The following is a 55,555-nucleotide window of genomic DNA, read 5'->3' as shown; positions in this document are numbered from 1 at the left end:
AGCCCGCCAGTTGCTGGCCAACGAAGCCAACGCGTGGGGTTTCCAGCGGGTGCAGCAGGTTGTAGCGGTCAGCGTCCTGGCCGTCGCGGGTCAGCTCGTTGAAGCTTGGGCAGCTCCAGACGTTGGCCGACACGCCCCACTCTTTTTCCAGCAGCTCTTGCGCGGCAATCGATTCGCGCAGGATGGTGCCCGAACCCAGCAATTGCACGGTGCCCTTGCCGTCGGTGGCGGGCTTGCACAGGTACATGCCCTTGATGATCTGCTCTTCGGTGCCGGCGGTGAGGCCGGGCATCGCGTAGTTTTCGTTCAGCAGGGTCAGGTAGTAGTAGACGTTGTCCTGTTTCTCGACCATGCGCTTCAGGCCATGGTGCAGGATGACGGCCACTTCGTGCGCAAACGTGGGGTCGTAGCTGATGCAGTTCGGAATCGTGCCGGCCATGATGTGGCTGTGACCGTCTTCGTGCTGCAGGCCTTCGCCGTTCAGCGTGGTACGGCCCGAGGTGCCGCCCAGCAGGAAGCCGCGGGCTTGCATATCGCCAGCCGCCCAGGCCAGGTCGCCGATGCGCTGGAAGCCGAACATCGAGTAGTACACATAGAACGGCACCATGATGCGGTTGCTGGTGCTGTAGCTGGTGGCCGCAGCGATCCAGCTGGACATGCCGCCGGCTTCGTTGATGCCTTCTTGCAGGATCTGGCCGGCTTTGTCTTCCTTGTAGTACATGACCTGGTCTTTATCGACCGGGGTGTACTGCTGGCCAGCGGGGTTGTAGATACCAATCTGGCGGAACAGGCCTTCCATACCGAAGGTACGGGCTTCGTCGACCAGAATCGGCACCACGCGTGGACCCAGGGCCTGGTCGCGCAGCAGCGTGGTCAAAAAGCGCACGTAGGCTTGGGTGGTGGAGATCTCGCGGCCTTCGGGCGTGGGCTCGATTACCGACTTGAAGGTTTCCAGCGCCGGCACGGTGAAGCTCTCGTCGGCCTTGGTGCGGCGGTGTGGCAGGTAGCCGCCCAGTGCCTTGCGGCGCTCGTGCAGGTACTGCATTTCCGGGGTGTCGTCGGCCGGCTTGTAGAACGGAATCTCGGCCAGTTGGCTGTCCGGGATCGGGATGTTGAAGCGGTCGCGGAAGATTTTGATGTCTTCGTCGGTCAGCTTCTTGGTCTGGTGGACGTTGTTCTTGCCTTCGCCGCTCTTGCCCATGCCGAAGCCCTTGACGGTCTTGATCAGCAGCACGGTCGGTTGGCCGGTGTGGTTGACCGCCTTGTCGTAGGCTGCGTAGACCTTCTTGGCATCGTGGCCGCCGCGCTTCAGGGCGAAGATTTCGTCGTCGCTCATGTGGGCGACCATTTCCAGCGTGCGCGGATCGCGGCCGAAGAAATGCTTGCGCACGTAGGCACCGTCGTTGGCCTTGAAGGCCTGGTAGTCGCCGTCCAGCGTGTCCATCATCAGCTTTTGCAGCGCGCCGTCCTTGTCGCGGGCCAGCAAGGTGTCCCACTCGCTGCCCCACAGCAGCTTGATGACGTTCCAGCCGGCACCGCGGAATTCGCCTTCCAGCTCTTGCACGATCTTGCCGTTGCCGCGCACCGGGCCGTCCAGGCGCTGCAGATTGCAGTTGACTACGAAGATCAGGTTGTCGAGGTTTTCACGCGCGGCCAGGCCGATGGCGCCCAGGGATTCGACTTCGTCCATTTCGCCGTCGCCGCAGAACACCCAGACCTTGCGGTTGGCGGTGTCGGCAATGCCACGGGCATGCAGGTACTTCAGGAAGCGGGCTTGGTAGATGGCCATCAGCGGGCCCAGGCCCATGGACACCGTGGGGAACTGCCAGAACTCGGGCATCAGCTTGGGATGCGGGTAACTGGACAGGCCCTTGCCGTCGACTTCCTGGCGGAAGTGCAGCAACTGGTCTTCGGTCAAACGGCCTTCGAGGTAGGCGCGGGCGTAGACACCGGGCGACACATGGCCCTGGATGTACAGGCAGTCGCCACCGTGGTTTTCGCTCTCGGCATGCCAGAAGTGGTTGAAGCCGGCGCCAAACATATGGGCCAGCGAGGCGAAGGAGCCGATGTGGCCACCCAGGTCACCGCCGTCTACCGGGTGGTGGCGATTCGCCTTGACCACCATGGCCATGGCGTTCCAGCGCATGTAGGCGCGCAGGCGTTCTTCGATTTCGATGTTGCCAGGGCAACGGGCTTCTTGGTCGGCCGCGATGGTGTTGACGTAGGCAGTGTTGCCGGAGAACGGCAGGTCGATGCTTTTCTGGCGTGCGTGGGCCAGCAATTGTTCCAACAAGAAATGCGCCCGCTCCGGGCCTTCGCTTTCGATGACGGCGGACAAAGCGTCCATCCACTCACGGGTTTCCTGGCTGTCTGCGTCGGTTGGGGCAGCTCCAGGCAAGCTTTCGGGTACAGCTGACATGCTTTGTCTCCTTTGTTGGTAACAGTATTTTGAGGGGTTGGGACGGCTTTTTTGAGCAGCATGTCTATTTTTGCACAAAACTTTGCCTGTTTCAATATATGGATAGTTGTTTCACAATACGAAAAATAAAGTCTCGAAATTCAGTAATAACACGCATAGTTTTTTGTCCACCGGGGTTCTATAGCGCGGCTCCCCTACACTTCGGGCATGCCTTCGCGCCCATCCGCAAAACCTCTGCTCTCCGAGCCCCTGACGCCTTCGCGTTGGTGGCGCCACTGGTGGCGCAAACAAACGCCGCACCGCCAGGACCGCTTCGCCATGCTGGCGCCGCTGATCGCGGTGCTGCTGTTTTTTGCCGCCATCGGTTCGTCCTTCATGTATTTGCGGCTGGAAGAAATCGACCGCGAGCAGGAAGCCGTGAAGCGCGATGTGGAATACACCCAGCAGCAGATCCGTCTGCGCCTGCTGGAGCGGCAAGAGCAGCTGATGCGCATTGGCCGCGACATCTCCAACGAGGAGGTGGACGCGCAAGAGTTCGTCAGCCGTGCCGAATCGCTGGTGGCCCAGCACCCCGACCTGCAATCGGTCAGCTGGATCGACGAGCGCCGCCGCATCAAGGCCAGCTATTCGGCGCCCAGCCTGCCCACGCCGCTGGTGCGGGTGGTCGATACCTTGCTGCGCCCCGGCGGCGATACCGAGAGCACCTTCAGCTTGGCGCGCGACCTGCAGCAGCCGGTGTATGCACAGCCAGCGGGCAAATCCGAAGTCGTGCCGCTGTTGCAGCTGCATATTCCGCTGGCCGACCGCGGCCACTTCGCCGGCGTCCTGCTGGCCGAGTACTCGAACGAAAACCTGCTGCGCTACGGCGTGCCCGCCGAGGTGCTGGCCAAGTACGCGGTAGCCCTGCTGAATGGCAATGGCCGGGTGCTGGCCGGCAATGCCGGCCCCATCCACTCGGTGGGCACCCGTTTGCTGCCCTGGTCCAGCCAGTCGGAAGCCTATGAGATCCCGGTGTCGCCGGTCGGCAATGGCCTGGTGCTGCGGGCCCAGGCCTACCGCACCTCGCAGGGCGTGATCGGCAGCGGCCTGTTCTGGCTGGTCGGCGCCCTCAGCGTGCTGACCGCCTGGATGCTGATCGGCAACTGGCGCCACACCCGGCGGCGCCTGCAAGCCCAGCAGGCACTGGTCTCGGAGACCAACTTCCGCCGCGCCATGGAAAGCTCGATGCTGACCGGCATGCGCGCGCTGGACATGCAGGGCCGCATCACCTATGTGAATACCGCGTTCTGCCGCATGACCGGCTGGAGCGAGTCGGCTCTGGTCGGCCACACCGCCCCCTTCGTCCACTGGCCGGAGGAAGACCGCGCCTATCTGGCGGCCCGGCTGGAAGACGAGCTGAACGGCCGGACTCCGCCCGGCGGCTTCCAGGTGCGGGTCAAGCGCCGCGACGGCAGCGTGTTCGACGGCCGCATGTATGTGGCGCCGCTGATCGACGCCGTGGGCAAGCAAACCGGCTGGATGACCTCCATGACCGACATCACCGAGCCCAACCGCATCCGCGAGCAGCTGTCGGCCTCGTACGAACGCTTCACCAAGGTGCTGGAGGCGCTGGACGCCTCGGTGTCGGTAGCCCCCATCAACAGCCACGAGCTGCTGTTTGCCAACAAGCTGTACCGGCTGTGGTTCGGCGTGCAGACCGAAGGCCATGAAAAGCTGGTCGCCCAGGCCGGCGTGCCCACCATCCCGCCCAGCGACGAAACCATGGACGACGTGGACGCCTTTGCCGGCCTGCCGACCGACAGCCTGACCGACACCCAGGCCGAAAGCTCCGAGGTGTTTGTCCCCGAACTCGGCAAATGGCTGGAGGTTCGCACCCGCTACCTGAGCTGGGTCGATGCCCGCCTGGTACAGATGGTGATTGCCACCGACATCACGCCGCGCCGCCGCGCCGAAGAGCAATCGGCCGCCCAGGCCGAGCGCGCGCAGACCTCCAGCCGCCTGATCACCATGGGCGAAATGGCCTCCAGCGTGGCCCACGAGCTGAACCAGCCGCTGGCCGCCATCAGCAACTACTGCAACGGCATGGTGTCGCGCATCAAAGGCAACGGCATTGCCGAGGCCGACCTGCTGGCCGCGCTGGACAAAACTGCCCGCCAGGCCCAGCGCGCCGGCCAGATCATCCAGCGCATCCAGTCTTTCGTGAAGCGCAGCGAGCCCAACCGCAGCCCGTCCGACGTAGAGCACATGGTGTCCGAGGCAGTAGAACTGGCCGGCATCGAGCTGCGCCGGCGCAATGTACGGCTCAGCCATTACGTGGCGGCGCGCCTGCCGCGCCTGCAGGTCGACCCTATCCTGATCGAGCAGGTGCTGGTAAACCTGCTGCGCAACGCGGCCGAAGCCATCGACCTGGCGCAGCGCCCGACCGCCCAGCGCAACATCGAATTGCGCGTTATCCCCAAATTGATGGACGAAAAAGCCGGCATCGAATTCTCGGTATCCGACACCGGCCGGGGCCTGGCACCCGAAGTACAGGAACGCCTGTTCGAAGCCTTCTTCTCAACCAAGGCCGAGGGCATGGGCATTGGCCTGAACCTGTGCCGTACGATTGTCGAGTCGCATCTGGGCCGGATGCAGGCCGAGAACCTCTACAATGGAAACGAAGGCACAGGGTGCCGTTTTTCATTCTGGCTCCCGTTGGCGCAATCCTCTATCGCGCAGATTGGCCCAGCAAATACCCCCCCAACCCCGGAGTGACTGCATGAGTTTGATCCCCAAAAAAGGCACCGTGTACGTAGTCGATGACGACGAAGCTGTCCGAGACTCGCTGCAATGGCTGTTGGAAGGCAAGGACTACCGGGTCCGTTGCTTCGATTCCGCAGAGTCCTTTTTAAGCCGCTTTGATGCGCGCGAAGTGGCCTGTCTGATCGTTGACATCCGCATGGGTGGCATGACCGGGCTGGAGCTGCAAGACCGCCTGATCGAGCGCAAGTCGCCCTTGCCCATCGTCTTCATCACCGGCCACGGCGACGTGCCGATGGCGGTGGACACGATGAAAAAAGGCGCCATGGATTTCATCCAGAAGCCTTTCAAGGAAGACGAGCTGGTTGGCCTGGTCGAGCGCATGCTGGAGCACGCCAAAGACGCCTTCACCGACCACCAGCAAGCCGCCAGCCGCGGCGTGTTGCTGTCCAAGCTGACCTCGCGCGAAAGCCAGGTGCTGGAACGCATCGTCGCCGGCCGCCTGAACAAGCAGATCGCCGACGACCTGGGCATCAGCATCAAGACGGTGGAAGCGCACCGCGCCAACATCATGGAAAAGCTCAACGCCAACACCGTGGCCGACCTGCTGAAAATCGCCTTGGGACAAGCTGCACCCAAGTAACACTACTATTTCGATAGCACCTCACGCCCGTCTGATCTGCGTCAACGGGCGTTTTTACTTATATTTTTGAACGATGACCGCTGAACTGATCGATGGCAACGCCCTGTCCCAAAAACTGCGCCAGGACGTAGCCGCCCGCGCCGCCGCCCTGCGCGCCCGCGGCACCACGCCCGGCCTGGCCGTGGTGCTGGTCGGTGACAACCCCGCCAGCCAGGTGTATGTGCGCAACAAGGTCAAGGCCTGCGAAAACAGCGGCCTGCATTCGGTGCTCGAAAAATACGACGCCGACCTGTCCGAAGCCGCGCTGCTGGCCCGGGTCGATGCGCTGAACCACGACCCGGCCATCCACGGCATCCTGGTGCAGCTGCCGCTGCCCGCGCATATCGACGCGCAAAAAGTGATTGAAGCCATATCCCCCGCCAAGGATGTGGACGGCTTCCACATCGCCAGCGCCGGCGCACTGATGACTGGCGCCCCCGGCTTCTGGCCCTGCACGCCCTATGGCTGCATGAAGATGCTGGAAAGCATTGGCTACGACCTGCGCGGCAAGCACGCCGTGGTGATCGGCCGCAGCAACATCGTCGGCAAGCCCATGGCGCTGATGCTGCTGCAGAAGAACGCCACCGTCACCATCTGCCACAGCGGCACCAAAGACCTGAAAGCCATGACCCTGCAGGCCGACGTGATCGTCGCCGCCGTGGGCAAGCGCAATGTGCTGACCGCCGACATGGTCAAGCCCGGCGCCGTGGTGCTGGACGTGGGCATGAACCGCGACGATGCAGGCAAGCTCTGCGGCGACGTGGACTTCGACGGCGTCAAGGCCGTGGCCAGCCACCTCACCCCGGTGCCTGGCGGTGTCGGCCCGATGACCATCACCATGCTGCTGGTCAACACCATGGAAGCTGCGGAACGTTCTGCCAGCTCTTGAATCGATAGAGTTCAACGCCACATCCACACCATGACCAATCCACTGCTCGATTTTTCCGATCTGCCGCTGTTTGACCAGATCCAGCCCGAACACGTCGGCCCCGCACTCGACCAGCTGCTGGCCCGTGCCAACACCGCGCTGGACACGGTGACCCAGCCGGACTTCCCCGCGCAGTGGACCGAGATCGCCAAGGCGCTGGATGTGAGCACCGAGCAGCTGGGCCGCGCCTGGGGCGCCGTCAGCCACCTGAACAGCGTGGCCGACACCCCGGCCCTGCGCGCCGCCTACAACGAGGCCCTGCCCCGTGTCACCGAGTTCTGGACCCGCCTGGGCGCCGACGAGCGCCTGTACGCCAAGTACAAGGCCGTGGACGCTACCAGCCTGAACCCCGAGCAGCAGCAGGCGCACCGCAACGCCATGCGCAACTTCGTGCTCAGCGGCGCCGACCTGGTGGGCGAGGCCAAGGAGCGCTTTGCCCGCATCCAGGAACGCCAGGCCGAGATCAGCCAGAAATTCAGCGAAAACGCGCTGGACGCGACCGACGCCTTTGCCTACTACGCAGCCGCTGACGAGCTCGACGGCGTACCCATCGACGTACAGCAGACCGCCCGCGCCGCCGCCCAGGCCGAAGGCAAAGACGGCTACAAGCTGACCTTGAAGATGCCCTGCTACCTGCCGGTGATGCAGTTCGCCACCAGCAGCCCGCTGCGCGAACGCCTGTACCGCGCCTACGTGACCCGCGCCTCCGACCAGGCCGAGGGCGATGCGGTCAAGTTCGACAACTCGGCCATCATCCGCGAAATCCTGGCGCTGCGCCGTGAAGAAGCCCAGCTGCTGGGCTACGCCAACTTCGGCGAAGTCTCGGTGGTGCCGAAGATGGCGAAGTCGCCGCTGGAAGTGACCCGCTTCCTGCGTGACCTGGGCGCCCGCGCCCGGCCCTACGCGCTGAAAGACGTGGCCGATCTGCGCACTTTTGCCGCCGAGCACCTGGGCCTGGCCGATCCCCAGCCCTGGGACTGGGCCTATGTGGGCGAAAAACTCAAGGAAGCCCGCTACGCCTTCAGCGAACAAGAGGTCAAACAGTACTTCACCGCGCCCAAGGTGCTGGCCGGCCTGTTCAAGATCATCGAAACCCTGTTCGAAGTGGCCATCCACAAAGACAGCGCGCCGGTCTGGCACCCCTCGGTCGAGTTCTACCGTATCACACGCGCCGGCCAGCTGGTCGGCCAGTTCTACCTGGACCAGCCGGCCCGCACCGGCAAACGCGGCGGCGCCTGGATGGACGATGTGCGCGCCCGCTGGCTGCGCCCCGACACCGGCCAGCTGCAAACCCCGGTGGCCCACCTGGTGTGCAACTTTGCCGATGGCGTGGACGGCCAGCCGCCACTGCTGACCCACGACGACGTGACCACCCTGTTCCACGAGTTCGGCCACGGCCTGCACCACATGCTGACCCAGGTGAACGAGCGCGATGTCTCGGGCATCAGCGGCGTCGAATGGGATGCTGTCGAGCTGCCCAGCCAGTTCATGGAAAACTTCTGCTGGGAATGGGATGTGCTCAAGCACATGACCTCCCATGTGGTGACCGGCGAGCCCTTGCCGCGGGCCTTGTTCGACAAGATGCTTGACGCCAAGAACTTTCAAAGCGGCCTGCAGACCCTGCGCCAGATCGAGTTCTCGCTATTCGACATGCTGCTGCATACCGAGCACGACCCGGCACAGGACTTCATGCCGCTATTGAACCAGGTACGCGCCGAGATCGCCGTGCTGCAGGCCCCGGCCTTCAGCCGCACCGCCCATACCTTCAGCCACATCTTTGCCGGCGGCTATGCAGCCGGCTACTACAGCTACAAATGGGCCGAGGTGCTGAGCGCCGACGCCTATGCGGCATTTGAAGAAACCGCGGGTAGCGACGGTTTGCCCAACATCGAAACCGGGCGAAAATACCGCCAGGCGATACTGGAAGCCGGTGGCAGCCGCCCGGCCATGGAATCGTTCAAAGCCTTCCGTGGCCGCGAGCCCACGCTGGACGCGCTATTGCGCCACCAGGGCATGGCCGAAATTTAAGAGGAACCAGACAATGCGCCCTACCCCGTTCACCACCACCCTGGCCTGCGCCGTACTGGCCTTGGCTGCCTGCAGCGCCCAGGCGCAAACGGTGTACCGCATCGTCGGACCGGACGGCAAGGTGTCGTTCTCGGACCAGCCGCCGCCGCCCAGCAGCAAAGCCAAGGTCACCACCGCCGGTGCGGGCGGCAGCAGCAGCGTCAACGCGGCGGCCCTGCCCTTCGAGCTGAAGGAAGTGGTGCAGCGCTACCCGGTCACGCTCTACACCAGCGCCAGCTGCGGCCCCTGCGCCAGCGCCCGCAACCTGCTGACCTCGCGCGGCGTGCCATTCACCGAGCGCACCGTCAACAGCAACGAAGATGCCGACGCCTTGAAGCGCATCAGCGGCGACACCAGCCTGCCGTTCGGCACCATCGGCGGCCAGCAGCTCAAAGGCTTCTCGGACGTGGAATGGACGCAGTACCTGGATGCCGCAGCCTACCCGAAGAATTCGGTGCTGCCCGCCACCTACCGGCCCGCCGCACCCACGCCGCTGGTCGCCAAAACTGCAGCGCCCGTCGCAGCCCCGGCACCCGCGCCGGTGCAGCAACCGCAGGCGCAGCCGGTGGACACCAGCCGCAACCCGGCCGGCATCCAGTTCTAAGAACGTGTTCAAGATCTTTTCGGGGTCGCGCAGGTATCTTTTCGGGATGCGCTGCTAGGCGCAAAACCCAAGCCAAGGCTGCAGCCTTGGCTGGTTTTGTAACGACGCAGAGCGCCCGAAAAGTTACCGGCCCTTCGGGTTGGGGTGAAATCGGGCGATTTGTCTGCCGTAGCCCTTGCATGGGCAGTGAGCCCATGCTGCGGTCTCCGACAACCAACTCATCCCGATTGCACCCCAACGTGGCCCCGAAAAGACCTTGAACACGTTCTAACCATTTAGAAAACGAGGGTCTTCACGCCCTCGGCCGTGCCCAGCAGGCAGACCTGGGCCTTCTGGTAGGCGAACACGCCTACCGTCACCACACCAGGCCACTGGTTCACTTGCGACTCGAAGGCCAGCGGATCGCTGATCTGCAGGCCGGTCACGTCCAGGATGATCTGGCCGTTGTCAGTGACCAGGGGCTGGCCGTCCTTCAGGCGGATGGTGGCGACACCGCCCAAGGCGGCGAACTGGCGCACCACGCGCTTGGCGGCCATCGGAATCACCTCGACCGGCAGCGGGAACTGGCCCAAGGTCTTGACCAGCTTGCTTTCGTCGGCAATACAGATGAACTGCAGCGACTGGGCGGCGACGATCTTCTCGCGCGTCAGCGCCGCGCCGCCACCCTTGACCATATGGCCTTGGTGGTCGATCTCGTCGGCGCCGTCGATATACACCGCCAACTCAACCACCTCGTTCGAGTCCAGCACCGGGATGCCCAGGGCCTTGAGCCGCGCCGTGCTGGCCTCGGAGCTGGACACCGCGCCCTTGACCTGGTCCTTGATGGTGGCCAGCGCGTCGATGAATTTGTTGACGGTGGAGCCCGTGCCCACGCCGACGATGCTGCCAGGCAGCACGTATTGCAGCGCGGCCTGGCCGACCAGGGTTTTGAGTTCGTCTTGGGTGAGTGCGGGGGAAGCTTGTGTCATCTGTGAAAATCCGGGGTAGTAACAATATGCAGAACTCCTGAATTATCCAATGTCCCTTCTCCCCTACGCCCTGGCCCGTCCGTTTTTGTTTGGCCTGGACCCCGAAGCCGCCCACGACCTGACCCTGAACGCCATCGCCCGCACCCAGGGCACGGCGCTGGAATGCATGTACCGCCAGCCCATGGTGAACGACCATGTGACCCTGGCCGGCCTGTATTTTCCGAACCGGGTCGGCCTGGCCGCAGGGCTGGACAAGAACGCGCGCTGCATCGACGGCCTGGGCGCCATGGGCTTTGGCTTTGTCGAGGTGGGCACCGTCACGCCGCTGGCCCAGCCGGGCAACCCCAAGCCGCGCATGTTCCGCCTGCCCGAGGCCCAGGCCTTGATCAACCGCCTGGGCTTCAACAACGGCGGGCTGGAGGCTTTTGTAGCCAATGTGCAGCGCGCCCGCTTCCGCAGCAAGGCCCAGGGCAAACCCATGCTGCTGGGCCTGAACATCGGCAAGAACGCCGCCACCCCGATAGAGCGCGCCACCGAAGACTACCTGCTGGCGCTGGACGGCGTATACCCGCATGCCGACTACGTGACCGTCAATATCTCCAGCCCGAACACCAAGAACCTGCGCGCGCTGCAAAGCGACGAGGCACTGGACGGACTGCTCAGCGCCATCTCGGCACGCCGCGCGGTACTGGCGCTGGAGCACCTGAAACGCACGCCGATCTTCGTGAAGATTGCCCCGGACCTGGACGAGGCCCAGGTGGCCGTGATCGCCGCCACCCTGCAGCGCCACGGCATGGACGGCGTGATCGCCACCAATACCACCTTGTCGCGCGACGCCGTTAAAGGCATGGCGCACGGCGAAGAAGCCGGCGGCCTCAGCGGTGCGCCGGTGCGCGAACTGAGCAACCGCGTGGTCCAACAGCTGCGCGCGGCCCTGGGCCGGGACTTCCCCATCATCGGCGTGGGCGGCATCCTGAGCGCCGCCGACGCGGTGGCCAAGATCGAAGCCGGTGCCGACGTGGTGCAGATCTATACCGGCCTGATCTACCAGGGACCGGCCCTGGTGCACCAGACGGCCCTGGCCATCAAGAATATGAAGAAATAGGCCTCTGGCGCATATTCCACCAGTGCTGGCAGCTACTATTTCAATAGCAAACCAAGACTCGCCTGGAACAAGGCCGAGTCCGCGTCCGCCAGAGTCAACACGATGTCGAAATGGTTGGTGCCCGGCGTATCCACCCAATCGCCGGGCAGGCAGCGGGCCTTCCAGGCGGCCAGGAAGTCACTGGACTGGCGCTTGAACTCGCTGCTCTCGTACTCGCCGCAGCAGACGAGGATGTGACAGCCCTGCCGCGCATCGCCCGGCGGAATGGCAAAGCGCGGGCTGTTGCGCATGGCGCAGGCCTCGTCCATCTGCATCCAGGTATTCGGCAGCAGCGCCGTCAGCGGCTGCAGATCGAACAGGCCGCTGAGCAGCACCGCGCCCTTCACCACATCCTGCGGCACACCATAGTCGGCATGCCAGTGGCCGGTGACCAGCATGCCCGCCAAATGCCCGCCGGCCGAGCTGCCCGACACATGGATGCGCTGCGGGTCGCCGCCAAACTCGGCGATATGGTGGAACACCCAGGCCGTGGCCTTGCGCACCTGGTCGACGATGTGGTCGATGGATACTGCGGGCATCAGGTCGTAGTCGAGCACCACCACGGTGACACCGGCCGCATGCAGCGCCGGCACCACGCAGGCCGAGTCTTCCTTGCTCAGGGCACGCCAGTAGCCGCCGTGGATGAAGACGAACACCGGGGCCCCACGCGGGTCTGGTACCTCGGCCGGGTAGATGTCGAGCAGCTCGGTACTGCCCTGGCCATAGCGCTGGTTGGCCACGCGCTGCGGCCAGGCCAGCACCGGCGCGCTCTGCTCACGGTACTGGGCCAGCGCCAGGCCCACATCCTGGACGGAGGCGCGGGCGTTGTACTGGCGGTCGTAATAGCTATGGATGGCGTTGGGGATAGATGTAGGTGTCATAAGGTCTCAGCTGGCTTGGGCCACAAAAGCATCGGCAAAAAAGGCGGTTGGCCGCATGCCGCACAGTGCGGCAAAGTCGCGCCGCGCCGCATCGACCATGGGCGGTGCGCCACAGGCGTAAACCTCGTGGGCAGACAGGTCGGGGTGGTCGTGCAGCACGGCCTGGTGCACCCAGCCGGTGCGGCCGGTCCAGCCGTCGGCAGCGGGTGCATCGGACAGCACCGGCACATAGTGGAACTGCCCGGGCAGCGCCTGCTGCCATTGCACGCACAGCTCATGCAGGTACAGATCCTGCCGGCTGCGCCCGCCCCAATACAGGCTGAGTGGACGCTGGCTGCCCTCGGCGATCAGCCGCTCCACCAGGGCCTTGATGGGCGCAAAGCCGGTGCCGCTGGCCAGCAGGATCGCCGGTGCCTCGCTCTCGCTGTGCATGCCGAAAGTGCCGAACGGCCCTTCGATGCGCAGCACATCGCGGGCCTTGAGCTGGCCAAACACCTGGTCGGTGAACAGCCCACCGGGCAAGTGGCGGATGTGCAGCTCCAGCAGGTCGGCGCCGGGGGGCGTAGCCAGCGAATAGCTGCGCCGCCGGTTGCCCGGCAGCAGCATGTCCACATACTGGCCGGCCGCATAGTGCAGGCGCTGCCCCGCAGGCGGCTGCAGCTGCAGGCGGATCACGTCGGAGGCCAGCCGCTCCAGGGCGGCCACGCGCACCGGCAGCTTGCGCACCTCGATGCCGGGAATGTGCGGAATCTCGGCGCACTCCAGCTGCAAGGCGCTGCGGGCACTGGTGCAGCACAGCAGGCGCAGGCCTTGGGCGGCGTCCTCGGCGCTCAGCGCCGACGCACCGGGGTTGAGCAGCTGCGTCTCACCAATCAGCACCCGGGCTTGGCAGGCGCCGCAGCTGCCGGTCTTGCACTGGTGCGGCAGCAGCACGCCGGCGCGGGCGGCTGCGTCCAGCACGCTCTCGCCCTCTTGCGCGCTGAAGCTGGTTCCGCTGGGGAACAAGGTGATGGCGTGGGCGCGCAGCGCGGCTGCGACCGGCCGGTCTTCGGCAATATCTAGCATGGGAGAAACCTTTAAACGGTGAGGTAGCGGGACCAGAGACTGCGGTCGGCGTTCAGGGCGTCGGAATCGCCCTGCCACACGACCCGGCCGCGTTCCAGGATGACATGGCGGTTCGCCAAACCGACCAGGCGGTGCACGTATTTGTCCACCACCAGAATGGTTTGCCCGGCGGCCTTCAAGGTGGCCAGGCAACGCCAGATTTCTTCGCGTATCACCGGGGCCAGGCCTTCGGTGGCCTCGTCCAGAATCAGTAGCCGCGGATTGGTGGACAAAGCACGGCCTATGGCCAGCATCTGCTGCTCGCCGCCCGACAACTGGTTGCCCAGGTTGTTCTCGCGCTCCTTCAGCCGTGGAAACACCGCGTAGATGCGTGCCAGGTCCCAGGTATCGCGCAGGCCGTTGCGGTTGTCGGCAAAAGCCAGCAGATGCTCGCGCACCGTCAGGTTCGGGAACACGTGGCGGCCCTCGGGCACGATGGCCAGGCCGAGACGGGCAATCGCATCCGGGCGCATGCCGCGCAAAGATTGACCTTCAAAATAAACCTCGCCGCCCGTCGGCGCGAGAGCACCCACTATGGTTTTGATAGTAGTGCTCTTGCCCATGCCGTTGCGACCGAGCAGCGACACCACCTCACCCGGCTGGATATTCAGTTCGATGCCAAACAGCACCTGGCTGGCGCCGTAGCCGGCCTCGATGCTGCGGCAACGCAGTAAAGGTTCAGGGGTGCTCATACGGTTTCCGTTCCCAGGTAGACCGCCTGGACTTCGGGGTTGTTGCGGATCTGGTCGGGCGTGCCGACGGTCAAAACCTTGCCATAGACCAGCACCGAGATGCGGTCGGCCAGGCGGAACACCGCTTCCATGTCGTGCTCGATCAGCAGCACCGCCATGTCTTGGCGCAGCGCCTCGATCAAGGTGACCATCTGCGCCGATTCATCCGGGCCCATGCCCGCCATGGGTTCGTCCAGCAACAGCAGCTTCGGCGCGGCCGCCAGGGCCAGTGCCACATCCAGGGTGCGCTGCGCGCCGTGCGGCAAAGCCCCGGCCGTGCGGTCCAGGCTGTGCTGCAGGCCCACGCGTTCGGCCAGTTGCTCGGCAGCCGCATACAGGCTGCGCACCTGGCTGCGCGGCTGCAGAAAGCGGAAGCTGCTGCCCGTATGCGCCTGCACCGCCAGCAGCAGGTTATCGCGCACCGACTGCTGGGGGAAGATGCGCGTCACCTGGAAGCAGCGCGACAAACCGGCCGCCACGCGCCGGTGCATGGACAGCGGCGTCAGGTCCAGGCCGTCCAGCAGCACCCGGCCCGCATCGGGCTGCAGCAGGCCGGATATCTGGTTCACTAGCGTGGTTTTACCGGCGCCGTTCGGGCCGATCAATGCATGGATTTCGCCCGGCGCCACCTCCAGGCTTACATGGTCGGTGGCCAGCAAGCCGCCAAAGCGCTTGACCAGGCCTTCTACGCGAAACAAGCTCATACCGCCCTCCCCGAGCGCCATTCCAGCAAGGCAGCCAAGCCCTTGGGGGCGTACAGCGCCGTGGCGATGAGCAGCACGCCCAGCGGCAGGTGCCAGTAGTCGGTGTTCAGCTTCAGCGCTTCTTCCAGCGCCAGCCAGACCACCGCGCCCACCGGCCCGCCCCAGCGCCGGCCCAGGCCGCCGATGACCACCATCACTATCAAGGTGGCCGACTGGGTCCAGTGCATCATCGACGGGCTGACGAAGCTGTTGCCGGTCGCCAGCAGCGCGCCGGCCAGGCCGGCCATGGCCCCGGCCAGCATGAAGGCCACCAGCTGCAGCAAATACACCGGGTAGCCGAGTGCGCGCATGCGGGTTTCGTTGTCGCGGATGCCGATGAGCGCCGTGCCAAAGCGCGAGCCGGTGGCGCGGTCCAGCCACCACAGCGCCAGCGCCACCAGGGCCAGCACCACCCAGTACAGGGTGGGCTCGTGCATGACGTCCAGGCCCAGCCCCAGGCCGGGGCGCATGGGCAGGCTGTAGCCGTCGTCGCCACCGTAGCTGCGCAGCGAGACAAACACAAAGTACAGCATCTGGGCAAACGCCAAGGTAATCATGATGAAGTACACGCCCTTGGTGCGCAGCGACACCGCGCCCACCAGCGCCGCCGCCAGGGCCGCAAACAGCATGGCCGCGCCCCAGACCAGCCAGGCCGAGGCCACGCCGGCATCGGTCAGCACCACCACCGTGTAGGCGCCCACGCCAACAAAGCCTGCATGGCCCAGCGCGACCATGCCACCAAAGCCCATGATGAAGTTCAGGCTGGCCGCCGCCAGGGCGAACACCAGCATGCGGCGCACAAAGCCGACGTAAAAATCCAGCCCCAGCGGCGCCGCCACCAAGGGGAACAAGGCCAGGGTCAGCAGCACCGCAGCGGGTAGCAGCACGCGCGACCAGGAAGAAGAGTTGTCAGTCATATGTAAATTCAAGCGCGCGCAGAAAACAGCCCGGCAGGCCGAAAGCTCAGCACCGCGGCCATCAGGGCGTACATCGCCACTTCAGAGAACAAAGGACCGAGGTCGGCCGCCAGGGACGGCGGCAAGGTAGCGCGCAGCAGCAGCGGCAAGAAAGCCCGCCCTATGGTGTCCACCAGGCCGACCAGCAGGCTGGCCACGAAGGCGCCGCGTACCGAGCCAATACCGCCAATCACGATCACCACCAACGCCGGGATCAGGATGGATTCACCCATGCCGACCTGCACCGCCATGATCGGCCCCATCAGCGCACCGGCCAGCGCCGCCAGGCCGGCACCCAGGGCAAACACGCCGCTGAACACCTTCTTGACCCGCACGCCCATCAGCTCGGCCATCCAGCGGTCGGAAGCCCCGGCGCGCACCAGCATGCCCATGCGGCTGTGGTTCACCAGCAGGTACAGCAGCAAGGCCACTGCCACTCCGGCGCCCAGCACCACCAGGCGGTACGCGGGATACGGCAGCACCCCGAACAAGTCCACCGGGCCGGACAAGGCTGCCGGCGTGGGCGCCATCACCGGCGATGGGCCCCAGGCCATCTTGACCAGATCGTCGGCCACCAGGATCACCCCGAAGGTGGCCAGCACCTGGGCCAGATGGTCACGGCCATAGAGCCGGCGCATCAAAGTCAGCTCCAGCAGCAGGGCCACCAGCACGGTGGCGGCTATCGCCACAAACACCGCACCAAAGAAAGAGCCGCTGTGCACATGGACCTGGGCCGCCACATAGGCGCCCAGCATGAACAGCGAGCCGTGGGCCAGGTTCATCACGTCCATGATGCCGAACACCAGCGTCAACCCGGCGGCGATCAAAAAGAGCATGAGCCCGTAGCCCGCGCCGTTGAGCAACTGCTCGATAACCAGAATGGGATTCATCGTGGGGAACCTGGGGCAGCAAGATTTACTTCAGCGGGCACTGGGCGGCATAGCTGTCGCCATAGTTCTCCAGCAGGGTCTTGATGGTCTTGTTGGTGACGCGGCCCTCAGCGTTCTTGCCGATGGTGCGCAGGTAGAAGTTCTCTACGGGATAGTGGTTGTTGGCGTAGCGGAAGTTGCCGCGCACCGAGGCAAACTGGGCCTTGGCCAAGGCCTTGGACAGGGCTTCGCGGTCGGCCACATTGCCGCCCACGGCCTTGACGGCCGCGTCCATGGCAGCGATCACGTCAAAGGCCTGGGCCGCGTACAGCGACGGCAGGCGGCCGCCGTATTCCTTGCGGAAGGCTGCCACGAAAGCCTTGTTGGCGGCGTTGTCCAGGTCGTACGCCCAGTGCGAGGTATTGAACAGGCCCAGCATCGGGTCGCCCACGGCGGTGATCACGTCTTCATCGGCCGAGAAGCCGCTGGTCACCAGGGTGATGTCCTTGGACAAGCCGGCGCCAACAAACTGCTTGATGAAGTTGATGCCCATGGCTCCGGGCAGGAAGAAGTACAGCGCCTGCGGTTTGGCGGCGCGCAGCTGGGCCAGTTCGGTGGCGTAGTCGATCTGGCCGAGCTTGGTGTACATCTCCTCGGCCACCACGCCCTTGAACTTGCGCTTGAAGCCGGTCAGCGCGTCCTTGCCCGCCGGGTAGTTAGGCGCAATCAGCACCATGCGGCCAAACTTCTGGTCGTCGGCGAACTTGCCGGCAGCCTCGTGGAACTGGTCGTTTTGGTAGGCGGTACCGAAGAAGAAGGCATTGCACTGGGCGCCGGCAAACTGGCTGGGACCGGCGTTGTTCGACAGATACGGCACCCTGGCCGAGAACAGGGTCGGGGCCACAGCCAGGGCCACATTGGAGGCGATGGGACCGGTGAACAGGTCGATTTTTTCCCGCTGCACAAAGCGGTCTACCAGCTGCTTGGCCTGGTCGGGGCTACCGGCCATGTCGGTCTGGATGAATTCCACCGGCTGGCCGCCCAGCTTGCCACCCAGCTGCTTGATGGCCAGGGCAAAGCCATCGCGGGCTTCGGCGCCCGGGCCGGCAAAGGGCCCGGAAATATCCAGCGCAATGCCGACCTTGACGGGCGCGGCCCAGGCAGGTGCCAGCATACAGGCCGAGGCCAGCAGGCTCAGGCTCGCCTGGCGCAGGTGGGAGGTTTTCAAAGCGATACGCGTCATCATCAATCCTTGGTCAAATGGGGTAAATGCAAACAGCTAGCCAGGGGAGAGGTTACATGTCTTTACACCGACACTTCCACCCGCCCCGCCACGACGCGCACCGGGAAGGTCCGCACCGCTTCGGTGACCGGCGCCTTGCAGGGCGCGCCGGTCTGGATGTCGAAGCTTCCCTGATGCAAGGGGCATTCCACACAGCCGTCTTCGACGTAGCCATCGGAGAGTCTGGCGGCCCCGTGGGTGCACAGGTCGTACAGCGCGAACAGGGCTTCGCCCTGGCGGAACACCGCGACCGGCAGGCCGTCGGCCAGCACCGGCCAAACAGCACCGTCGGGAAAATCATCGGGCTCGCCCACGTCATGCCAGGCTGCCACGGCCGTATCTTGGTTGGCTTGCATATCTCTGCCTCTCAGATCGGGGTGGCCAACAAGGTGGGCACGCGCAAGGTGTCGTAGACCACGCGCTTGCTGCGGTAGCGCCAGGCGCCGTCCTCCTGCACCACCTCGTCCAGGTACTTGCCCGCCTGGTAGACGCTGGATTCGCCGGCCTGGCTGGTGATGACCACGATGTAGCTGGACTCGGTGCTGACCACGCCATCGGCCACCGAGGTGATCACCAGGCCCGAGGTGGCGTGGCGGTACACATGGTCTTCATAGATGTTGGCATTGCGCAGCGACAGCACGCGGTCGCGCAGCATGCCGGCGTTGCGGCAGTAGATGATGGGCACAGGGAAACCGGCGTCGAAGTTCTCCTTGGGGATGATTTCGTAGCGGCAGTCTTCGACGAAGAAACCCGGCCATTCCTCCAGGCGGTTGTTGTCCAGCACGTTGACGTAGCGGTGCTGCAGTTCGAGCAGCTCGGTCCAGAGCTGGATGCGTTCTTGAGGTTTCATCATGGTGGCATGTTCTTTCAATAGCCCATCAGCTTCTGGTAACCGACCCAGAAGCGGCGGATCAGGTTTTCGGTGATCACCGTGTCCATCTGCTCGGGCGCTTCGCGGGCCATGGCGATGTAGGAATGCTTGTCGCCGTCGCGCACCGTGCCGCGCTGCACCAGCTCGGTGGCCTCGGTGTCTTCCATCGAGATATAGCCGGCCGGCCCGACCAGATTGGCCTGCAGCATGCGCAGCTCGCGCATCTCGGGCGTGTCGTCGGCATAGCCGAAGAAATGGAACACCAGCTCGAAGTTACCCGGTCCCTTGGGCAGCAACTGGCGCGCCACCAGCGTGTTGTGGATCTGCTGCACCACCAGCTGCGGAAAGATCGGCTGGATGTGGTTGGTGGTCATCTCGTCGAACTCCTGGATCTGGCCCAGCAGCGCCGGATCTTCCAACGCAAAGCCCTCGTCCATCGAGCGGATGTTCTGCGCGCTGTAGGCGGCCGCGGTATCGGTATCCACCTCGGGCTTGGTCACGGTGATGATGCTGTGCAAGCCGTGGCTGGCATCGGGAATCGAGCGCGCCTTCATGCCCACGCGGAAGATGTTGAAGGTGGTGTGGAACAGGTGCAGCAGGCTGGCGTGGTACGGGTCCTTGACGTTCTCGAAGTACAGCTTCCAGTTGGACTTGGAGTACTGGCGCGTGCAGCCCAGGTAGACGATGGGTTTGTGGAAGATGCGGTCGATCCAGGGCCGCATCTCGGCGCCCAGGTAGTCGGGCAGCGGCGGCGTGTCGTCGCGGAAGGTGGCGAACAGCAAGCCCTTGTAGCTGTCGACGCGCAGCTTGTGCAGGTTGTGCTCCTGCGGCCTGAAGTCTTTCGGCATGCCGACCATGCCCTTCTGGCCGCGGCGGAACGGCACACCCTGCAGGTCGCCATTGGCGGCAAAGCTCCACTGGTGGTAGACGCAGGTATGGCTGGCCGCATTGCCGCGCTTTTCGCGGCAGACCATAGCGCCGCGGTGGGCGCAGCGGTTCACCCAGCAGGCCAGACCTTCGGCCGTGCGGGTCACCACCACCGGCGTGTCGCCGATGAAGGTGGACTTGAAATCGCCCACATTCGGAATCTCGGCCTCCAGGCCCAGAAAGCTCCACACCGGGCCGCGGAAAATACGCTCCTGCTCGCGGTCGTAAACCTCTTGCGAGCTGAACACCTGGTAGGGCACTTCGGCACCGTCCGGCTGGGGGAACAGCACGGGCCGCTGGCTGGCTTTGTCGGGTCGGGGATGGAAGGCGATCGGGGCTTCTAAAGTCGCATCAGACATGGGGCGGGACCTCGGGTGTGGTGGTGTCCCCATGCTAGAAGTGGCCCCTGCCCGGGGCTATCCTCAAATGGCAGAGATGCGGCGGGCCTTATCCGTTTCTGGCAAAACATGGGTTTGCACGGTATGCCGCGGCAGTTCGCCAAAGCGCTGGCTGTAGTACTGGGAGAAGCGGCCCAGGTGGCCAAAACCGTATTCGAACGCGATCTCGGTCACCGACGCGCCGGGCTGGGCCATCAGCCGGGTGTGCGCCGCGTCCAGCCGCATATTGCGCAGCAACAGCATGGGCGACTGCGCATGGTGGCGTTGGCACAGCATGTTCAGCGTGCGCACGCTGACACCCGCGGCCCGGGCCAGATCTTCCAGCGCAATCGGGGCGCACAGGCGGCTGCGCATAAAGGCTTCTAGCTTGTCCAGGCGCTGCAGATCGCTGCCCACAGCGGTGTCCGCGACAGCGTCTTGCGGCGCCGGCCCGGCATCGGGGCGGGACGACAGGAACAAGGCTACGTTGCGCTCCAAATGGTCAACCCACACACCGTGGGCCGGATTGTCGGAGGGCAGGTTCGTCACATGCAGCAGCGACTGCATCAGAAACTGCCATTGCAGGCCCTGCATGTCGGTCAGCTGCTGCACCGACGGGCCCAGCGGAGCCTCGGGCCCCGCGCCGGCCAGCAGCTGGCGCGGCACCTTCAGGATGAACTGGCGGGCGCCCTGCTGCCAGCGCATATGCAGATTGCGCCGCGGCGCCAGAATGGCCGCGGCGCCGGGCCGCAGGTGTACGCGGCGGCCGTCCGAATCAATGTCGGCCGTGCCGGCCAACGACAGATGGACCAGCAAAAAATCGTCAAACGGCCGCGGCCGGATCTCGACTTCCGCACCATATTGCAGCATGAAGACCTGCAGTTGGCGCACCGTGGTCTTGAACAAGGCAGTGTCCACATTGCCGCGGCACCACTGCAAACCATGGTCGGAAAACTCGCCCGCCACCTGGTGGTGGGTGTCGACCCGCGCGTTCGAGCGGAACACGCAGCGCTTCACCAGAGGCGACAAGTCCATGGAAACACCGGCAGCTTGCATCGTGGGGGGTGACCTTTGTTCTGAAACGGCGACGGGCTGTGAAGCTGTCGCCCGGGGTTTCAGAGCAAGTTCTGTACCGATGGCCCGGCGCCCAAAACAAAGCGCCACCGCAGGCAGGCTGCGGTGGCGCTCGAAAATACTATCAAATAAATAGCTGCTAGCGCTGGTGGAATATGCGCCAGAGCCTGTTTTTATCTAAATTTCCAGGGCTATGCGGTATTGCCCATCTTGGCGGTCTTTTGGTCCAGCAGCACCTCGGGTTCGTTGGCCTCGACCCAGGACTCGTTGTTCAGCGCCGCGTTCAGGCGTTCGGTGTCCAAATCGCCGGTCCATTTGGCGACCACCAGGGTCGCCACGCCGTTGCCGATCAAGTTGGTCAGCGCGCGGGCTTCGGACATGAAGCGGTCGATACCCAGGATCAGCGCCAGCCCGGCCACCGGCACATGGCCGACCGCCGACAGAGTGGCGGCCAGCACGATGAAGCCGCTGCCGGTCACGCCGGCCGCGCCCTTGGAGGTCAGCAGCAACACCAGCAGCAGCGTGATCTGGTGCGAGATGTCCAGTGGCGTATTGGTCGCCTGGGCGATGAACACCGCGGCCATGGTCAGGTAGATCGAGGTGCCGTCCAGGTTGAACGAGTAACCCGTGGGGATCACCAGGCCGACCACCGACTTCTTGGCGCCCAGGTTTTCCATCTTCTCCATCATGCGCGGCAGCACCGATTCGCTGGACGAGGTGCCGAGCACGATCAGCAGCTCTTCCTTGATGTACTTGATGAACTTGAGGATGCTGAAGCCATGCAGCCGCGAGACGATGCCCAAAATCACCAGCACGAAGATCAGGCAGGTCAGGTAGAAGGTGCCCATCAGCTTGCCCAGCGAGAACAGCGAGCTGATGCCGTATTTGCCGATGGTGAAGGCCATGGCGCCAAAAGCACCGATGGGTGCCACCTTCATGATCACGCCAACGATGTCGAACATCACGTGCGAGAACTTCTCGATGAAGTCGAACACCAGGGTGCCGCGGCCGCCGAACTTGTGCAGCGCAAAGCCGAACAACACGGCAAACAGCAGCACCTGCAGAATCTCGCCCTTGGCAAATGCGTCCACCACCGAAGAAGGAATCACGTTCAGCAAAAAGTCGGTCGTGCTGGCCATCTTGCCGGGGCCGGTGTAGGCGGCGATGCCCTTGGTGTCGAGGGTGGAGGCGTCGACATTCATGTTCGCGCCCGGCTGGACCAGGTTCACCATCACCAGGCCGACGATCAGTGCCAGCGTGCTCATGATTTCAAAGTACAGCAGCGCCAGGCCGCCGGTCTTGCCGACCTTCTTCATGTCTTCCATGCCGGCGATACCCACCACCACGGTACAGAAGATGATGGGAGCAATCAGCATCTTGATCAGCTTGATGAAGCCGTCGCCCAAGGGCTTCATCTCGGCACCCAGCTCGGGGCGAAAATGCCCCAGCGCAATACCGAGGGCGACCGCCACCAGCACCTGCAGGTAAAGAGATTTGTAAAAGGGTTTTTTGGGAGTGGATGCGTCTGCTCGCATGGCTGGCCTTTCAGAGAGAGAGAAGGACTTACGCAGCCCCCGGAAGGCAGGCCTACAGCACTGCGCCCGAGGGCTGCGTAAGTCGCGGAGACAAAAAAACCGCGTTGCCCAAAGGCTTGCACGCGGTAGACACCACTGTAGTCTTGCGGCGGCGGAGTACAAGTGTGGGAAATACAGTAAGACGACCAAGGGTTTACCCTGAATCCTTCCCCCACGCGACCGCAAATCGTCATGTTTTAGGCAGACAATGGGCCTATGGAAAACACCGACAAACTCAACGACCGTAACGTCGCCCTGGCCTGGGCTGATTTGCAAGCCCACTCCGCCAATGGCCAAACCCTGGATGCCGACGCCTACCGCCTGGCCTTCGCCGACCCCGAGTTTTTGCTGCGCCGCGAAACCCGCGGCATCCGCTTCCAGCTGGAGCTGCTGAAACCCGATCTGGCCCAGCATGCGCAAGGCATAGAGAACACCGTGGTGGTGTTCGGCAGCGCCCGTTTCCCGGCACCGGAGAACGCCCAGCTGGAGCTGGATGCCGCCCGGGCCAGTGGCGATGCCATCGCCCTGAAAGTGGCCGAGCGCCGCATGCGCAATGCCCATTTCTACGACCAGTCACGCCTGTTTGCCCGTCTGGTGGCCAACTACAGCGCCGACCGCCCCGTAGCCGACCGCCTCTACATCTGCACCGGCGGCGGCCCCGGCATCATGGAAGCCGCCAACCGCGGCGCGCATGAAATGGGCGCACTGAACGTAGGCCTGAGCATTGCCCTGCCCCACGAGCAAAGCGGCAACCGCTATGTCTCGCCCAGCCTGAACTTCAAGTTCCACTACTTTGCGCTGCGCAAGATGCATTTCATGATGCGCGCCAAAGCCCTGGTGGCCTTCCCCGGCGGCTTCGGCACGCTGGACGAATTGTTTGAAGTGGTGACCCTGGTACAGACCGGCAAGACCAAGGCCGTGCCCATCATCCTGTACGGCTCGAACTACTGGAAGAACCTGCTCAACCTCGATATGCTGATCGAAGAAGGTGCCATTTCGCCCGAAGACCTCAAGTTGTTCACCTATGTGGACACACCCGAGGAAGCATGGAACGCCATCAAGTCGTTCTACCAGCTTTAACTTCGTCAAACGCGGCGGTCTTGAGCAGCCAGGCGGCGCGCGAACCACCGCCCACCAGCGCCCCCACCACCCAGAACAGGCCAGCCACGCCCACCGCGGCGCTGGCCACGCCGAACAGCAAGGGCATCACCACGCTGGACGCGTTGATGCTCATCAGCCGCAGGCCCAGCGCCTCGCCGTGCCGGTGCTCAGGGGTGATCTGGTGCAAGGTGCTCATGATCATCGGCTGTACCGAACCCAGCGCTAGGCCCAGGAAGATCGAGCACACGCCCATGGCCGCGGCACTCTGCAGCAGCGGGTACAGGCCAAACAGCAGTGCCGTGGCCCACATGGCGCCGGTGATCACCGCCCATTCGCGCAGGCGCTCGGCCACCAACGGCATGGCCATGCGCACCACCGCGGCGGCAATCGCAAAAGCGCCCAGGATGGAGCCTATGGTGGATGCGCTCAGGCCGCGTTCATGGCCCAGGATGGGCACCACAAAGGTATGCACATCCCAGCAGGACGACAGAAACCAGTTGACCAGCAGCAGCCGGCGCAACACCGGGTCGGCCAGCAGGTCCCAGACCCGGGGCTTGGCAGCGCCCGCCACCGGGTGGATGGGCGGCAGCTCCTGCACATGGCGAACCAGCAGCCAGGTCGCAATCGGCAGCACCGCCATCAAGGCAAAGGCCGCGCGAAAGCCCGAGGTATCGCCCGCGGTATTGCCCCATATGGCGCCCGCATAGTCGATCATCAGCCCGGCGGTAAACGGGCCTATGAAGTTGGACAGCGCCGGCCCCAGCGCCAGCCAGCTGAAGATCTGCTTGAGCTGGGTCGAGCCCTCGGCCGCGCGGCCCACATGGCGCTGCAGCGCGATCACCGCCACCCCGGTGGCGCCGCCGGTCAGCAGCGCGCTCAGGCACAGCACCGGATACACCGGAAAGGCCGCCGCCAGCGCAGCCCCCACCACGGCCATCACCACACTGCCGGTGACCGGCTTGCGCAGGCCATGGCGGTCCGCATAGCGGCCGGCGGGCAAGGCCAGGAACACCTGGGTCAGGGCAAACAAGGCCAGCAAAAAACCCACGGCCAGCCCGCTGAAACCGGCCCGCAGCGCCAGCAGCGGTGCCGCCAGGCGGATGCCGGTCATGCAGGCGTGCAGGCAAATCTGCGCAGCAATCAGGCGCGCCAGAGCAGGGTTCATGCCTCGTCGCTCTCCGCGGTGAGCGGCAGCAAGGCCTGGGCCTCGGCATCGGGCAGCGCCTCGACCACCTTCAGCGCGCGGCGCATCTGGCGGGTGCGGGTGTCGGCCTTGTCCAGGGTGTCGGAGGCTTTTTGCACCTGTTCGCGGATGCGCGCCACCCATTCGCCGTAGCGCTCGAACTCGGTCTTCACCGCGCCCAGCACCTTCCAGACTTCCGATGCCTGCTGCTCCAGCGCCAGGGTGCGAAAGCCCATGTGCAAACTGTTCAGCATGGCCAGCAAGGTGGTCGGGCCGGCCAGGGTCACGCGGTAGTCGCGCTGCAGGCTGTCCATCAGGCCGGGGCGGCGCAGCACCTCGGCGTACAGACTCTCGATGGGCAGAAACAGGATGGCGAAGTCGGTGGTGTGTGGCGGCGCCAGGTAGCTTTCGGCAATCGATTTGGCCTCGGCCCGGATGCGCGCCTCCAAGGCCTTGGCCGAGGCTTCGGCGGCTACGGCATCGGCGCGTTCGTGCGCGTCCAGCAGGCGCTCGTAGTCGTCGCGCGGGAACTTGGCGTCTATCGGCAGCCAGACCGGCGCGCCATCGGCACTGCGGCCCGGGAAGCGCACCGCAAAGTCGACGCGCTGGCCGCTGCGCGGCTTGGTCTCGATCTGCTTGCCGTATTGCTCGGTGGTCAGCACCTGCTCGAGCAGGTTTTCCAGCTGCACCTCGCCGAACATGCCGCGGGTTTTGACATTCGTCAGCACCCGCTGCAGATCGCCCACGCCCTGGGCCAGCGACTGCATTTCGCCCAGGCCTTTGTGCACCTGCTCCAGCCGGTCGGCCACCTGCTTGAAGCTCTCGCCCAGGCGCGCCTCCAAGGTGTTCTGCAGCTTCTCGTCCACCGTCTGGCGCATCTCGTCGAGCTTGGCGGCATTGCTTTGCTGCAGCTGCAGCAGCTGGGCTTCCAGCGTGGCACGCACCTCGCCCATGCGCCGGGCATTGGATTCGCCCAGGGCTTGCAGCTGGGTGCTGAGGGTGTCGCTGAGCGAGCGCTGCAGCACAGCCAGCTGCTGGGCCAGTGCATCGATCTGGGTGTTCTGGGTGCGCGTGGCCTCGGCGCTTTGCTGCACCAGGGCGCGCTGGAAGGTGGCCAAGGTGCCACCCAGCTCCTGCCGGTCGGCCCGCGAAGATTCGCGCAGTTCACGCTCCAGCCGCTCCATGGCGGCGTTGTCGGCAGCCGGTGGCTTGCGCAGCAGCAAGGCCAGCAGCAACGCCAGGTTCAACAGCGCCAGCGCCAGCAGCCCCCAATCGGTCAAACGCATGGGTGCTACTTATTTGCTAGCTACCTGCGCAGCATTAATGGGCGTCAGAGCCTTGTTTTTTATCAAAAATCCGACCAGGTTGTCGGCCGCCAGCCGGGCCATGGCGGTGCGCGTGGCCACGGTGGCGCTGGCGATGTGCGGGGTCAGCACCACGTTCGGCACGGTCAGCAGGTCGGGGTGCACCTTGGGCTCGCCCTCGAACACGTCGAGCCCGGCAGCGGCAATCCGGCCTTCGCGCAAGGCCGCGGCCAGGGCCGCATCGTCGACGATGCCGCCGCGGGCGATGTTGACCAGCGTGGCCGTGGGTTGCATCAGCGCCAGCTCGGCCGCACCAATCGTATGGTGCGAGGCGGCCGAATACGGCACCACCAGCACCACGTGGTCGGCGGTCTTCAGCAGCTCTTCCTTGGAGACAAACCGGGCCTTGCATTCGGCCTCGGTGGCGGCGTCCAGCTGCGAGCGGTTGTGGTAGACCACGTTCATGCCAAAGCCGAACGCACCACGCTTGGCGATACCCTGGCCGATGCGGCCCATGCCGATGATGCCCAGGGTGCTGCCATGCACCTCGGCGCCGGCGAACATGTCGTAGCTCCACTTCTTCCACAACCCGGCGCGCAGGAAATGCTCGCTCTCGCAGACCCGGCGGGCCGTGGCCATCAGCAGCGCAAAGCCGAAGTCGGCGGTGGTTTCGGTCAGCACATCGGGCGCATTGGTGGCCAGCACGCCGGCGGCGCTCATCGCGTCCACATCGAAGTTGTTGTAGCCGACCGCCATGTTGGCGCAGATGCGCAAGCCCGGGCAGGCGGCCAGCAGCTCGGCGTCGATGCGCTCGCTGCCGGTGGTGAAGGCGCCGACCTTGCCCTGCAGGCGGGCGATCAGCTCGGCCTTGGTCCAGGACGCGTCGTCCTGGTTGGACTCGACTTCAAAGTGCTGTTCGAGGTAGGCGATGGTGGCCGGGAAGATTTTGCGGGCAACGAGGATCTGGGGTTTGGTCATGTAGGGGTCTCGATTTCAAAAACCTGGCGCAGGTAGGCAACGTATTTTTCGTCTTCGCACATATTCTTGCCCGGCGAGTCGGACAGCTTGGCCACCGGCTGGCCGTTGCAGCGGATCATCTTGATAACGATTTGCAGCGGCACATGCGTGGGCGGATCACCCATGTCGTTGGTCAGATTCGTGCCTATGCCGAAGGCCAGCAGGCAGCGGCCACGGAACTGCTGGTACAGCTGGATGGTGCGCGGCACGGTCAGGCCGTCGCTGAAAATCAGGGTCTTGGTCAGCGGATCCACGCGGTTGTTCTTGTAGTGGGCCAGCAGGCGCTCGCCCCAGTCGAACGGGTCGCCGCTGTCGTGCCGCGCGCCGTCAAACAGCTTGCAGAAATACATGTCGAAGTCGCGCAGGAAGGCATCCATGCCGTACACGTCGCTGAGAGCAATACCCAGGTCACCGCGGTACTCCTTGGCCCACATCTCGAAGCCGAACACCTGGCTGTCGCGCAGCCGCGGCCCCAGCGCCTGGCAGGCCTGCAGGTACTCGTGGGCCATGGTGCCCAGCGGGGTCAGTCCTAATTTCATAGCAAACAGCACATTGCTGGTGCCCGCAAACTGCCCTTTTGCGCCTACACCCAGGCGCGCGACCAGCACCCGCAGCACTTCTTCGTGCCAGGCCTTGCTGAAACGCCGGCGGGTGCCGTAGTCGGCAATCTTGAGTTCGGCCAGGCCCTCGCCGCGCAGCTGCTGGATCTTGGCGTCGAGCCGGCGGCGCCCTTCGATGAAGTCGGGTACCGGCTGGGTGTTGCGGAAGTAGACCTCGTTGATGATGGCCAGCACCGGGATTTCGAACGCAATGGTGTGCAGCCACGGGCCCTGGATGGAGATGTCGATTTCGCCGGTCGGCAAGGGGGTGACGGTGATGTACTTCTCGTTCAGCCGAAACAGGCCCAGAAAGTCCACGAAATCGCTTTTGATGAAGCGCATGGAGCGCAGGTAGCCCAGCTCGGCATCGCTGAAGCGCAGGCTGCACAGCGAGCGGATTTCATCCCGGATCTCGGCCACAAACGGCGCCAGGTTCACGCCCGGATTCCGGCATTTGAAGCGGTACTGCACCTGGGCGGCCGGAAACTGGTGCAGTACGACCTGCATCATCGTGAACTTGTAGAGATCGGTGTCGAGCAGGCTGGTGATGATCATAAGAAGCGTGGCGGTAAGCCCAAACGACGCAAGAACAGAGAAGAGCCACAAAGTGTAGGGGATTCGGCGGCGCTTCCACGGTTCTGCATCGACGCCCTTGGCGCCTGCACGGTCTATTTCCGGCAGATATTGCCGGCAGTGGCCGGCGGCGTCAGCCGCTGAAGCCCAGCGCCGGCGCCCCGGCATGGGCGCCCTCGCCTTCGCGCAGCTTGAACACCGCCACCACCTGCACCAAGGCATCCGACTGCATGCGCAGGCTGTTGGCGGCAGCGGCCATCTGCTCCACCAGGGCGGCGTTTTGCTGGGTGGCCTGGTCCATCTGGTTGACGGCCTCGCCGACCTGGGCCACGCCGAGAGACTGCTCATTGCTGGCCGCACTGATCTCGCCCATGATGCCGGTGACCCGGCGGATGGCGTCCACCACCTCGGCCATGGTGGCCCCCGCCTGGTCGACCTGGGCCGTGCCCTGGGCCACGCGCTCCACGCTGGTGTGGATCAGGTGCTTGATTTCCTTGGCCGCATCGGCGGAACGGCCGGCCAGGCTGCGCACCTCGCTGGCCACCACCGCAAAGCCACGGCCCTGCTCGCCCGCGCGGGCGGCTTCGACCGCCGCGTTCAAGGCCAGGATATTGGTTTGGAAGGCGATGCCGTCGATCACGCTGATGATGTCGGCAATCTTCTTGCTGCTGTCGTTGATGCCCTTCATGGTCTCGACCACCTGGCCTACCGCTTCGCCGCCCCGGACCGCGACCCGGGACGCACTCATGGCCAGCTCGTTCGCCTGGCGCGAACTGTCGGCGTTCTGCCGCACGTTCGAGCTCAGCTCTTCCATCGAGGCCGCGGTCTGCTCCAGCGCGCTGGCCTGGCTTTCGGTACGAGCGCTGAGGTCGTCATTGCCCTGGGCGATTTCGGCGCTGGCCGTAGCCACCGTGTCCGAGCCCGAGCGTACGTTCGCCACCACCCGCACCAGGCTGGACTGCATCTCGCGCAGGCTGGTCAGCAGCTGGCCGACTTCGTCCGCGCGCTGGTCGTCAATCTGGGCCGTCAGGTCGCCGGCCGCCACCCGGCGCGCGATCCCCACGGCATCGCCCAAGGGCCGGACGATGCCGCGCGAGATATGCCAGGCTGCTGCAGCGGCCAGCAAAAAGGTGAGCACAAAGGCCGCACCCGCCGCACCCACCAGGGTGCGGTGCTGTGCATCGCTGCTGGACAGTGCGGCTGCCAGATTGGCGTCCTGTATCGCCACCAGGTGGCTGATGGCTTCCAGCCATTGGTCCTGCAGCGGACCCAGCTTGGTCACCAAAATGGTGGCCGCGGTATCGGGCCGGAAGTTGGAGGCGTACTCCTCGGCCTTCTGCAAAGGCTCGATGGTTTCCTGCTCCAGCTTGACGGCCCGCGCCAGATCCGCCTGCTCTTCGGTAGTCGGCGCCAGCTGGGAAAATCGGGCCAGGTTTTTCTTGTACAGCTCTTGCCAGCCGCGCAAGGCCTGCACTTCCTTTTTCATCTCGTCCACGTCGGAGCGCAAACCGATGTTGCGGGCTTGCAAGCCCTGGCGAAACACCGCGTCGCGCATGGCGCCCGCGATCTCGCGGCGTTCTTTGGCGCGGCTAAGCGCCTCGTCAAAGCTGGCGCGGCTCCGCGCATCCACCACAAAAGTGACCGCCAGCACCAAGGCGGGCAAGGCCAATGCCAGGCCTACCGCGAGGTAGAGGCGGTGCGATATCTTGAAAACCATGCTGTTCCTTCGGAGTTGCAAGCGCCTGGTGGAACAAACCGATTCCACCAGGCGAGAGCCAAAAAAAGCGAGTTGCACACCATTTGTGTAACGCGATGCAACTATCTGTCCAAAGAGCGACAACCGACCCTAGGGTTTTCGATAACTAAAACAAATTGATTTAGTAACTATAGTTCGCTGCCACCCAGAAATAGCTTTCGCATTTCTACGGCACCTGCCCTCACCGAACCCTTGTTCATTCCTCTTTCGGAGACAACATGAAGAAATCCACCGCTTCCCTGGTTTTGACCGCCATCGCTTTTGCTGCCAGCAGCGTCTACGCTGCAGAGCCCGTCATTGGCCTGATCACCAAGACCGAGACCAACCCCTTCTTCGTCAAGATGAAAGAGGGCGCACAGGCCGAAGCCAAGAAGCTGGGTGCCAAGCTGATCAGCGCCGCCGGCAAGGCCGACGGCGACAACGCTGGCCAGGTCACCGCCATCGAAAACATGATTGCCGCCGGTGCCAAGACCATCCTGATCACCCCCAATGACTCCAAGGCCATCCTGCCCAGCATCAAGAAGGCCCAGGCCCAAGGCGTGATGTTCATTGCCCTGGACAGCCCAACCGACCCGATCGAAGGCACGGACGCACTGTTCGCCACCGACAACTACAAGGCCGGTGTGCTGATTGGCCAATACGCCAAGACCGCCATGGCCGGCAAGCCCGCCAAGATCGCCACGCTGGACCTGTTCCCCGGCCACCCCGTGGGCGCACAGCGCCACAACGGCTTCATGTCGGGCTTTGGCCTGGCAGCAGCCGATGCCAAGAGCAATGAACTGTCCAAGACGGCTGAAATCGTCTGTATGGCCGACAGCTTTGGCGACCAGGCCAAGGGCCAGACCGCCATGGAAAACTGCTTGCAAAAGAACCCCGACATCAACCTGGTCTACACCATCAACGAACCCGCTGCCGCCGGTGCCTTCCAGGCGTTGAAGGCTGCTGGCAAGGAAAAAGGCGTGATGATCGTCTCGGTGGACGGCGGCTGCGCCGGCGTGAAGAACGTCAAGGCCGGCATGATTGCCGCCACCTCGCAGCAGTACCCGCTGAAGATGGCCAGCATGGGCGTGTCCGCAGGCGTGGCATTCGCCAAGGACGGCAAAAAAGTGACCGGCTACACCGATACCGGCGTGACCCTGATCACCGACCACCCCCAGAAGGGCGTGGACAGCAAAGACACCAAGGTCGGTATGGACCTGTGCTGGGGTAACAAGTAAACACCCCCAAGGCTGCGCCTCCCCCTTGCAGGGGGCGATACCAGTGGCCTGGCTGAGCCAGTTCCACGGTATCCCTGGGGTGATCCGTTCCCACCTTCACGGGTGGGAACGAGATTAAACGCTCTGGCACCCTATTTACCCAACCCAACCAAAGGCCGCTATGTCCAGCCTCAAAGAAAAACTACCGCCCATTGGCACCCTTGGGCCCTTTATCGCCCTGCTGATTGCGTGCACCTTCTTCGCCAGCCAGAACGAACGTTTTCTGTCGGCCAACAATTTTTCGCTGATCCTGCAGCAGGTCATGGTGGTGGGTGTCATCGCTATCGGCCAGACCCTGATCATCCTGACCGCCGGTATCGACCTGTCTTGCGGCATGGTGATGGCTTTGGGCGGCATCGTCATGACCAAGCTGGCAGCTGACTTTGGCCTGCCCGCGCCTATCGCCATCCTCTGCGGCATTGGTGTGACCGCCTTGTTCGGCCTGCTCAATGGCCTGCTGGTGACCCGCATCAAGCTGCCCCCCTTCATCGTCACCCTGGGGACGCTGAACATTGCGTTCGCCATCACCCAGCTGTATTCCAACGCCCAGACCATGACCGATGTGCCGCCGCTGATGACGGTGCTGGGCAATACCTTCCAGATCGGTGGTACCTCCATCGCCTACGGTACCGTGCTGATGCTGATGCTGTACCTGGGCATATGGTTCTATCTGCGCGAAACCGCCGCCGGCCGCCATGTCTACGCCGTGGGCAACAACCCCGAAGCCACCCGTTTAACCGGTATCCCGACCGAACGCGTCTTGCTGGGCGTGTACGTACTGGCCGGCATCTTCTACGGCATCGCCTCGCTGCTGTCGGTCGCCCGCACCGGTGTGGGCGACCCGAACGCTGGCCAAACCGAAAACCTGGACGCCATCACCGCCGTGGTGCTGGGCGGCACCAGCCTGTTCGGCGGCCGCGGTGTGATTCTGGGCACGCTGGTCGGCGCCGTGATCGTGGGCGTGCTGCGCAACGGCCTGACACTGATGGGTGTGCAGTCGGTGTACCAGGTGCTGATCACCGGTATCTTGGTGATTCTGGCGGTCGCAATTGACCAGTTGTCGCGCAAAGGAGGCCGTTAATGTCTGTCGATCAAAAAATCGTGATGCGGGCCACCGGCCTGGTCAAACGCTACGGCCAGGTGACCGCCCTCGACGGTGCCGACCTGGAGCTGCGCCAAGGCGAAATTCTGGCCGTCATCGGCGACAACGGTGCCGGCAAGTCTTCACTGATCAAATGCCTGTCGGGCGCCACCATTCCCGACGAAGGCCAGATCCAGCTGGACGGCAAGACCATCCACTTCAAGAGCCCGATGGACGCGCGCCAGGCCGGCATTGAAACCGTGTACCAGGACCTGGCCGTGGCCGCGGCCATGTCGATCTCGGAGAACCTGTTCCTGGGCCGAGAAATCCGCCGCCAGGGCTTTGCCGGCAATGTGCTGCGCATGCTCGACAAGAAGAAGATGCTGGAAGAAAGCATCTCCCGCATGCGCGACCTGAAGGTCGGCATCCGCTCGATGACGCAGGCGGTCGAAACCCTGTCCGGCGGCCAGCGCCAGTGCGTTGCAGTGTCGCGGGCGGCGGCTTTTGCCCAGCACGTGGTCATCATGGACGAGCCCACCGCAGCACTGGGCGTGAAAGAAGGCAATATGGTGCTGGACCTGATCCGCCGGGTCCGCGACAAGGGCTTGTCGGTGATTCTGATCTCGCACAACATGCCGCATGTGTTCGAGATTGCCGACCGCATCCACGTCGCCCGCCTGGGCAAACGCGGCTGCGTGTTGAATCCGCAGAAGATCAGCATGGCCGACACCGTGGCCGTCATGACCGGCGCAATCCGGCCGGACGAGCTGCCCGCCGAGTCGCTGGCGCACTGAGGACACCCGCATGCTCAAAGGAATCGACCCCCTGCTGACGCCCGACCTGCTCAAGGTGCTGGCCGAGATGGGGCACGACGACGCCGTGCTGTTGGCCGATGCCAACTTCACGGCCATGCGGCTGGCCGCCGGCAAGCCGGTACTGCACCTGCCCGGCAGCAGCATGCTGCGGGCAGTACAAGCCGTGAGCTCGGTGTTGCCACTGGCCAGCGATGTGGAAAGCCCGGTCGCTTTCATGCAGGTATCCGGCACCACCCCGCCGTACCGCTCCGGCCTGCAACGCGAAGTACTGGATATGCTGCAGCCCAGCCTGTTACCAGGCCAGCAACCCGAATCCATCGAGCGTTTTGCTTTCTACGAAAGAGTGCAAAGCATTTACGCCATCGTGTTGACGGGTGAGCTGCAGCCCTTTGGCAACTTCATTCTGCGCAAAGGGGTGATCGGCGAAAATTTACGCCCATGACTCCCCCCAGCGCCCTCTCGTCCACCCCGCCTCTGCTGCGTCCGCGTGGCTCCAACCATGTGGGCATGCGCCAGTTCAACGAGCGGGTGGTGCTGCAGACCATTCGGCAGCACGGCAGCCTGCCCAAAGCCGAGCTGGCGCGCCTGACCAGCCTGACGGCGCAGACTATTGGCCTGATCACCACCCGGCTGGAAGAAGACGGCCTGCTGATCCGGCATTTACCGCTGCGCGGCCGCATCGGCCAGCCTTCGGTGCCGTTGGCGCTGAACCCGGACGGCGCTTTCTCCATCGGTATCAAGATCGGCCGGCGCAATACCGACTGGCTGCTGGTGGACTTCACCGGCCAGGTGCGCCAGCGCCTGACCCTGGCCTATGCGTTTCCCGATGCGCAAACCCTGCTGCCGGCCCTGTCCCAGCACCTGAACACCTTGCGCGACGCGCTCGGCCCGCTGGGCCCGCGCCTTGTCGGAATCGGGGTGGCCGCACCGTTCCAGATGGGGGGCTGGCACAAGATGCTGGGCCTGTCCGAAGCCCAATCCACCGACTGGAATGCCATCGACCTGGGCGCCGAGGTGCAGGCCATGACCGATCTGCCGGTGAACTTTGCCAAAGACGTGTCCGCCGCCTGCGTAGCCGAGCTGGTCTCGGGGCGTGGCCGGGATCTGAAGACTTTTCTCTATCTGTTCATCGATACCTTTGTCGGCGGCGGCCTGGTCATTAATTCGCACCTGCATGGCGGCCTGCACGGCAACGCCGGGGCGGTGGCCTCATTGCCCATGCACCTGCCGCACACGCCCGGCACGGCCCCCGAACAGTTGGTGGTGCATGCCTCGCTCTGGGAACTGGAGCAACGCTTGCTGGCCCAGGGCCTGGACCCCACCGCGGCCTACGACGACCGCGCCTTGCTCGCACCTTTCGCCACCGAAACCCATGCCTGGGTGGCCCAGGCCGCTTCGGCGCTGGCCCATTGCGTGCTCAGCGGCACGGCGTTTCTAGACCTGGAAGCGGTGGTGATTGACGGCTCCTTGTGCCGGCCTTTGCTGGAACTGCTGCTGGAGCGCACCCGGCTGGCTTTGGCCGATTACAACTGGGAAGGCCTGTGGCACACCACCCTGGTCGCCGGTAGCATAGGCTCGGACGCCAGGGCTCTGGGCGGCGCGCTGCTGCCACTGCACGCCAACTTCGCACCCGACCGGGACTTGTTCCTGAAAGCCTAGGCCAACAGATAGCCGCCCACGGCGCGTTCTTCCAGAAAGTCCAGAAACCGCCGTACCGCCGGCACCATGCCGCGACGCGACGGAAACACCGCGTGGAACACCCCCGGGCGCGGCGCCCAGCCCGGTAGCACCGGCACCAACTGGCCCAGGCGCAGCTCTTCGGTGCACATATAGGCGGGCAAAACGCTGATCCCCACCCCACCCAGCACCGCCAGCTTGAGGGTCAGCAAATCATCGGCCACGTAGCGCGGCTGGTGCTGCACGGTATGCACCTGGCCATCCGGCCCCAACAAATGCCACACGGCCCGCCCCTCGGTGGCCGACATGCTGACCGAGTCCAGCCGGGCCAGACCATCCACCGTAGCCGGCTGGCCCTGGCGCACCAGTTGCTGCGGGCTGGTGACCAGCAGCGAATGCGCCGGCCCAAAGCTCTTGACCACCAGGCTGCCGCTGTCCTCCAGTGTGAGGCGCACCCGCAAGGCCACATCTACGCCCTCTTCCACCAGATCAACCACCCGGTTGCTGACCCGCATATCAACCTTGACCAGCGGGTAGCGCGCCAGGAACAGCGGCATCACCTCGCCCAGCGTGGTTTGTGCCAGCGTCACCGGGCAGGCCACGCGGATGGTGCCACGCGGCTCGGTCTGTACCTGGGCCACGGCATCGGCTGCGGCATCGGCTTCGTCACGCATGGCCATGCAGTGGCGGTGGTAGATCTCGCCCACCTCGGTCAGCGACAGCTTGCGGGTGGTGCGCTGCAGCAGGCGCACACCCAGCCGGGCTTCCAGCTCGGCCACCCGGCGCGACAGGCGCGATTTCGGCAAGCCCAGCGCCCGGCCGGCTGCCGCAAAGCCACCGCGCTCCACCACCTCGGCAAAGTAGGCCATGTCATTGAGATCTTGCATCTACAGCTCCATCGTCCCACCAGTAGAACGATGCATCGCATTTTCACCCACTTATCAGACCATTGTGAAGCTGAAACAATCCATCCATCGCCTTCCAGGCTTCAACCCTCAAGACACTCCATGAAACTGCTTCACATCGACTCCAGCATCCTGGGCTCCAACTCCGTCACCCGCACCCTGACCGCCCAGATCACAGCGCAGTGGCAAGCCAGCCACCCCGGCACCACGGTCGAACAACTGGATCTGGCTGTGGCCACACCCAGCCATTTGTCGGCCGAGTCGCTGGGCTTTCGCCTGCCGGCCGCCGACGACAGCCTGACCCCCGTGCAGCGCGCGGAAAACGCGATTTCGGAACAACTGGTGCAGCAGTTTCTGGCCTCCGACGTGATCGTCATCGGCGCACCTCTGTACAACTTCACCATCCCGACCCAACTCAAGGCCTGGATTGACCGCATCTGCCAGGTGGGCCGCACCTTCAAGTACACCGAAAAAGGCCCTGTCGGCCTGGCCGGTGGCAAGACCGTGATCGTGGCCCTGGGCCGCGGCGGCGTGTACTCGGCCTCCGAAGGGGGCCGCGCCATGGAACACCAGGAAAGCTACCTCAGCGTGGTGTTCGGCTTCCTGGGCATCACCGATGTGCGCTTTGTGCGTGCCGAAGGCCTGGCCATGGGCCCCGATGCCAAAGCTGCTGCATTGGCTTCCGCCGAACGCGAAATCGAAGCCCTGGCAGCCTAAGCAGGCATTGCCCGCCAGCGGCGGGCATATTCCACAGCCACGGTATAGGTGTTTATCTGCACCTGTACCGTTTGTTCTATCTGCACGCCGTAGCCGCCCGCCATCGCAAAGGCCAGCGGCAGGCGGCGCTGCCAGGCCCAGTCGAAAACGCGGCGGTCGCGGGCTTGCAGGCCATCAAACGTCAGCTTGAGCCGGCCCAGCCGATCGCCCTCAAACGGGTCGGCGCCCGCCAGGTAGATCACCAGGCCGGGCTCGAAGCGCCGCTCCAGCTGGTCCAGCGCGGTCTCCAGCGCTTCCATATACGCATCGTCGCCACAGCCATCGGGTAGGTGCACATCCAGGTCGCTGACTTCCTTGCGAAACGGAAAGTTCTTTTCCCCATGCAGCGACAGGGTGAACACACTGGCGTCGCTTTGAAAAATCTGCGCCGTGCCATTGCCCTGGTGCACATCCAGATCGACGACCGCTACCTTCAGGGGCTTGCGGTGCGGGCCGTGGGCACGCCCCCACTCGGCCTGCGCGACGCGGGCTGCCACCGCCGCATCATTGAAGACGCAGAACCCACCGCCTTTGTCGGCCGTGGCGTGGTGCGTACCGCCCGCCATATTGGCCGCAATGCCCTGCCCGCCCATGGCCGCCCGTACAGCCGCCACTGTCGCCCCCGCAGAGCGGCGCGAACGCTCCACCATGGCATCGCTCCAGGGAAAGCCGATCTCGCGCATCGCCTGCGGCTGCAGCACCTGGATGCTGCCGTCGGCTATCTGCCGTATGTAGGCTGGATGGTGGGCCAGGGCCAGCTCGCCGTCGCTGGCGCGTGGCGCCTCCAGCATCTGCACCTGTGGCAACTCCTGCGCCACCCGGTCGCGCAGCATGCGGTACTTGGCCATGGGAAAACGGTGGCCCTGCGGCAGGGGCAAAACATAGTGGTCCGAATAAAAAGCGTGCACGGCGTATATGTCTCGGTAATGGATTAGCGGGTCGATAGAGTCGAATCCCTAATATGCTGCAGTGCAGCAAAAGCCTATTGCAAGCTGTGGTGGACGGCCTATAATTTAGTCCATGCTGCACTGCAACATAAACCGGCCCAGGCCAGTCACAGCGCAGATGTTGAATCCTTTTTTGTTTTTTTATTAACTGGAGATTTATATGCTGACTGCTGAACAAGTTCTGGCTTCCCACAAGGCTACCGTTGAAACCCTGTTTGGTCTGACGACCAAGGCTTTCGAAGGCGTTGAAAAGCTGGTGGAACTGAACCTGACCGCTTCCAAGGCTGCCCTGTCCGAAGTCGCTACCCATTCGCAAGCTGTTCTGAGCGTGAAAGACGCACAAGAACTGCTGGCTCTGCAAGCTGGGCTGCTGCAGCCACTGGCTGAAAAGACCGCTGCTTACAGCCGTCACCTGTATGACATCGCCCAAGGCACCAGCACCGAATTCGGCAAGGCCATCGAAGGCCAAACCGCTGAAGCCCAGAAGAAGATTGCCGGTCTGGTCGAGTCCGCTACCAAGAACGCACCTGCTGGCACCGAGTCCGCCGTGGCTGTTCTGAAGAGCACCGTGACCGCCGCCAACAACGCTTTTGAATCGGTTCAAAAGGCTGTGAAGCAAGCTTCCGACGCTGCTGAAGCCAACTTCAAGGCTGTTGCCGCATCTGCTGTGACCGCTGCTGGCAACACCGCCGCTGCTGCCACCAAGAAGCGTTAATTCCAAAGGTTGACCCTGGCTTTTTGCCTAGCCCGGATAGACAATGACCTTTTGAAACCCCGGTTTCGCCAGTTGTCTCCTCGGGTCCTTTCGACGCCATCAGGCTCAGGGATCCTTCAAGGCCCCATCTTCGGATGGGGCTTTTTTTCGTCTGTTGTCGCTACCGGCTCTTGGCCAGCAGCGCAGCCTGCAGCTGCGGCAGCAGCTGCAGCATCGCCGCACGCCCGGCCAGAATCGAGCGGCGCCGGGCCGCAAAATCAGCGCTCTTGATGCCGAGCAGCGACGGGCGCACCACCAGATCGGCGTCGCGCAGCTCGTAGGTATTGATGCTTTTGCCCATGATGGCAAAGGTCTGCAACAAGATCTGCAGCGTGTCGTTGGCCAGATTGCCCTCGGGCGCGCTGGAGATGTCGACCGCAATCACCAGCTCGGCGCCCATCTGGTGGGCAAACCGCACCGGCACCGGCGACACCAAGCCGCCATCCACGTACTCGTGCGTACCGATCTTGACCGGCTGGAACACTGCCGGCACCGCGCTGGACGCGCGCACCGCCGTACCGGTATCGCCGCGCTGAAACAGCACGGCCTCACCGCTGTTCAGGTCGGTGGCCACAATGCCCAGCGGCAGCGGCATGGCTTCGATAGGACGGTTCGCCACCTGGGCATTGACGTAGCGGGCCAGTGCATCGCCGCGCAACATGCCGCGGCTGAAGATCGGCAAAGTCCAGTCGGTGAACGCGGCCTCCTCCATGGTCTCGGCCACCAGCTGCATCTGCGCGCCGGTTTTGCCGCTGGCGTACAGCGACGCCACCAGGCTGCCCGCCGAGGTACCGACCACCAGGTCCGGCCGGATGCCGGCTTCTTCCAGTACCTGCAGTACGCCCACATGGGCAAAGCCACGGGCCGCGCCGCCGCCCAACGCCAGGCCGATGCGCGGCAGGCGCTTGGCGACTGGCGGATTGACTGCCGGCGGCAGGTTGACCTCGACCGGCGCCGTGGCACAGCCGGCCAGGAATACCGCCACGGTGAGCAGCCAACCGGCCCGGCCCAACCGGCGCGTCGCGGGGGATGGATTCAGAGAATTACACATTGCTTGGTTTGTCATTGCCGCTATTCTCGCCGGCCGCTACACCCCCATCTGGCCCGCAATCTGGCCGACAATCGCCACGCCATGCTGTCACGCCGCCACGCCCACACCTTGCTGCTCGCCGGACTGGCCGGCATCGCGACCGGCTGGTGGACGCAGGGCAGCCTGCCCGCCCACCAGAGGCTGGCACCCGCCACGCTGGCGGAGCCGCTGCAGACGGCCACCAGCAGCGCCGCCTTCACGGCCCGCGTCGGCCAGGTTGACTACCGCATCACCCCGCGCTACGACTACGAGCTGAGCGGCCTGGTGGTCAGCCGGCACGACTCCGCTGCCTGGTGGGACTGGATCCACGCGGCCAGCAACGACCACCTGAATGTGGTCGACCTGTGCGTGGTGTGGGGCGCGAATGCGGCGGCGGGCGCCTATGAGCGCATGGCGTTTTCCAGTGGCCAGTTCGTCTGCTACTTCAGCACCGACGACGATGCGACCTGGCGCCCCGACTATGTGCGTGCGCTGTCGAACAACCACCTCTTAACCGATTCGCCGCGCATCGCCCGCCAGCTGCGCGGCATGCAGGTGGGCGACCAGATCCGCCTGCGCGGCAGCCTGGTGGAATATGCCCACAACGCCGGCTTCGCATTCTTCCGAGGCACCTCGACCAGCCGCGACGACACCGGCAACGGCGCCTGCGAAACGATTTTTGTACGCGAAGCCAGCGTGCTGCAGGCCGCACCCGCCTGGCCGCGCTGGTTATCGCGCCTGGGCTGGGCCTTGCTGGTCGTTGGATTAATGCTGCTGTGGAAACAGCCCTACCGGGCACGCGGCTGATTACTATCAAAAAAATAGCTGCTAGCGCAGGTACTATCTGCGCTAGCAGGCTTTTTTGCATAAAAAAAGACCGGGCACCTTGCAGTGCACCGGTCTTGGGGCTGTCGCCGATCAGGGCTTAGTTCAGCACGATGGCTTTCTTGGCGGTCAGTATCTTCAGCAGCCGCGGCAAGAACAGCACCGACAGCACCACGATCAGCAGGGTCAGCGACATCGGGCGTTCCAGGAAGATGGTCCACTTGCCTTCGCCGATCGACAGCGCATTGCGCATCTGGGCTTCGGCCAACGGGCCGAGGATCATGCCGACCACCACCGGTGCGGTCGGGAAGTCGAAGCGCCGCATCACCACACCCAGCAGGCCGATGCCGTACAGCAGCACCAAGTCAAACGCGCTTTGGCGCATGCCATAGACACCGACAGTGGCAAAAATCAGGATGCCGGCGTACAGCTGGGGCTTGGGAATCTTCAGCAGCTTGACCCACAGGCCGACCATGGGCAGGTTCAGCACCAGCAGCATCACGTTGCCGATGTACAGCGAAGCGATCAGCGCCCAGACCAGGTTGGCATTGGTGTCGAACAGCTGCGGACCGGGCTGGATACCGTAGTTCTGGAACGCGCCAAGCAGAATCGCCGCGGTGTTCGAGGTGGGGATGCCCAGGGTCAGCAGCGGGATCAGCGTGGCGGTGATGGCCGCGTTGTTGGCAGCTTCGGGGCCGGCCACGCCTTCGATGGCGCCGGTGGTACCGAACTCTTCCTTGTTCTTGGAGATCTTCTTCTCGACTGCGTAGCTGAGGAAGGTCGGGATCTCGCTGCCGCCGGCCGGAATCGTGCCGAACGGGAAGCCGATGGCGGTGGCGCGCAGCCAGGCGGGCCAAGAGCGCTTCCACTCGCTCTTGGTCATGTGGACCTTGCTCATGGGATTCGCAGTCTCTACCGTGCGGCCCTCGTACATCACGTTGTACAAGGCTTCGCTGACGGCAAACAAGCCGACGGCAATCAACACCACTTCCAGGCCGTCCATCAGCTCCGAGACACCGCCGGTGTAGCGCGCCGAGCCGGTCAGCTGGTCCAGTCCGACCAGGCCCATGGCCAAGCCGATGAACAGCGAGGTCAGGCCGCGCACCGTGCTCTTGCCCAGCACCGCGCTCACCGTGGTGAAGGCCAGCAACATCAGCATGAAGTATTCGGGCGGGCCCAGGCGGATCGCATAGGTAGCCACCAGCGGCGCAAACAGCGTGACCAGCACGGTAGCGATGGTGCCAGCCACAAACGAGCCGATGGCGGCCGTCGCCAGGGCGGCGCCGGCTCGGCCGTTCTTGGCCATCTTGTTGCCTTCCATGGCGGTGACCATGGAGCCCGATTCACCCGGCGTGTTCAGCAGGATGGAGGTGGTGGAGCCACCGTACATCGCGCCGTAGTAAATGCCGGCAAAGAAGATCATCGAGGCCGTGGCCTCGACCTTCACGGTGATCGGCAGCAGCATCGCCACCGCAGTGGCCGGGCCGATACCGGGCAGCACGCCGATGGCCGTGCCCAGAGTGCAACCCACCAGCGCCCACAGCAGGTTCACCGGCGTACCCGCCGTGATGAAGCCCTGCAATAAATTGTTCCAAATATCCATTACAACCATCCCGTCTGCGTCAAGCCAGGCAAATTGATGGCCAGCAGTTGCGTAAACATCCAGTAGACCGGTGCGGCAATCGCAAAGCCCACCGCCGCATCCACCATCCAGGAGCGCAGGCTCATGTCGAGCCGGCCTTCGGCCGACTTAAAGCCGCGCACCGCCAGCACAAAGCACAGGGTGCAGCTCAAGATGAAGCCGATGGTGGTGATCAAGGCGGCGTTGAGCAAGATGCCCACCGACACCCATATGAAGGCGGGCCAGTCGGCCCGCTCCCCGCCGGACGGCTCTTCCATGAAACGGAAGCCGCCGGACTGCGACTCCCACACCAGCAGCGCGCCGAACAGCATCAGCGCCACCGCCACCACCCAGGGCAGGAAGTTGGGGCCAACGCCGGAGTAGCCCGCATCGGACTTGATGTCCAGGGCGCCCACAGCCATTGCCACACCCACGGCCACGGTGCCCAGACCGATCAGGGTCTGGGAGGTTTTCATAGACTGAGCCATCGCCTTACACCATGCCCGACTTGACCATGGTGGCGCGCAGGCTGGCGAAGTCGTCGTCGACGAACTTCTCGAACTCGGCGCCGGAGATCACGGCGGGCGTCCAGTTGTTCTTCTCGACTGCTTCGGCCCAGGCTTTGGACTTGGTGGCCTTGATGACCAACTCGGTCAGCGTCTTGCGCTGCTCGGGGGTGATGCCGCCCGCGCCATACACGCCGCGCCAGTTGCCGATTTCCACGTTGATGCCCTGCTCTTTCAGGGTCGGGATGTCGACGCCCTTCATACGGGTACCCGACGTGACGGCCAGCGCCTTCATCTTGCCGGTCTTGATGTATTCGGAGAACTCGCTCAGGCCGCTGCCGCCCACCGTGACGTTGCCGCCCAGGATGGCCGCAGTGGCTTCACCGCCCCCACGGAAGGCCACGTAGTTGATCTTGGAGGGGTCAACGCCGGCATCGCGGGCAATCATGGCCGCGGCAATGTGCTCGGTGGAGCCGCGCGAACCGCCGCCCCACTTGATGCTGCCGGGGTCTTTCTTCAGCTGCTCAACCACTTCCTTCATGTTCTTGAACTGCGAGTTGGCCGGCAGCACGAACACGTTGTACTCGGTGGTCAGGCGCGCCAGCGGCGTGGCCTGCGACAGGCTGACCGGCGGTTTGCCGGTGATGATGCCGCCCAGCATGACCGCGCCCATCACCATGATGGCGTTCGGGTCGCCCTTGCTGCCGTTGACGAACTGGGCCAGGCCCAAGGCACCGGCGGCGCCGCCCTTGTTGTCGAAGCTGACGGTGTCAACCACCTTGGCATCGGTCATGGCCTTGCCCAGGGCACGGCCGGTGGTGTCCCAGCCGCCGCCGGGGTTGGCCGGAATCATCATCTTGATATTGGTGCTGGCACGGGCTGCCATGGGCAGGGTTCCGGCAGCGGCCAACACGGCCAAGGACTTCAAAAAAGCATCACGACGCATAACTGTCTCCTGAGGAATGGACGAACCTGCCGATCATGCATCGCTTGCCTGTCAGTTCGCTGTCGGAATGTACTAGGGGAAATGCTAATGTCGGGGGTTATGAAACTGCTTCTTGTTGAAGACGATCCGGCCATGCAGACCACGCTGCAGCGGGCTCTGAGCCGGCGCGGCATCCGCGTGCAAGCCTGCGGCGATGGCCGGGTGGCGCTCGATCTGTGGCTGGGCAACCCACCCGATGTGGTGCTGCTCGACCTGACCCTGCCCGGCATGGACGGCCTGCAGGTACTGGCCGCCGCCCGCAAGGAAGGCCTGCGCACCCCGGTGCTGATACTCACCGCGCGTGGCACCGTGGGCGACCGGGTGCTGGGCCTGAACGCCGGCGCCGACGACTACCTGCCCAAGCCTTTCGACCTGGAAGAGCTCGAAGCCCGGCTCCGCGCCCTGGCCCGGCGCAGCGCCGACAGCAATGCCGACCTTGAAGACAAATCGGCCCCCAGCGCAATCACCGTCGGCAGCTTGCGCTATGAAAAAGAGAGTGGCGCGGTCTACCACCTGGACCAGGTGATGGAACTCAGCCCGCGTGAACTGGCGCTCTTACGGCCGCTGCTGGCCCAGCCCGGCCATGCGGTCACCAAGGAGCGCTTGTTCGAGCTGGTGTTCCCCGGCGCCCAGGAAGTGCAGTTCGAGGCGATTGAAGTCATCGCCTACCGGCTGCGCAAAAAGCTCAACCACACCGGCGTGCAGCTGATGACCCTGCGCGGACTCGGCTACCTGCTGAAAGCCAGTGCATGAACTGGCCCGCCCGCCCCGCCCGCTCGCTGCGCAGCACCTTGCTGCTGGGCATCTTGCTGCCGGTGCTGGCGGTGGTGGCCGTCAACTCGGTGAACCAGTACCGGCAGACCCTGGCCGCCATCAACATCGCCTACGACCGCACCCTGCTGGCCTCGGCCAAGTCGATTGGCGAACAGCTGGACGTGGACGGCTATGACGACAAATCGGTGCTGCGCTCAACCGTGCCCTACTCGGCACTGGAGGCCTTCGAGGCCGACAACAAGAGCAATATCTTCTACCGCGTCTCCAGCCTGGGCGGCGAGATGGTGTCCGGCTTTGCCGAGCTGCCGTTCTGGCACGGCACCATCCCCAACCGCACCACCTACTCGGCCCTGGTCGACTTCTACGACGATACCGTCGGCGTGGAGCCGGTGCGCGTGGCCGTGCTGCTGCAGCCCGTGGCCAGCGATACCGGCCGCGCCATGGCCGTGATCCAGGTGGCCGAAACCCTGGAGCTACGCCACACCCTGGCGCGGCAGATCCTGCTCGACACCCTGTGGCACCAGGCCGCGCTGATCGCCTTGATCGCACTGGTGGTGGTGCTGGTGGTGCAGCGCGCCACCCGGCCGGTGCGCAAGCTCAGCGACCTGCTGCAGACCCGGCCCGAGGGCGACCTGACCCACTTGAGCGCGCCCGACGCACCGCGCGAACTGCGCCCGCTGGTCGACGCCACCAACCAGGTGATGGACCGGCTGCAGCACCTGCTGGACCACCAGAAGCGCTTTGTGCGCGATGCCTCGCACCAGCTGCGCACCCCGCTGGCGGTGCTGAAGACCCAGGTCCAGTCGGCGCTGCGCAACGACGTAGAGCCGCGCCAGGCGCTGCTGGAAATCAACGCCACCGTCGACCGCGCCACCACCCTGGCCAACCAGATGCTGGCCCTGGCCAAGGTCGAGCAGCTACGGCAGCAGGCCAATGCCAGCGTGCGCGACTGGTCGGAGGTGGTGCGTGCGGTGGCACTCGACCTGTCGCCGCTACTGGCCGACAAGGACATCGACTTCGCCATCCACACCACACCCACCCCGGTGCTGGCCCACGACTGGATGCTGCGCGAGCTGGCGCGCAACCTGCTGCACAACGCCATCAAGCAAACCCCGGCAGGCAGCGTGCTGGAGGTACAGCTGGTGGCCGACGGCGCGCAGGCCAGCCTGTGCATTGCCGACAGCGGCCCGGGCATCAGCGCCGAGCTGGCCCAGCGCCTGTACCAGCCGTTTTCGGCCGGCGATGTGCACCACGGCTCGGGCATGGGCCTGGCCATCTGCCACGAGATCGTGCAAGCCCTGGGCGGCCAGATCGCGCTGGTGAACCGCGAGCTGCAGGGCCACCGCGTCGGGCTGAATGCCACGGTGCGCCTGCCGCTGGTTCAGAATACCTGACCATGGATAAACACCTCACCCAGCTTCAGGCGGAACGCACGCCTTCCAGAAACACCGCAGAACTGGCTTTGCCAGGCTGCAGGTGTTGCCCCCTGCAAGGGGGTTGGCGGAAAGTGCGCAGCACTGTAGCCTGGGGGTGAGCGTCATTACTATGGAAAAATTACGTATAGACAAGTGGCTGTGGGCGGCGCGCTTCTACAAGACCCGCAGCCTGGCCACCGAAGAGGTCAACAAGGGCCGGGTGCAGGTGGGCGGCCAGGACGTGAAGCCGGCACGCGAAATCAAGGCTGGCGACCACGTCACACTGCGCAGCGGCCCGGTGGTGCGCACCGTCGTGGTGGTCGGCATCAGCCAGGCCCGCGGCCCGGCGCCAGTAGCCCAGGCCCTGTACAGCGAAACCCCCGAGAGCCTGCAGGCCCGCACCGCCGCCGCCGAGCAGCGCCGGCTGGCCCCCGAGCCCGCCCACAGCCTGGACCACGGCCGCCCCACCAAGCGCCAGCGGCGCGACCTGGACCAGGTCGGCCAGGGCTGGGGCGACCGCTGGAGCGCTTCGGTAGACGACTAGCGCCGCCTCACTCCAGCCGAATCCCCTTCTGGCCGATCAGCCCGCGCATCAGGCCCATCTCCTCCTGCACCCGGCGTTGAAGCCCCGCCGGCGAGGTGCCCACCGCCTGCCAGCCCTGGTGGAACAGCTTGGCGCGGACCTCGGGGTCGCGGTAGATTTTGGCAACCTCGGTGGCCAGCCGGGCCTGCGCGGCCTTGGACAGGTTCGCCGGGCCGACCAAGGCGTTCCACACCTCGAGGTTGAAGTCGCGCACCCCGGCTTCGGCCAGCGACGGCACGTCGGGCACCAGCGCGCTGCGGCCGCCGGCCAGGCCGATGGCGCGCAGTTTGCCGGATTTGACCTGCGGCATGGCCAGACCAGGCGGCAGCAAGGCCATCTGGATCTGCCCGCCCAGCAGCGCCGTCACCGCCTGCGGATTGCCCTGGAACGGGATGTGCAGCGGCGCCATGCCCGGCACCTTGGCGGCCAACAGCTCCAGCCCCAGATGCGCGACCGTGCCGTTGCCGGGGGAGCCGTAGTTCCAGCTGGCGCCGCCCTGGCGCGCGGCCTCGAAGAACGCAGCCCCACCCGGCAGGCTGGCCGGCGCCACCAGCACCAAGGGCGCGGTGGTCAGCAGCGACAGATAGCAGAAGTCCTTGGCCGGGTCATAGGGCAGCTGCGGATAGAGCAGCTTGGCCGAGGTCAGGTTGCCGTTGATAACGACGCCCAGGGTGTGGTCATCCGTGGCCTTGGCCACGGCATCGGCGGCGATATTGCCGGAAGCGCCGGGTTTGTTCTCCACGATCACCGGCTGGCCCAGCACCTTGCCCAGCGCATCGGCCAGAGTACGGGCCGAAATATCGGGCGACGAGCCGCCGGCAAAGCCCACCAGGATGCGCACCGGCTTGGTCGGCCAGGCCGGCTCGGCCCAGGCGGGAGCGGCCAGTCCGGCCAAGGCCCACAAGGAAACCAGGGTTGCAGTACGTCGTTGCATGGGTATTTGCGCCATTTTTGAAAAGACTGGATTCTCGCCCGCCGAATAACCACAGCCCGGATGCCGGAACCCCGAACCCGCCAGCGCCCGCCCGCAGACAGCTGCTACGCTGGCACACCGTGGCAGCAAATAGCTATCACTTTAGTAGCTGCTTGCGCTGATTAAATAAGCGCTACGGCCGTTTTTTATATAAATTTTTATAAGCACCCTCGACCAGGCTTCAGACACCACGCACGCCCTTCCAGAAACACCGCAGAACTGGCTTTGCCAGGCTGCTGGTGTTGCCCCCTGCAAGGGGGTGGGGGATCAGTGCGCAGCACTGGAGCCTGGGGGTGAGCCTATTCCAGCATGATCCCTTTATCCGTTCTAGACCTCGCCCCCATCACCGAAGGCGGCACCGCAGCCGACTCGTTCCGCAACACCCTGGACCTGGCGCAGCACGCCGAACGCTGGGGCTACCAGCGCTACTGGCTGGCCGAGCACCATGGCATGCGCGGCATTGCCAGCGCGGCCACCGCCGTGGTCATAGGCCATGTGGCGGCCGGCACGCGGACGATCCGCGTAGGTGCGGGCGGCGTGATGCTGCCCAACCATTCGCCGATGGTGATTGCCGAACAGTTCGGCACGCTGGAATCGCTGTTCCCGGGCCGCATCGACCTGGGCCTGGGCCGCGCCCCCGGCTCCGACCAGGCCACGGCGCGTGCATTGCGGCGCGACCTGCAGTCGGACTCCGACCAGTTCCCGCAGGACGTGGTGGAGCTGCAGCATTACTTCGCGCCGGTGCAGCCCGGCCAGACCCTGCGCGCCGTGCCCGGCGCCGGGCTGGATGTGCCGCTGTGGATCTTGGGCTCCAGCACTTTTGGTGCCCAGCTGGCGGCCGAGTTAGGCCTGCCCTACGCGTTTGCCTCGCACTTCGCGCCGGCGCAGCTGCTGTCGGCCATCGCCATCTACCGCGCGCGCTTCAAGCCTTCGGCCCAGCTGGCCAAACCCTATGTGATGCTGGGCTTCAATGTGTTTGCGGCGGAGACGGATGCGGCCGGGCAGTTTCTGTTCAGCTCGCTGCAGCAGGCATTTGTGAACCTGCGCAGCGGCCGGCCGTCGATGCTGCAGCCGCCGGTGGACGGCTATGCGGAGCGCCTGCAGCCGCCCGAGCGGTCCATGATCGAGCAGGCCTTGTCGTGTGCAGCAGTCGGCTCGCCCGACACCGTGCGCCGGGCCCTGCAGACATTTCTGGACCAAACCGGAGCCGACGAGCTGATGCTGACCTCGCAGATCTACGACCACGCGGCCCGGCTGCGCTCCTACCAGATCACGGCGGAACTGCGCGCCGACCTGCAGCGCCGCTGATCAGGCCAGGGCTTCCAGCAAGCCGGGCGCGGTAGGCTCGGCATCGGTTCGGCGCAGGCAGTGCTTGCCCTCCTGCTTGCCCAGGTACATGGCAGCGTCGGCGCGTTTGATCAGGGTCAGCGCGTCGCTGCCGTCGTGTGGAGCCAGCGCGTAGCCTATGGTCATGCCGACCAGGCAGCGCTGCTCGCGCAGCTGGAACGGCTCGCGGAACGCATCCAGCAGTTCCTGGCCCAGCTCCTGCGCCTGCTCGTCGCGGAGCAGGCCACCGGCCATGACCACAAACTCGTCACCGCCCATCCGCGCCACCACGTCGTTATGCCGCATCAGCTGCTGCAGCCGATCGGCCACGGCGATCAGCAGCTCGTCACCCACATCATGGCCATGGCGGTCGTTGACAGGTTTAAAGCCGTCCAGGTCCAACACAAAGATGGCCACGAGGTTGTCGATGGTGCAGTGTGGCAGGGCCGCGGTCAGCGCGGCACTGAGGCCGCGCCGGTTCGGCAGGCCGGTCAGCGGATCGGTATGGGCCAGGGAGTGCATGGCGTCGCGCTCCTGGTTGGCCCGCTTGGCTGCGTGCTGCACCGCAGTGGAACGCAGGCTGAGCAAGCGCATCAGCAGCATGGTGTCGAGCAGCGTGGCCAACTGCACAGAATGCTGGGTCCAGCCATTCATCGGGATGCGGCCGAAGATCACGCCCGTCATGGTGGCGGCCGCCGAGAAGTACAGCAAGGCCCCGAGCAGGATGTAGATGCCCATCGAATCCCCCTGCCGCACCCGGCGGATCGCCCCCGGCAAGGCCAGCAAGGTGGGCGTCAAGCCCAGCACGCCGATGATGGCGCTGACGGCGCGGGTGGTCAGGCCATCGGCCGCAAATACCAGCGCTACCACCACGGTCAGCATCGCGCCGCCCTTCATCACGCGGCTGAAAAAGCGGTGGCTGTCCGGCCCCAGCAGCACATGCTCGAAGAACAGGAAGAAGCCGCAGCTGGACATCAGCGCGGCCAGCGGCGCCAGGTGCAGCTCCATCCAGTGGTTGCCAGGCCACAGGTACTGCGCACCAATGCCGAACTGCAGCAGCGAGAACAGCAGGCCTCCACCCACGATCAAGGCGTATTTCATGAACACCAGATCGCGCAAGCCCAGCCAGTGCGTCAGGCTGTAGGCCAGCAGGCACAGCGACAAGCCGATCATCAGCCCCTGCAGCATCTGTTCGCGCAGCGCCTGGACCAGAAACGCCGCTGGCGTGCTCAAGGTGATGGGCACCACCATGGCGCCGGTGGTTTCAATGCGCAGCAGCAGCGTATAGCTCTGGCCGGGCTGCAGCTGCACGATCATGCTGTGCGAACGCGAGGCGCGTGGATGCTCGGGGTCCATCTGCAGATTGCCCATCAGCGCCTGTTGTTCGATCTGGCCGCCACGCACCAGGTAGGCGTCGATGCGGTTCAGCACCGGGTAGTCGATGTCCAGCACCCGCTGCAGGCCGGCGCTGGCATCCACGCTGAACGGCACCCGCAGCCACACCGGCTCGGGCCGCAGGCCCAGGGTGGAATGGGCGCCGCGGGGCGGCTCAAACTGCGCGGCCTGCTGGAGTATTTGCGCAATGTCCAGCTGGCGGCCCGGGTCGGGCAGGATGCTGACGGACGGCCACAGATCGAGCTGCGGCGTGTCCTCGTGCACCACCAGGGGTGCGGCCAGTCCCAGCAGCGGCACGGCCACCAGCCAGCCCAGCGCCCAGCGGCCGAGCAGACGGGCCAGCCGGCGGAGCAGGAACATGGAGGCCAATCGCTGCATGGGAATCAGGCTGCGCGTGAGGACTTGCGCCAGCTGCCGCGCACGGTCATGCGGTCTTCCAGGCGGTTCATCCAGCGCGGCGCCTTGGGGTCGTCGCTCCATTGCTCCATCACGCCGCCGACCTGGTCGAGCAGGCGCTGCGGCAGCTTCAGCGGCCGGGTCTGGTCCATCAGCAGTTGGGCCATGAACTGGTAGCCGAGGATGCGGGTGATGAAGCGCGAGATCGAAAACCCGGGGACCACCCAGCGCACCACCGTGTCGATGCCGCGCACCAAGGCCATGCACAGCGTAAACGCCATGCGCGACAACCAGGCCACCGGCCCGGTCAGGCCCAGCGCCCGCATGGTCGCACCGCCGCACAGGTAGCCGGTGATCAGCACCGGGAACGGCTTCACCAGCCGCCAGGGAATCACCTGCTCCATCACATTCATCAAAGCCAGGGCCAGCGGCGGCCGCGGGTCGGGCGTGACCGGGTGGGCCTGGCCATCGGCCTGGAAGCGGGTGAACAAGGCCTCGGCCTGGGCCATGGTGTCGGCCATCAGGCTGCGCTCGATGCCGAGCACATGGCCGACCACGTTCCAGGCGTGCAGATAGGCTTCCTCGTCCGCAGCGGGCAAGGCCAGGCCGAGGCGGCGCAAGCTGCGTAAAAAAACATAGCCAAAGGTGAGCAAGGTATAGGCCAGTTCCTGCTGGTTGCAGGGCAGGCCGTCGTCGCGGGTGTTCCATCCACGCGCGAACAAGGCCTGGTACATGTCCTGGGAGCTGTCGGCCAGCGCGGGCACGGGGGCGGCATCGGCTTGCATGGCTTCGGTCGGGCTGCCGCGCAGGATCAGATGCCGCACCATCGCATGGATCAGGCGCACCTTGAGCACCTGGGCTACGCCGGCGCCGCTGGCATCGGTCAACCCACCGTGCAGCATCACCGGGAACACCATGGCCGCAGTGGCGCGGATCCGGTAGTCGGTGCGCTGCACCAGTTGGCCGGTGTCCTGCAGCACGGCCGCCAGGTCGGGCACCACATAGCATTCGGGCAGGCTGGAGCAGAACAGCAGCACGCAGGACAAGGCGCCAAAGTCCATGAACAGGACTTCGGCGCGCTGGATTTTTGCGGGCTCGGCCCAGTCGGGCAGCACCTGGGCGGCCTGCAGATAGCTTTGCAGGGCAGCGGAGATTTCGGGCGGGGTGTCGGGCGGCGCTTGCCAGCCCGGCAACTGGGCATTGCTCTGCCACTGGCCGATGAGCCGGTTCACCTGCGCGATGCGCAGCCACTGGTCGGCCTGGGCCAGGGTGCGTGCGCTGGCGCTGGCGGTGTCGGGTACCGAAGGCCATGGTCCCACGATGCCGGCAATCGTGGTGTCGGCCAAAGGATCGGCTTGGAAGGAAGGCTTGGCGGTATCAGGGTGCAAGTGCAGAGTCCTGTAAGGCGGTCGGGTAGCCCCGCATTCTAGGGGCTCCATACGACACTCCATACAAAGCCGGTACACAGCTATTGGCGCAAGGGCCTCAGCAGGTCCGACAAGCCGTTGTGGTCGATCTCGTGCATCAGCGCCAGCAGGCGACCGATGTCGCCAGGCGGAAAGCCTTCGCGCGCAAACCAGTTGAGGTAGTTGCCCGGCAGGTCGGCAATCAGGGTGCCCTGGTGCTTGCCGAAGGGCATTTGCACGGTGACCAGGCGTTGGAGTTGTTCGGAGTCCATGGGCGGCGACTTTACACTGGCACCATGCACCAAACCACCACCCCACTGGCCTGGGGCATCATCGGCTGCGGCGCCGTCACCGAACGCAAAAGCGGCCCGGCTTTCAACAAGGTTGCGGACTCGCGCCTGGTCGCGGTGATGCGCCGCAATGCCGCACTGGCCCAGTCCTATGCCGAGCGCCATGGCGTGCCGCGCTGGACGGCCGACGCCGACGCGCTGATCCACGACCCCGAGGTCAACGCCGTCTACATCGCCACCCCACCCGACAGCCACCACTTCTACGCACTGAAGGTCGCCGCCGCCGGCAAGATCTGCTGCGTGGAAAAGCCCATGGCGCCCAGCCACCGCGAATGCCTGGAGATGGTGGCCGCCTTCGAGGCTGTCGGCCTGCCCTTGTTCGTGTCTTACTACCGGCGCTCGCTGCCGCGCTTTGCGCAGGTCAAGCAGTGGTTGGACCAGGGCGCGATTGGCACGGTGCGGCATATCCACTGGGCATTCAGCCGCAAGCCGAATACGGCTGACCTGACCCAAACTGCCCACTGGCGTACCGATCCGAAAGTGGCCGGCGGCGGCTATTTTGACGACCTGGCCAGCCATGGCCTGGACCTGATGGGCCATCTGCTGGGCGACATCTGCCAGGCCAAGGGCATCGCCAGCAACCAGCAAGGCCTGTACGCCGCGGCAGATGCGGTCAGCGGCGTCTGGCAGTTTGCCAGCGGAGCAATGGGTTCGGGCTACTGGAACTTTGGCGCGGCCAGTGCGCTGGACGAGGTGCTGGTCCACGGCAGCCTGGGGCAAATCCGGTTTTCAGTCTTCGGCGAGCAGCCGGTGCAGCTGCAAACCCCGGATGGCACGCAGAGCCTGGAGATCGCGCACCCGGAAAACATCCAGTTGTTCCACATCGAGAACATGCAAAAGCATGTAAACGGACTCCTCACCCACCCATCGACGGGCCAGACCGCGCAGCGCGCGACCTGGGTGATGGAGCAAATCCTGGCGGGCTAACCGCCAGCGCGCTTGACCGTGTAGCCCTGCTTCTGCAGCAGCGCGATCACCGTGTCGCAATGGTCGCCCTGCACTTCGATCACGCCGTCTTTCACCGTGCCACCGCTGCCGCAGGCGGCTTTCAGCTGCTTGCCCAGCGCGGTCAAACCCGCCAGGTCCAGCGGTACGCCCTTCACCAGGGTTACGCCCTTGCCGGCCCGGCCCTTGGTTTCGCGCGACACGCGCACGATGCCGTCGGTCTTGGGCAGCGGCTTCTGGCCGCAGATGCAGTCCGCCACCGGCTTGCGGCAGACCGGGCACATGCGGCCGGTTTCGGTGGAATACACCAGGCCACCGCTGCTAGGTTTGCTTTTCATAGAAGTACTATCAAAAAAATAGCACCTAGCGCAGGTGGAATCTGCGCTAGGTGCCGATTTGGCTTAAACCCGCTTAGGCCAACGACTTTTTGTAGTTGGCCATGCCGTCGGTAATTTCCTTCTTGGCTGCGTCAATGCCTTCCCAGCCAATGACCTTGACCCACTTGCCCTTTTCCAGGTCTTTGTAGTGTTCGAAGAAGTGGCTGATGGCCTTCAGGCGCATCTGGTTCACGTCTTCGATTTTTTGCCAATGGGTGTAGATCGGCAGGATCTTGTCGGTAGGCACGGCCAGCACCTTGCCGTCCACGCCGGCTTCGTCTTCCATCATCAGGATGCCGATGGGGCGGCAGGTCACCACCACGCCGGGGAACAGCGGGTACGGGGTGATCACCAGCACGTCCACCGGGTCGCCGTCGCCGCTCAGGGTCTGCGGCACATAACCGTAGTTGGTTGGGTAATGCATGGCCGTGGTCATGAAGCGGTCAACAAAGATCGCGCCGGATTCTTTGTCCACTTCGTACTTGATCGGGTCGGCGTTCATCGGGATTTCGATCACGACGTTGAAGGCATCGGGGGCGTTCTTGCCTGGGGGTACGTTGTTCAGGGACATGGTTGTCTATGGAAGTTGAAGTTAAAAAGCTTGCTTGCTGGGCCGTGATTTTGCCTCAGCCCGGTGACGCCGGCCTGACGGCCGGGGTTGAAACGGAAAAGGCGACACGGCACTTGCATGCCGTGTCGCCTGTTACCAGGGCCTGGGCCCCGTCCCTATTACGGTGCCGTGCAGTACTGCGGCGTGTTGCTTGCCGGGATCGTCGGCAAGTTGGCCGTGTAGGTACCCACCGAACGCACCGTGATCACACAAGTGGCGCTGACATCGAACTCGAACAGGTTCCAGTAGTCGGTGCTGGCCGACTCGCCACTGGTTGGCGGTGTGATCAGCTGCAGGCTGCGACCGGGGATGTTGAGCTCGACACGGGCGCCGGACTGGGCAATCGGGCCGTCTCCATAGCCCGAGTAGTTGTGCACCGAGTACTTGTAGGTGCCGACCATCAGTTTGGTCAGGGTAACGACTTCAGGGCCGTAGCTGGTCGTGTCATCCACATCCAGATTGGCGAAAGGCTGTGCCAGCAAAAGGCCGTCGTTGCTGAAATACACATGCTCTCCGCTGGGAGTGACCAGGTGCGAGTCCAGATCGCTCGGCGATGCGCCCCAGGTCAGCTTCATGGTCACGCCGGCGCCAGTCGAGCCCAGCGTCAGGCAATCGGTCACGGTGATGTCCACCGCGCTGGGGGTGTTACGCACGGTATTCGTCAAACGCCCGGCAGACAGGCCCACGATGGTGGCGATGCTGCTGCGGCGGATCGGCAAGCTGAAGTTGCCATTGGCATCGGTATAGACCGAACTGGTGCCGGTGTAGTCGATACCGTCGCTGGTGACCAGCGCATTCGCCACCACCGCACCAGCCGCATTCTTCATGCAGCCGTGGTAGATGATGGTGTTGTAGACCTGGTCGGCATTCCAAACCGTGAAGTGGCTGACCGTACCCTCGTAGTAGGCGCTGGCGCCGGAACCCACCAAGGTGGCTGCCCCCTCCTGCTGCCACAGGCCCGTCGTGGTGTTGAAGTAAAACAGCGGAATGCTGGCCGGCACGCTGCTGCTGCGCGAGGACACCGGAATGCGGATGGTAGCCGTCTGGCCGCTCTTCAGGTTCAGCGCCACACCGGCGGAATCGGTCAGGGTCACGCTGATGGCGCCAAAGCTTTCAATCGGGTTGGTCCCGCCGCCGGCCGCTGCTGCGGTGAAGTCGCCGGGCATCAGGGTCGTGTCGACGGCGGGGTTGATGTCGGTCAGCCGCACGGTGATGTTGCCGGTCGGGATGCTGCCATCGGCGCGCTGCACGCCATTGGCTGGCAGTGTGACGCTGGCCGTGCTGCCCGGCACGGTAACCGAGCCGCCGGTAGCGACAGCTACATTGGTGCTGATG

Annotated in this window: 52 protein-coding genes (2 of these 52 only partly in view); 20 read left to right on the top strand and 32 right to left on the bottom strand. The window is 64.6% G+C overall.

Annotated features, from left to right (window positions below):
- Positions 1 to 2,419, bottom strand: the 5' portion of a protein-coding gene (gene aceE, locus J2X19_RS12960) for a pyruvate dehydrogenase (acetyl-transferring), homodimeric type (protein ID WP_310373658.1). It extends 287 nt beyond the left edge of the window; 2,419 of the gene's 2,706 nt are visible here — the first part of the coding sequence; its start codon is at positions 2,417 to 2,419; its stop codon lies off the left edge, out of view.
- 207 nt (positions 2,420 to 2,626) lie between these two features.
- On the opposite strand from aceE, the gene J2X19_RS12955 reads away from it, so the two are divergent.
- The 5 genes from J2X19_RS12955 to J2X19_RS12935 all read left to right on the top strand — a co-directional run bounded on the left by J2X19_RS12955 (position 2,627) and on the right by J2X19_RS12935 (position 9,439).
- A complete protein-coding gene (locus J2X19_RS12955) occupies positions 2,627 to 5,173 on the top strand; it encodes a PAS domain S-box protein (RefSeq protein WP_310373657.1) in 2,547 nt (848 codons plus the stop codon).
- 4 nt (positions 5,174 to 5,177) lie between these two features.
- Complete coding sequence (locus J2X19_RS12950) at positions 5,178 to 5,801, top strand: response regulator transcription factor (RefSeq protein ID WP_092755641.1); 624 nt, start codon at positions 5,178 to 5,180, stop codon at positions 5,799 to 5,801.
- A 73-nt stretch (positions 5,802 to 5,874) separates the two neighbouring features.
- Positions 5,875 to 6,729 (top strand): bifunctional methylenetetrahydrofolate dehydrogenase/methenyltetrahydrofolate cyclohydrolase FolD, encoded by an 855-nt coding sequence (gene folD / locus J2X19_RS12945; RefSeq protein ID WP_310373648.1) that lies wholly within the window; start codon positions 5,875 to 5,877, stop codon positions 6,727 to 6,729.
- Positions 6,730 to 6,759: 30 nt separating this feature from the next.
- Positions 6,760 to 8,796 carry a M3 family metallopeptidase gene (locus tag J2X19_RS12940; protein WP_310373646.1) on the top strand — a complete coding sequence of 679 codons (2,037 nt, stop codon included), beginning with the start codon at positions 6,760 to 6,762 and terminating at the stop codon, positions 8,794 to 8,796.
- A gap of 13 nt (positions 8,797 to 8,809) precedes the next feature.
- Complete coding sequence (locus tag J2X19_RS12935) at positions 8,810 to 9,439, top strand: glutaredoxin family protein (RefSeq protein WP_310373645.1); 630 nt, start codon at positions 8,810 to 8,812, stop codon at positions 9,437 to 9,439.
- A 275-nt stretch (positions 9,440 to 9,714) separates the two neighbouring features.
- On the opposite strand, the gene rpiA is transcribed toward J2X19_RS12935, so the two are convergent.
- Entirely contained in the window at positions 9,715 to 10,407 is a 693-nt protein-coding gene (gene rpiA, locus J2X19_RS12930; RefSeq protein ID WP_310373643.1) for a ribose-5-phosphate isomerase RpiA, read from the bottom strand.
- Between the two features lie 49 nt (positions 10,408 to 10,456).
- On the opposite strand from rpiA, the gene J2X19_RS12925 reads away from it, so the two are divergent.
- Complete coding sequence (locus J2X19_RS12925; protein ID WP_310373641.1) at positions 10,457 to 11,512, top strand: quinone-dependent dihydroorotate dehydrogenase; 1,056 nt, start codon at positions 10,457 to 10,459, stop codon at positions 11,510 to 11,512.
- Between the two features lie 35 nt (positions 11,513 to 11,547).
- On the opposite strand, the gene J2X19_RS12920 is transcribed toward J2X19_RS12925, so the two are convergent.
- From J2X19_RS12920 to J2X19_RS12865, 12 genes are all read right to left on the bottom strand, one after another.
- Complete coding sequence (locus J2X19_RS12920) at positions 11,548 to 12,432, bottom strand: alpha/beta hydrolase (RefSeq protein WP_310373639.1); 885 nt, start codon at positions 12,430 to 12,432, stop codon at positions 11,548 to 11,550.
- 6 nt (positions 12,433 to 12,438) lie between these two features.
- Positions 12,439 to 13,497 carry a CDP-6-deoxy-delta-3,4-glucoseen reductase gene (locus J2X19_RS12915; RefSeq protein ID WP_116606212.1) on the bottom strand — a complete coding sequence of 353 codons (1,059 nt, stop codon included), beginning with the start codon at positions 13,495 to 13,497 and terminating at the stop codon, positions 12,439 to 12,441.
- Between the two features lie 11 nt (positions 13,498 to 13,508).
- Complete coding sequence (locus J2X19_RS12910; RefSeq protein ID WP_116606211.1) at positions 13,509 to 14,228, bottom strand: ABC transporter ATP-binding protein; 720 nt, start codon at positions 14,226 to 14,228, stop codon at positions 13,509 to 13,511.
- Entirely contained in the window at positions 14,225 to 14,971 is a 747-nt protein-coding gene (locus tag J2X19_RS12905) for an ABC transporter ATP-binding protein (RefSeq protein ID WP_310373635.1), read from the bottom strand. Before J2X19_RS12905 ends, J2X19_RS12910 begins: the two co-directional genes overlap by 4 nt.
- Entirely contained in the window at positions 14,968 to 15,927 is a 960-nt protein-coding gene (locus tag J2X19_RS12900; protein ID WP_310373633.1) for a branched-chain amino acid ABC transporter permease, read from the bottom strand. Before J2X19_RS12900 ends, J2X19_RS12905 begins: the two co-directional genes overlap by 4 nt.
- A gap of 8 nt (positions 15,928 to 15,935) precedes the next feature.
- Positions 15,936 to 16,856, bottom strand: coding sequence for a branched-chain amino acid ABC transporter permease (locus J2X19_RS12895; protein WP_310373631.1), 921 nt, complete (start codon positions 16,854 to 16,856; stop codon positions 15,936 to 15,938).
- A gap of 25 nt (positions 16,857 to 16,881) precedes the next feature.
- Entirely contained in the window at positions 16,882 to 18,078 is a 1,197-nt protein-coding gene (locus J2X19_RS12890; RefSeq protein WP_310373630.1) for an ABC transporter substrate-binding protein, read from the bottom strand.
- Between the two features lie 62 nt (positions 18,079 to 18,140).
- The gene (gene andAb / locus J2X19_RS12885) at positions 18,141 to 18,473 is read right to left on the bottom strand and encodes an anthranilate 1,2-dioxygenase ferredoxin subunit AndAb (protein WP_310373628.1); all 333 of its coding nucleotides are present in this window, start codon (positions 18,471 to 18,473) and stop codon (positions 18,141 to 18,143) included.
- A gap of 11 nt (positions 18,474 to 18,484) precedes the next feature.
- Complete coding sequence (gene andAd, locus J2X19_RS12880; protein ID WP_310373626.1) at positions 18,485 to 18,970, bottom strand: anthranilate 1,2-dioxygenase small subunit AndAd; 486 nt, start codon at positions 18,968 to 18,970, stop codon at positions 18,485 to 18,487.
- 14 nt (positions 18,971 to 18,984) lie between these two features.
- Positions 18,985 to 20,274: an anthranilate 1,2-dioxygenase large subunit AndAc gene (gene andAc, locus J2X19_RS12875; RefSeq protein WP_310373624.1), complete on the bottom strand. Its 1,290-nt coding sequence runs from the start codon at positions 20,272 to 20,274 to the stop codon at positions 18,985 to 18,987.
- 63 nt (positions 20,275 to 20,337) lie between these two features.
- Positions 20,338 to 21,327 (bottom strand): AraC family transcriptional regulator, encoded by a 990-nt coding sequence (locus J2X19_RS12870; protein WP_310373622.1) that lies wholly within the window; start codon positions 21,325 to 21,327, stop codon positions 20,338 to 20,340.
- Positions 21,328 to 21,557: 230 nt separating this feature from the next.
- Positions 21,558 to 22,901 carry a dicarboxylate/amino acid:cation symporter gene (locus tag J2X19_RS12865; protein WP_092755673.1) on the bottom strand — a complete coding sequence of 448 codons (1,344 nt, stop codon included), beginning with the start codon at positions 22,899 to 22,901 and terminating at the stop codon, positions 21,558 to 21,560.
- Between the two features lie 255 nt (positions 22,902 to 23,156).
- Here J2X19_RS12865 and J2X19_RS12860 point away from each other — a divergent pair, with 255 nt between their 5' ends.
- Positions 23,157 to 24,020, top strand: a complete 864-nt coding sequence (locus J2X19_RS12860; protein ID WP_116606205.1) for an LOG family protein — start codon at positions 23,157 to 23,159, stop codon at positions 24,018 to 24,020.
- Here J2X19_RS12860 and J2X19_RS12855 read toward each other — a convergent pair.
- The 5 genes from J2X19_RS12855 to J2X19_RS12835 form a co-directional block, all read right to left on the bottom strand.
- Positions 23,998 to 25,206: an MFS transporter gene (locus J2X19_RS12855; protein WP_310373619.1), complete on the bottom strand. Its 1,209-nt coding sequence runs from the start codon at positions 25,204 to 25,206 to the stop codon at positions 23,998 to 24,000. The two genes, J2X19_RS12860 and J2X19_RS12855, sit on opposite strands and share 23 nt — an antisense overlap.
- Positions 25,203 to 26,510 carry a DNA recombination protein RmuC gene (locus J2X19_RS12850; RefSeq protein WP_310373617.1) on the bottom strand — a complete coding sequence of 436 codons (1,308 nt, stop codon included), beginning with the start codon at positions 26,508 to 26,510 and terminating at the stop codon, positions 25,203 to 25,205. The genes J2X19_RS12855 and J2X19_RS12850 overlap by 4 nt, the downstream gene beginning before the upstream one ends.
- Positions 26,511 to 26,519: 9 nt before the next feature.
- Positions 26,520 to 27,506 (bottom strand): 2-hydroxyacid dehydrogenase, encoded by a 987-nt coding sequence (locus tag J2X19_RS12845; RefSeq protein WP_310373615.1) that lies wholly within the window; start codon positions 27,504 to 27,506, stop codon positions 26,520 to 26,522.
- Positions 27,503 to 28,699 (bottom strand): nicotinate phosphoribosyltransferase, encoded by a 1,197-nt coding sequence (gene pncB, locus J2X19_RS12840; protein WP_310373613.1) that lies wholly within the window; start codon positions 28,697 to 28,699, stop codon positions 27,503 to 27,505. Before pncB ends, J2X19_RS12845 begins: the two co-directional genes overlap by 4 nt.
- Positions 28,700 to 28,850: 151 nt before the next feature.
- Complete coding sequence (locus tag J2X19_RS12835; RefSeq protein ID WP_116606200.1) at positions 28,851 to 30,434, bottom strand: methyl-accepting chemotaxis protein; 1,584 nt, start codon at positions 30,432 to 30,434, stop codon at positions 28,851 to 28,853.
- Positions 30,435 to 30,691: 257 nt separating this feature from the next.
- On the opposite strand from J2X19_RS12835, the gene J2X19_RS12830 reads away from it, so the two are divergent.
- The 5 genes from J2X19_RS12830 (at position 30,692) to J2X19_RS12810 (ending at position 35,284) form a co-directional block, all read left to right on the top strand.
- A complete protein-coding gene (locus J2X19_RS12830; RefSeq protein WP_116606199.1) occupies positions 30,692 to 31,690 on the top strand; it encodes a sugar ABC transporter substrate-binding protein in 999 nt (332 codons plus the stop codon).
- A gap of 160 nt (positions 31,691 to 31,850) precedes the next feature.
- Positions 31,851 to 32,810 carry an ABC transporter permease gene (locus tag J2X19_RS12825; RefSeq protein WP_116606198.1) on the top strand — a complete coding sequence of 320 codons (960 nt, stop codon included), beginning with the start codon at positions 31,851 to 31,853 and terminating at the stop codon, positions 32,808 to 32,810.
- Positions 32,810 to 33,604 carry an ATP-binding cassette domain-containing protein gene (locus J2X19_RS12820; RefSeq protein WP_092755690.1) on the top strand — a complete coding sequence of 265 codons (795 nt, stop codon included), beginning with the start codon at positions 32,810 to 32,812 and terminating at the stop codon, positions 33,602 to 33,604. The genes J2X19_RS12825 and J2X19_RS12820 overlap by 1 nt, the downstream gene beginning before the upstream one ends.
- A gap of 10 nt (positions 33,605 to 33,614) precedes the next feature.
- A complete protein-coding gene (locus J2X19_RS12815; protein ID WP_310373609.1) occupies positions 33,615 to 34,067 on the top strand; it encodes an RbsD/FucU family protein in 453 nt (150 codons plus the stop codon).
- A complete protein-coding gene (locus tag J2X19_RS12810) occupies positions 34,064 to 35,284 on the top strand; it encodes an ROK family transcriptional regulator (RefSeq protein ID WP_310373606.1) in 1,221 nt (406 codons plus the stop codon). Before J2X19_RS12815 ends, J2X19_RS12810 begins: the two co-directional genes overlap by 4 nt.
- On the opposite strand, the gene J2X19_RS12805 is transcribed toward J2X19_RS12810, so the two are convergent.
- Positions 35,281 to 36,189, bottom strand: coding sequence for a LysR family transcriptional regulator (locus J2X19_RS12805; RefSeq protein ID WP_310373605.1), 909 nt, complete (start codon positions 36,187 to 36,189; stop codon positions 35,281 to 35,283). The genes J2X19_RS12810 and J2X19_RS12805 overlap by 4 nt on opposite strands.
- A gap of 120 nt (positions 36,190 to 36,309) precedes the next feature.
- On the opposite strand from J2X19_RS12805, the gene J2X19_RS12800 reads away from it, so the two are divergent.
- The gene (locus J2X19_RS12800) at positions 36,310 to 36,924 is read left to right on the top strand and encodes an FMN-dependent NADH-azoreductase (protein ID WP_310373603.1); all 615 of its coding nucleotides are present in this window, start codon (positions 36,310 to 36,312) and stop codon (positions 36,922 to 36,924) included.
- On the opposite strand, the gene J2X19_RS12795 is transcribed toward J2X19_RS12800, so the two are convergent.
- A complete protein-coding gene (locus tag J2X19_RS12795; protein ID WP_310373601.1) occupies positions 36,921 to 37,871 on the bottom strand; it encodes a histone deacetylase family protein in 951 nt (316 codons plus the stop codon). The two genes, J2X19_RS12800 and J2X19_RS12795, sit on opposite strands and share 4 nt — an antisense overlap.
- A 199-nt stretch (positions 37,872 to 38,070) precedes the next feature.
- Here J2X19_RS12795 and J2X19_RS12790 point away from each other — a divergent pair, with 199 nt between their 5' ends.
- Entirely contained in the window at positions 38,071 to 38,625 is a 555-nt protein-coding gene (locus J2X19_RS12790) for a phasin family protein (protein WP_116606193.1), read from the top strand.
- A gap of 160 nt (positions 38,626 to 38,785) precedes the next feature.
- On the opposite strand, the gene J2X19_RS12785 is transcribed toward J2X19_RS12790, so the two are convergent.
- Positions 38,786 to 39,715, bottom strand: a complete 930-nt coding sequence (locus J2X19_RS12785; protein ID WP_310373598.1) for a patatin-like phospholipase family protein — start codon at positions 39,713 to 39,715, stop codon at positions 38,786 to 38,788.
- Positions 39,716 to 39,796: 81 nt separating this feature from the next.
- On the opposite strand from J2X19_RS12785, the gene J2X19_RS12780 reads away from it, so the two are divergent.
- Positions 39,797 to 40,540, top strand: a complete 744-nt coding sequence (locus J2X19_RS12780) for a hypothetical protein (protein ID WP_310373596.1) — start codon at positions 39,797 to 39,799, stop codon at positions 40,538 to 40,540.
- Positions 40,541 to 40,658: 118 nt separating this feature from the next.
- On the opposite strand, the gene J2X19_RS12775 is transcribed toward J2X19_RS12780, so the two are convergent.
- The 3 genes from J2X19_RS12775 to J2X19_RS12765 are packed head-to-tail and all read right to left on the bottom strand — an operon-like array spanning position 40,659 to position 43,631.
- The gene (locus J2X19_RS12775; RefSeq protein WP_310373594.1) at positions 40,659 to 42,161 is read right to left on the bottom strand and encodes a tripartite tricarboxylate transporter permease; all 1,503 of its coding nucleotides are present in this window, start codon (positions 42,159 to 42,161) and stop codon (positions 40,659 to 40,661) included.
- Entirely contained in the window at positions 42,161 to 42,655 is a 495-nt protein-coding gene (locus J2X19_RS12770; protein WP_310373593.1) for a tripartite tricarboxylate transporter TctB family protein, read from the bottom strand. Before J2X19_RS12770 ends, J2X19_RS12775 begins: the two co-directional genes overlap by 1 nt.
- Before the next feature lie 16 nt (positions 42,656 to 42,671).
- Positions 42,672 to 43,631: a Bug family tripartite tricarboxylate transporter substrate binding protein gene (locus J2X19_RS12765; protein ID WP_116606188.1), complete on the bottom strand. Its 960-nt coding sequence runs from the start codon at positions 43,629 to 43,631 to the stop codon at positions 42,672 to 42,674.
- A gap of 99 nt (positions 43,632 to 43,730) precedes the next feature.
- On the opposite strand from J2X19_RS12765, the gene J2X19_RS12760 reads away from it, so the two are divergent.
- The 3 genes from J2X19_RS12760 to J2X19_RS12750 all read left to right on the top strand — a co-directional run bounded on the left by J2X19_RS12760 (position 43,731) and on the right by J2X19_RS12750 (position 46,403).
- Positions 43,731 to 44,423, top strand: coding sequence for a response regulator transcription factor (locus tag J2X19_RS12760; RefSeq protein WP_116606187.1), 693 nt, complete (start codon positions 43,731 to 43,733; stop codon positions 44,421 to 44,423).
- Positions 44,420 to 45,838: a sensor histidine kinase gene (locus tag J2X19_RS12755; protein WP_116606186.1), complete on the top strand. Its 1,419-nt coding sequence runs from the start codon at positions 44,420 to 44,422 to the stop codon at positions 45,836 to 45,838. The genes J2X19_RS12760 and J2X19_RS12755 overlap by 4 nt, the downstream gene beginning before the upstream one ends.
- A 151-nt stretch (positions 45,839 to 45,989) precedes the next feature.
- Positions 45,990 to 46,403, top strand: coding sequence for an RNA-binding S4 domain-containing protein (locus J2X19_RS12750; RefSeq protein ID WP_310373590.1), 414 nt, complete (start codon positions 45,990 to 45,992; stop codon positions 46,401 to 46,403).
- Between the two features lie 7 nt (positions 46,404 to 46,410).
- On the opposite strand, the gene J2X19_RS12745 is transcribed toward J2X19_RS12750, so the two are convergent.
- On the bottom strand, positions 46,411 to 47,376 hold the full coding sequence (locus J2X19_RS12745; protein WP_310373588.1) for a Bug family tripartite tricarboxylate transporter substrate binding protein: 966 nt from the start codon (positions 47,374 to 47,376) through the stop codon (positions 46,411 to 46,413).
- Between the two features lie 348 nt (positions 47,377 to 47,724).
- Between J2X19_RS12745 and J2X19_RS12740 the strand changes: the two genes are divergently transcribed.
- A complete protein-coding gene (locus tag J2X19_RS12740; RefSeq protein WP_310373586.1) occupies positions 47,725 to 48,723 on the top strand; it encodes an LLM class flavin-dependent oxidoreductase in 999 nt (332 codons plus the stop codon).
- Here J2X19_RS12740 and J2X19_RS12735 read toward each other — a convergent pair whose 3' ends face one another.
- The 3 genes from J2X19_RS12735 to J2X19_RS12725 all read right to left on the bottom strand — a co-directional run bounded on the left by J2X19_RS12735 (position 48,724) and on the right by J2X19_RS12725 (position 52,210).
- Positions 48,724 to 50,514, bottom strand: a complete 1,791-nt coding sequence (locus J2X19_RS12735; protein ID WP_310373584.1) for a diguanylate cyclase domain-containing protein — start codon at positions 50,512 to 50,514, stop codon at positions 48,724 to 48,726. It abuts the gene before it with no gap.
- Positions 50,515 to 50,519: 5 nt separating this feature from the next.
- Positions 50,520 to 51,920 carry an oxygenase MpaB family protein gene (locus J2X19_RS12730; protein WP_310373582.1) on the bottom strand — a complete coding sequence of 467 codons (1,401 nt, stop codon included), beginning with the start codon at positions 51,918 to 51,920 and terminating at the stop codon, positions 50,520 to 50,522.
- Positions 51,921 to 52,000: 80 nt separating this feature from the next.
- Positions 52,001 to 52,210: a DUF3820 family protein gene (locus tag J2X19_RS12725; protein ID WP_116606180.1), complete on the bottom strand. Its 210-nt coding sequence runs from the start codon at positions 52,208 to 52,210 to the stop codon at positions 52,001 to 52,003.
- Between the two features lie 24 nt (positions 52,211 to 52,234).
- Between J2X19_RS12725 and J2X19_RS12720 the strand changes: the two genes are divergently transcribed.
- Entirely contained in the window at positions 52,235 to 53,215 is a 981-nt protein-coding gene (locus J2X19_RS12720) for a Gfo/Idh/MocA family protein (protein WP_310373579.1), read from the top strand.
- On the opposite strand, the gene J2X19_RS12715 is transcribed toward J2X19_RS12720, so the two are convergent.
- The 3 genes from J2X19_RS12715 to J2X19_RS12705 all read right to left on the bottom strand — a co-directional run.
- The gene (locus J2X19_RS12715; RefSeq protein ID WP_310373577.1) at positions 53,212 to 53,571 is read right to left on the bottom strand and encodes a translation initiation factor Sui1; all 360 of its coding nucleotides are present in this window, start codon (positions 53,569 to 53,571) and stop codon (positions 53,212 to 53,214) included. The two genes, J2X19_RS12720 and J2X19_RS12715, sit on opposite strands and share 4 nt — an antisense overlap.
- Before the next feature lie 73 nt (positions 53,572 to 53,644).
- Positions 53,645 to 54,181: an inorganic diphosphatase gene (gene ppa / locus J2X19_RS12710; protein ID WP_116606177.1), complete on the bottom strand. Its 537-nt coding sequence runs from the start codon at positions 54,179 to 54,181 to the stop codon at positions 53,645 to 53,647.
- 158 nt (positions 54,182 to 54,339) lie between these two features.
- Positions 54,340 to 55,555 carry the 3' portion of a hypothetical protein gene (locus J2X19_RS12705; protein ID WP_310373573.1) on the bottom strand. The gene runs 368 nt beyond the window's last position, so the window shows 1,216 of its 1,584 coding nt (coding positions 369-1,584); its start codon lies off the right edge, out of view; it ends in the stop codon at positions 54,340 to 54,342.

The sequence above is a fragment of the Rhodoferax ferrireducens genome (assembly GCF_031458075.1).
Lineage (GTDB): Bacteria > Pseudomonadota > Gammaproteobacteria > Burkholderiales > Burkholderiaceae_C > Rhodoferax_B > Rhodoferax_B ferrireducens_A.
The sequence above is the reverse complement of the archived record's forward strand: the minus strand, read 5'-3'. Positions and strand labels throughout refer to the sequence as shown.

Excerpts from the sequence above, each read along its gene's own strand:
- andAd (WP_310373626.1), bottom strand. The coding sequence starts at position 18,970 with ATGATGAAACCTCAAGAACGCATCCAGCTCTGGACCGAGCTGCTCGAA.
- J2X19_RS12765 (WP_116606188.1), bottom strand. The coding sequence starts at position 43,631 with ATGCGTCGTGATGCTTTTTTGAAGTCCTTGGCCGTGTTGGCCGCTGCC.
- J2X19_RS12850 (WP_310373617.1), bottom strand. The coding sequence starts at position 26,510 with ATGCGTTTGACCGATTGGGGGCTGCTGGCGCTGGCGCTGTTGAACCTG.
- J2X19_RS12890 (WP_310373630.1), bottom strand. The coding sequence starts at position 18,078 with ATGACGCGTATCGCTTTGAAAACCTCCCACCTGCGCCAGGCGAGCCTG.
- J2X19_RS12910 (WP_116606211.1), bottom strand. The coding sequence starts at position 14,228 with ATGAGCACCCCTGAACCTTTACTGCGTTGCCGCAGCATCGAGGCCGGC.
- J2X19_RS12820 (WP_092755690.1), top strand. The coding sequence starts at position 32,810 with ATGTCTGTCGATCAAAAAATCGTGATGCGGGCCACCGGCCTGGTCAAA.
- J2X19_RS12825 (WP_116606198.1), top strand. The coding sequence starts at position 31,851 with ATGTCCAGCCTCAAAGAAAAACTACCGCCCATTGGCACCCTTGGGCCC.
- J2X19_RS12805 (WP_310373605.1), bottom strand. The coding sequence starts at position 36,189 with ATGCAAGATCTCAATGACATGGCCTACTTTGCCGAGGTGGTGGAGCGC.
- J2X19_RS12865 (WP_092755673.1), bottom strand. The coding sequence starts at position 22,901 with ATGCGAGCAGACGCATCCACTCCCAAAAAACCCTTTTACAAATCTCTT.
- J2X19_RS12925 (WP_310373641.1), top strand. The coding sequence starts at position 10,457 with ATGTCCCTTCTCCCCTACGCCCTGGCCCGTCCGTTTTTGTTTGGCCTG.
- pncB (WP_310373613.1), bottom strand. The coding sequence starts at position 28,699 with ATGATCATCACCAGCCTGCTCGACACCGATCTCTACAAGTTCACGATG.
- J2X19_RS12720 (WP_310373579.1), top strand. The coding sequence starts at position 52,235 with ATGCACCAAACCACCACCCCACTGGCCTGGGGCATCATCGGCTGCGGC.
- J2X19_RS12755 (WP_116606186.1), top strand. The coding sequence starts at position 44,420 with ATGAACTGGCCCGCCCGCCCCGCCCGCTCGCTGCGCAGCACCTTGCTG.
- J2X19_RS12935 (WP_310373645.1), top strand. The coding sequence starts at position 8,810 with ATGCGCCCTACCCCGTTCACCACCACCCTGGCCTGCGCCGTACTGGCC.
- J2X19_RS12790 (WP_116606193.1), top strand. The coding sequence starts at position 38,071 with ATGCTGACTGCTGAACAAGTTCTGGCTTCCCACAAGGCTACCGTTGAA.
- J2X19_RS12845 (WP_310373615.1), bottom strand. The coding sequence starts at position 27,506 with ATGACCAAACCCCAGATCCTCGTTGCCCGCAAAATCTTCCCGGCCACC.
- J2X19_RS12870 (WP_310373622.1), bottom strand. The coding sequence starts at position 21,327 with ATGGACTTGTCGCCTCTGGTGAAGCGCTGCGTGTTCCGCTCGAACGCG.
- J2X19_RS12940 (WP_310373646.1), top strand. The coding sequence starts at position 6,760 with ATGACCAATCCACTGCTCGATTTTTCCGATCTGCCGCTGTTTGACCAG.
- J2X19_RS12905 (WP_310373635.1), bottom strand. The coding sequence starts at position 14,971 with ATGAGCTTGTTTCGCGTAGAAGGCCTGGTCAAGCGCTTTGGCGGCTTG.
- J2X19_RS12855 (WP_310373619.1), bottom strand. The coding sequence starts at position 25,206 with ATGAACCCTGCTCTGGCGCGCCTGATTGCTGCGCAGATTTGCCTGCAC.
- J2X19_RS12745 (WP_310373588.1), bottom strand. The coding sequence starts at position 47,376 with ATGCAACGACGTACTGCAACCCTGGTTTCCTTGTGGGCCTTGGCCGGA.
- J2X19_RS12895 (WP_310373631.1), bottom strand. The coding sequence starts at position 16,856 with ATGAATCCCATTCTGGTTATCGAGCAGTTGCTCAACGGCGCGGGCTAC.
- J2X19_RS12830 (WP_116606199.1), top strand. The coding sequence starts at position 30,692 with ATGAAGAAATCCACCGCTTCCCTGGTTTTGACCGCCATCGCTTTTGCT.
- J2X19_RS12735 (WP_310373584.1), bottom strand. The coding sequence starts at position 50,514 with ATGCAGCGATTGGCCTCCATGTTCCTGCTCCGCCGGCTGGCCCGTCTG.
- J2X19_RS12920 (WP_310373639.1), bottom strand. The coding sequence starts at position 12,432 with ATGACACCTACATCTATCCCCAACGCCATCCATAGCTATTACGACCGC.
- J2X19_RS12900 (WP_310373633.1), bottom strand. The coding sequence starts at position 15,927 with ATGACTGACAACTCTTCTTCCTGGTCGCGCGTGCTGCTACCCGCTGCG.
- J2X19_RS12785 (WP_310373598.1), bottom strand. The coding sequence starts at position 39,715 with ATGTGTAATTCTCTGAATCCATCCCCCGCGACGCGCCGGTTGGGCCGG.
- folD (WP_310373648.1), top strand. The coding sequence starts at position 5,875 with ATGACCGCTGAACTGATCGATGGCAACGCCCTGTCCCAAAAACTGCGC.
- J2X19_RS12760 (WP_116606187.1), top strand. The coding sequence starts at position 43,731 with ATGAAACTGCTTCTTGTTGAAGACGATCCGGCCATGCAGACCACGCTG.
- J2X19_RS12810 (WP_310373606.1), top strand. The coding sequence starts at position 34,064 with ATGACTCCCCCCAGCGCCCTCTCGTCCACCCCGCCTCTGCTGCGTCCG.
- andAc (WP_310373624.1), bottom strand. The coding sequence starts at position 20,274 with ATGTCTGATGCGACTTTAGAAGCCCCGATCGCCTTCCATCCCCGACCC.
- J2X19_RS12835 (WP_116606200.1), bottom strand. The coding sequence starts at position 30,434 with ATGGTTTTCAAGATATCGCACCGCCTCTACCTCGCGGTAGGCCTGGCA.
- J2X19_RS12800 (WP_310373603.1), top strand. The coding sequence starts at position 36,310 with ATGAAACTGCTTCACATCGACTCCAGCATCCTGGGCTCCAACTCCGTC.
- J2X19_RS12860 (WP_116606205.1), top strand. The coding sequence starts at position 23,157 with ATGGAAAACACCGACAAACTCAACGACCGTAACGTCGCCCTGGCCTGG.
- J2X19_RS12770 (WP_310373593.1), bottom strand. The coding sequence starts at position 42,655 with ATGAAAACCTCCCAGACCCTGATCGGTCTGGGCACCGTGGCCGTGGGT.
- J2X19_RS12780 (WP_310373596.1), top strand. The coding sequence starts at position 39,797 with ATGCTGTCACGCCGCCACGCCCACACCTTGCTGCTCGCCGGACTGGCC.
- J2X19_RS12715 (WP_310373577.1), bottom strand. The coding sequence starts at position 53,571 with ATGAAAAGCAAACCTAGCAGCGGTGGCCTGGTGTATTCCACCGAAACC.
- andAb (WP_310373628.1), bottom strand. The coding sequence starts at position 18,473 with ATGCAAGCCAACCAAGATACGGCCGTGGCAGCCTGGCATGACGTGGGC.
- J2X19_RS12955 (WP_310373657.1), top strand. The coding sequence starts at position 2,627 with ATGCCTTCGCGCCCATCCGCAAAACCTCTGCTCTCCGAGCCCCTGACG.
- J2X19_RS12725 (WP_116606180.1), bottom strand. The coding sequence starts at position 52,210 with ATGGACTCCGAACAACTCCAACGCCTGGTCACCGTGCAAATGCCCTTC.
- J2X19_RS12775 (WP_310373594.1), bottom strand. The coding sequence starts at position 42,161 with ATGGATATTTGGAACAATTTATTGCAGGGCTTCATCACGGCGGGTACG.
- J2X19_RS12950 (WP_092755641.1), top strand. The coding sequence starts at position 5,178 with ATGAGTTTGATCCCCAAAAAAGGCACCGTGTACGTAGTCGATGACGAC.
- J2X19_RS12750 (WP_310373590.1), top strand. The coding sequence starts at position 45,990 with ATGGAAAAATTACGTATAGACAAGTGGCTGTGGGCGGCGCGCTTCTAC.
- J2X19_RS12915 (WP_116606212.1), bottom strand. The coding sequence starts at position 13,497 with ATGCTAGATATTGCCGAAGACCGGCCGGTCGCAGCCGCGCTGCGCGCC.
- rpiA (WP_310373643.1), bottom strand. The coding sequence starts at position 10,407 with ATGACACAAGCTTCCCCCGCACTCACCCAAGACGAACTCAAAACCCTG.
- ppa (WP_116606177.1), bottom strand. The coding sequence starts at position 54,181 with ATGTCCCTGAACAACGTACCCCCAGGCAAGAACGCCCCCGATGCCTTC.
- J2X19_RS12815 (WP_310373609.1), top strand. The coding sequence starts at position 33,615 with ATGCTCAAAGGAATCGACCCCCTGCTGACGCCCGACCTGCTCAAGGTG.
- J2X19_RS12740 (WP_310373586.1), top strand. The coding sequence starts at position 47,725 with ATGATCCCTTTATCCGTTCTAGACCTCGCCCCCATCACCGAAGGCGGC.